Genomic DNA, 56,380 nt, shown 5'->3' on the forward strand with positions numbered 1-56,380 from the left:
ACACCCCCCCCCCCCCGCCCTCACGCTGGTACCCTGGCGGTGGATGACGGAGGGTGGGGTGGGCGGAAGGCAATTCACGCATGCGGGCTTTTCCGGCCGCATGCGTGAGGCTACACCCCTAAAACGAAACCGCCTTGCCCTTCTTGAACGGCTCCATGCCGCGGCGGGCGAGTTCGTCGGCGCGTTCGTTTTCGGGGTGGCCGGCGTGGCCCTTGACCCAGTGCAGCGTCACCTTGTGGCGGCTGCGGGCTTCCTCAAGCGCCTGCCAGAGCTCGGCATTCTTCACCGGCTTCTTGTCCGCGGTCTTCCAGCCGTTTTTCTTCCAGCCGAAAATCCACTTGGAGATGCCGTCCTTGACATAGGCGCTGTCGGTATAGAGATCGACCTCGCAAGGCGTCTTCAAGGCCGATAGCGCCGAGATCGCCGCCAGCAGCTCCATGCGGTTGTTGGTCGTATCCGCCTCGCCGCCGCAAAGCTCCTTTTCGACATCGCCATAACGCAGCACCGCGCCCCAGCCGCCAGGGCCGGGATTGCCGGAGCATGCGCCGTCGGTGAAGATATCGACGTGTTTCATAGGCTCAATCCGTATTCGGCCGGCGAGCTGATCTGGCGGTGGAAGCGCAGCTTGCGGAGATATTCGAGCGGGTCCTTCTTGGTGACCATGGCGCCTTCGGGCGTCGTCAGCCAGTCATAGAGCCTGGTCAGGAAGAAGCGCAGCGCCGAGCCGCGCGACAGCACCGGCAAGGCAGCTATCTCGGCCTCGCTCAGCGGCCGGACGCTCTGGTAGCCCGCAAGCATCGCCGTGCCCTTGGTGATGTTATAGGCGCCATCCTTCTCGAAGCACCAGGCATTCAGGCAGATCGAGACGTCATAGGCGAGCAGGTCGTTGCAGGCGAAATAGAAATCGATCAGGCCGGAGAGCTCATCGCCGAGGAAAAAGACGTTATCGGGAAAGAGGTCGGCATGGATGACGCCGGCAGGCAGGCTCTGCGGCCAGTGTGCGGAGAGAAAGTCGAGTTCGCTGCGGATCTCGGTCTGCAGGCCGGGCTCGACCTCGTCGGCGCGCGCCTCGGATTTCTCCCAGAGCCCCCGCCAGCCGTCGATCGACAGCGCATTCGCCCGCTTCAGCTCGAAACCATCGCCGGCCACATGCATTTCGGCCAGCGCCCGGCCGACCTCGCGGCAGTGCTTGGCCTCCGGTTTTCTCAGCCACATGCCTTCGAGGAAGGAGATCAGCGCAGCCGGACGGCCGGACAGCGAGCCGAGCAGCGCGCCGTCGCGGCGCGGCAGCGGCAGTGGGCAGGACAGACCGCGGGCGGAGAGATGCTGCATCAGGCCGAGGAAGAAAGGCAGGTCGGTCTTTTCCACGCGCTTTTCATAGAGCGTCAGGATCAGCGGGTCCTTGGAAGTGTGAAGCAGGAAGTTGGAGTTTTCGACGCCTTCGGCGATGCCCTTGTAGGATAGCAGCGTGCCTGCGTCATATTCCGTCAGGAACCATTTCAGATCGTCTTCGGCGATATCGGTATAGACTGCCAAGTGAGGTCTCGTCTTTGCATTGTTGATATTGGATTGCCCGACCGACTGGCCGGGCTGCGATAAGGCTCGATCTAGCCGTTGACGAAGGCCATGTCGGCCGTCGTCAGCTCGATGTTGCGCAGTTCGCGGTTGACGAGGAAATGTTCGTTTTCCTGTACCGTCTCGGCAAGTTCGACACGGGCGTCGAAGCGGGCGCGGAAGGCCTCGATGATCTCGTTGACGATGACCTCCGGGGCGGAGGCGCCGGCGGAAAGGCCGAGCGTCGAGATCGCGCCGATCTCATCCCAGTCGAGCTCGGCGGCGCGCTGCACGAGGATCGATTTCTTCGCCCCTGCCCTGAGCGCCACTTCGACGAGGCGTTTGGAATTGGACGAATTCGGGGCGCCGACGATGATGAAGAGATCGCAGCCGGGGGCCGCCTGCTTCACCACTTCCTGGCGGTTGGTCGTCGCATAACAGATCGAATCGGCCGCCGGCGCCGTCAGGTTCGGGAAGCGCTCATGCAGGCGGGTGATGACGCCGGCCGTATCGTCGACCGACAGCGTCGTCTGGGTGACATAGCCGAGATTGTCGGGATCGGCAGGCGTATAGGCGTCGGCATCCTCGATCGTCTCGATCAGCGACACCGAGCCCTCCGGCAGTTGCCCCATCGTGCCGATCACCTCGGGATGGCCGGCATGGCCGATCAGGACGACATGGCGGCCGAGGCGATTGTGGCGCATCGCCTGCTTGTGGACCTTGGAGACCAGCGGGCAGGTGGCGTCGAGATAGAAGAGGTTGCGGCTTGTCGCATCCTCGGGCACGGATTTCGGCACGCCATGGGCGGAGAAGACCACCGGCTGGGCGCGATGTTCGGCCGGGATTTCGTCCAGTTCCTCGACGAAGACGGCGCCCTTGGCCTCCAGCCCTTCGACCACATAACGATTGTGGACGATCTCGTGACGCACATAGACCGGCGCGCCATAGGATTTCAGCGCCAGCACGACGATCTGGATGGCGCGGTCGACGCCGGCGCAGAAGCCGCGCGGGCCGCAGAGCCTGATCGTCAAAGGAGGTTTCGCCGCAATATTCATGTCTGTTCCGTCAAGAATTCCGTCCCGCATGGGAATAAGGGACCTCTAGCCCAATATGGCCAGGAATTGAAGCAATACTATTGCGGGGGTGCCTTGCTCCCCTTGCGGAACCAGGAAATCGCCACCACGATGATGAGCACGGCGGCAAGCCCGTACCAGGTGAAGGCATATTGCAGATGGTCGTTCGGCAGGTCGACCTGGGTGACGCCGCCGATCGGCAGGCCGGCCGGATTCGGGGTGGAATCGGCATCGACGAAAAAGGGAATGACGCGGGCCTTGTCCAGCCCGACGCTCTCCGCCATGACGTCGAGATCCTTCCAATAGAAGATGTTCTTGGCGATGTCGTTGTCGGGCACCACCCAGGACGGTTTGCCGGGAAGCTTTTGGCGCGCCAGGCCGGTGACGGTCTGCTGATCCGTCAACTGTCCCTGCATACGCATCTCCGGCTCCTTGTTCTCGAAGGGAACGAAGCCGCGATTGACGAAGAGCGCGCGCCCGTCGGCAAGCTCCAGCGGGGTATAGATGTAATAGCCGGTCTGGCCGCGCCAGGTGGCGAAGAAGTGCCGCTCCTTGTTGTTGATATAGCGGCCGGTGGCGGTGACCTTGCGGTATTCGATGTCGCCACTTGCAGCCGCCATCGTCTCGATATCGGCCAGCGGCACGGGTGCTGCAACCTGCCGTTCGGCGATATCGGCAAGCAGGCCCTCCTTCCAATGGAGGCGTTCCACCTGCCAGGTGCCGAGCGAAATCAGGATGGCAAGCGCGATCAGCACCAGGATGCCGGTTGCCACAGGCAGCCGGCGGCGCGGGGCGGCATGGTCGATATCAATCACTCAGGCGTCCTTCGCGGGCATTATGACGGTATTGCATGGCGATCAGGATGCCCTTGAACCAGCGCAGTGTCATGAGCGACAGGATGATCGTCAGCGGGCCGAAGAGCATGATATGCACCCAGATCGGCGGCCCGTAATTCACCTGCAGCCACAGCACCATGCCGATGATGATGAAGCCGACGATGAGGATGACGAAGACGGCCGGGCCGTCACCGGAATCGGCGAAGGAATAATCGAGGCCGCAGGCGGCGCAGCGCGGCTTCAGGGCCAACAGGCCATCGAACAGCTTGCCCTCGCCGCAGCGCGGGCAGCAGCCCTTGATGCCGGTTTTCACCGGATCGACGGGGGGAAAATGGGCGCTGTCCTCGTTCATGCCATTCCTTTGCGTAACCTTGCGGCCGCGGCTTTTTCGACGCTGCCTTAACTCTCCCATAAATTATTCGCAGGACGAAGGGAAATGCCTGCGCTTTTTCGCCTCAGCGATTCGCGCCAAACAGAAGAAGACTGATGACTAACGATAGCCACTCCGCACAGATCATCATCCTGAACGGTGCGCCGCGCAGCGGAAAATCCAGCATTGCGCACGCAGTCCAGGAACATTTCGAGGGGCCGTGGATCAACCTCGGCGTCGACGGCTACAATGCCATGACGCCGAAGCGCTATCTGCCGGGCATCGGCCTCAGGCCGGGCGGCGAACGGCCGGATCTTGAGGAACTGGTGCCGTTCCTCTATGCCGCCCTTTACGAGTCGATCGCCATCCATGCCGGGTTCGGCCTCAATGTCATCGCCGATCTCGGCCACCATGACAGCTATACCAAGCCGCTCGGCATTCTTGCCGATTGCGCCCGGCGACTGGAGGATTTTCCCGTGCTGTTCGTCGGCGTGCGCTGTCCGATCGAGACAATCATGCAGCGGCGCGAAACTGCCCAGGAAGGGCGCGAGACGCTTTATCTCAGGGCCACGGAGGAAGTGCCCATTCCAGAACCAGTGCAACGCTGGCAGGACGAGGTGCATCGGCCCGGCATCTACGATATGGAGGTCGATACGTCAGTGCTGACACCGCTCGAATGCGCCGAGGCGATCCGCCATCAGCTGGATCTCGGCATTCCCGAACCTTCGGCCTTCGAACGGATCGCCGGGGCGCGCTGAGGCGATGGAGAGCGGGCACGGAGCCCTTACCTCGGTCGCAGAGATTGCCGGCGGCGGCCTCTCATCCGGCTGCCGCCACCTTCTCCCCGCTCGCGGGGCGAAGGGGATACGCCGCACCCCTCCGTTCCCCACAGGCCCTCTCGCGGGGCACGTCCCCTCTCCCCGTCAGAACGGGGAGAGGGTTAGGGTGAGGGGCCGCCATTGGCGCGAACAGTCGTGACCGAGGTCGAGTAAACCGACACCCACCAACAAAAAAAAAGGCGGGCACCGGGCCCGCCTTTTCTCAAATATCGTTCCGATCAGCCGGCGACCGGAGCGCCCCAGCCGCCCCAGACGTAGATGCAGAAGAACAGGAACAGCCAGACGACGTCGACGAAGTGCCAGTACCAGGCGGCTGCCTCGAAGCCGAAATGCTGCTTCGGGGTGAAGTCGCCGCGCAGCGCGCGGATCAGGCAGACAGCCAAGAAGATCGTGCCGACCAGAACGTGGAAACCGTGGAAGCCGGTCGCCATGAAGAAGGTCGCGCCGTAGATCGAATTCTTGAAGTCGAAGGGCGCGTGGGCATATTCGTAAGCCTGGACGCTGGAGAAGAAGATACCAAGCAGCACCGTCAGCGTCAGGCCCTGGACCAGGCCCTTGCGGTCGTTGTGCAGCAGCGCATGGTGCGCCCAGGTGACCGTCGTGCCCGAGAGCAGCAGAATGACCGTGTTGTAGATCGGCAGGTGCCAGGGATCGAGGACCTCGATGCCCTTCGGCGGCCAGACGCCACCGGTGTAAAGCAGGCGCGAGGCCTGGATCGCTTCGTTCGGATAGAGGCTGGCGTCGAAATAGGCCCAGAACCAGGCAACGAAGAACATCACTTCCGAAGCGATGAACATGATCATGCCGTAGCGCAGGTGCAGCGAGACGACGCGGGTGTGGGCGCCATCATGGGCTTCCTTCACCGTATCGGCCCACCAGCCGTACATGACATAGATGACCAGCGCGAAGCCGATATAGAAAAGCCAGGGATTGGCAAGCTCCGCGCCGGCGACCTTGAACGAACCGCCGTTCAGGTAGCGCATGTAGCAGACGCCGCCGATCGCCATGATGAAGGCGCCGAGCGAGGCGAGAATCGGCCACGGGCTCGGATCGATGATGTGATAGTCGTGATTCTTCTGGTGAGCATCGGCCATGTAGCTATCCCCGGATGTCTTCCTTCACTCCGCTCCCGGCATAGCCGGAAACGAGCCTTGATCAAAGTTTCTTTTCAATCTTCTCCGCTCCACCCTCATTCGAAGCCACCGGCTTCGGACCCTCTTTCGGGTAGAACGTATATGACAGCGTCACCGTATGGATGTTCTTGGATTCCACCGCCTTGACGATGTCAGGATCGATGTAGAACACCACCGGCATGTCGAGCTTCTCGCCCGGCTTCAGGTCCGTTTCCGTAAAGCAGAAACATTGCACCTTGTTGAAATAGACGCCCGCCTCGCCCGGGGTGACGTTGAACACCGCCTGGCCGCGCTGGGTTTCGTTCGAGCGATTCTCGGCGGTGAAATTCACCTGAATGGTCTCGCCGATCTTCGGATTGACCTCACGCTCGACCGGTTTGAAGTCCCACTGCAGGCCGGGCGCGACATTGGCGTCGAAGGTGACGCGCATGGTGCGGTCGAGCACGACGCTCGACGCCTGGTCGACGCGCTGGGTCGTGCCGTTATAACCGGTCACCTGGCAGAAGATGCGGTAGAGCGGTACGGCGGCATAGCTCATCGCCCCCATGCCGAAGACGAAGCTCAGGCACATCATCACGACGGCGCCGTTGTTGCGGCCCTGCTTCTTCGGTGTACCGGCGTTTTCGCTCATCCAGCCATTCCCCCGCCGATCTTCACGATGGTGATCGCGTAGAAGAGAATGACGAGGCCGGCAAGCACCAGCCCGAGGGCGACGTTGCGGTTGCGGCGCGACTTGCGCTGCGCTTCCGTCAGCTTGACCATTTCCATCAGAACCAACCTCCCGCATGCGAGACCAGCACCGAAGCCAGCCGGTCGATCATCAAGGCGGAGAACACGGCGAAGAGATAGAAGATCGAGAAGCCGAAGAGCTTCTTCGCCGGGATCATCTTCAGATCGCCGTCGGGCATGCGCCAGACGGCGATGGAACAGTATATAAAGATCGCGCCGAGCGCCGCAGCGACGAAGCCGTAGCCGAGGCTCGCGAAACCGAGGACGGTCGGCAAGACTGCGCAGATGGCGGTCAGCACCGCATAGGCGACGATCTGATGCTTGGTCACCCGCTCGCCGGCGACATTCGGCAGCATCGGCACGCCGACGGCCTCGTAATCGCGCATCTTGAAGAGGGCAAGCGCCCAGAAATGCGCCGGCGTCCACAGGAAGATGATCATGAACAGAACGGTGCTCTCGATCGTCACGCTGTTGGTCACGCAGGCCCAGCCGATCATCGGCGGAAAGGCGCCGGCGGCGCCGCCGATGACGATGTTCTGCGGCGTCGAGCGCTTCAGCCACATGGTGTAGATGACGGCGTAGAAGAAGATGGTGAAGGCGAGGATGCCGGCCGAGAGCCAGTTGACGGCCAGGCCGAGGATCACCACCGAAAAGCCCGAGAGCACCAGGCCGAAGGCGAGCGCTTCCGACGGCGCGATGCGGCCGGCCGGGATCGGACGGTTGGCGGTGCGGCTCATGACGGCGTCGATATCGGCGTCATACCACATGTTCAGCGCCCCGGAGGCGCCGGCGCCGACGGCGATACAGAGAATGGCGATCAGGCCGAGGACGGGATGGATATGGCCCGGCGCCAGCACAAGACCGGCAAAGGCAGTGAAGACCACGAGCGACATCACCCGTGGCTTCAACAATTCGAAATAATCGCGCGCACTCGCTTCCGACAATTCGCCGTCCTTTGCAAGCGCCCCGTGATTGTCGATGACCGTCATCATTCCGTCCTGCATGTCTCAAGATCAGGACGCCGTATCGAATGCGGCGTCCTGATGTCCGCGCAAATTACTTGATGCGCGGAAGCTGTTCCCACTGGTGATAGGGCGGCGGCGAAGGCAGCTGCCATTCGAGCGTCGTCGCACCCTCACCCCACGGATTGTCGCCGGCGACGCGCTTCTTGGCGAAGGCTTCGAAGACGCCGTAGAGGAAGATCAGCACACCGAAGGCCGAGATGTAGGAGCCGATGGAGGACACATAGTTCCAGCCGGCAAAGGCATCCGGATAATCGATGTAGCGGCGTGGCATGCCGGCGAGGCCGAGGAAGTGCTGCGGGAAGAACACCAGGTTGACGCCGATGAACATGATCCAGAAGTGCAGCTTGCCGACGAACTCGTTGTACATGTAGCCGGTCATCTTCGGGAACCAGTAATACCAGCCGGCGAAGATCGCGAAGACGGCGCCGAGCGACAGAACGTAGTGGAAGTGGGCCACGACGTAATAGGTGTCATGCAGCGAGCGGTCGAGACCGGCATTGGCAAGCTGGACGCCGGTGACGCCGCCGACCGTGAACAGGAAGATGAAGCCGATCGCCCAGAGCATCGGCGTGCGGAACGAGATCGAGCCGCCCCACATCGTCGCGATCCAGGAGAAGATCTTCACGCCCGTCGGAACGGCGATGACCATCGTGGCGAAGACGAAGTAGCGCTGCGCGTCGAGCGACAGGCCGACCGTGTACATGTGGTGGGCCCAGACGACGAAGCCGACGGCGCCGATCGCGACCATGGCGTAGGCCATGCCGAGGTAGCCGAAGATCGGCTTCTTCGAGAAGGTCGAGATGATGTGGCTGATCATGCCGAAGCCCGGCAGGATGAGGATGTAGACCTCGGGGTGACCGAAGAACCAGAACAGGTGCTGGTAAAGGATCGGGTCGCCGCCGCCTTCCGGAGAGAAGAAGGAGGTGCCGAAGTTGCGGTCGGTGAGCAGCATGGTGATGCCGCCTGCCAGAACCGGCAGCGACAGCAGCAGCAGGAAGGCGGTGATCAGCACGGACCAGGCAAACAGCGGCATCTTGTGCAGCGTCATGCCCGGAGCGCGCATGTTGAGGATCGTGGTGATGAAGTTGATCGCACCGAGGATCGACGAGGCACCGGCAATGTGGAGCGCGAAGATCGCAAGGTCGACCGCCGGTCCCGGCGTGCCGCTTGTCGCCAGCGGCGGATACATCGTCCAGCCGCCACCCGTGCCATAGGCGCCTGCCGGGCCTTCGACGAACATCGACAGCAGCAGCAGCGCGAAGGCGGGAACGATCAGCCAGAAGGAGATGTTGTTCAGGCGCGGGAAGGCCATGTCGGGCGCGCCGATCATGATCGGCACCATCCAGTTGGCGAAACCACCGATCATCGCCGGCATGACCATGAAGAAGATCATGATCAGCGCGTGCGCTGTGGTGAACATGTTGAACATCTGCTTGGCGCCGTCGATCGCGGCATCGCCTTCATAGCCGTAGACCATCGAGGCCAGGCCGTGGAAGATCTGGATGCCCGGCTCCTGCAGCTCCATGCGCATGGCAACCGACAGCGCGCCGCCGATGATGCCGGCAATGATCGCGAAGATCAGGTAGAGCGTGCCGATGTCCTTGTGGTTGGTCGAGAACAGCCAGCGATTGGCAAAGCTCGGCTTGTGCCCGTGATCATGGTGATCGTCATGCGCGTGGTCGTGGTGGGCGTGATCATGAGAATGATCGTCGTGAGCGGAAGGTCCAGCCATTGTCCCGATCCCCTTTAATTACTGTGCTTCGGCAACGTCGAGGGTCTTTGCGGGACCATCGGTTGCGGCCATGAGTGTCTTGTAGGCGCCGGGCAGGTCGCTGGCGGCCGTGGTCAGCCACTGCTTATACTTGTCCTCGGAGACGACGCGGATGGCGATCGGCATGAACGCATGGTCCTTGCCGCAGAGCTCGGAACACTGGCCATAGAACAGGCCTTCGCGCTCGGCCCTGAACCAGGTCTCGTTCAGACGGCCCGGCACGGCATCGATCTTGACGCCGAAGGACGGCATGGCGAAAGCGTGGATGACGTCGGTCGGCGCCGAGGTCACGAGAACGCGGACCGTCTTGTTGACCGGCAGGACCAGCTCGTTATCGACGGCGAGAAGCCTGGGATAGATCGACTTGTCTTCCTTGCCGGCGCTCGCGCGGTCCTGATCCTTCAGAAGGTAGGAATCGAAAGCGAGCGGGCTTTCGCCCGAGCCTTCATATTCATAGTTCCACTGCCACTGGGTGGCGGTCGCCTTGATGGTGACGTCGGGATTTTCAGGCAGCGTCAGCTGCGCCGTCAGCAGGTTGAACGAAGGAATGGCGAGAAGAAGCAGCACCAGGACCGGCCCCACGGTCCAGGCAACCTCGATCAGCGTATTGTGGCTCGTCTTCGAGGGAACCGGGTTCGCGCTGGCGCGGAACTTGACGCAGACGACGATGAGCAGGACCAGAACGAAGAGCGTGATCGGAACGATAAACCACAGGGTATATTGTTCGAACCAGTGGATTTCCCGCATGATCGGCGTTGCCGCCGGCTGCAGCGTTGCCTGCCACGGCGTTGGCTGGTCGGCATATGTGCCGGAAGCAAAAAGCAGACAGACCAGCGTGGTCAGGGCTGCATAAGCCTTCTTCATCACCTTATTATCTCCCTCGAGCGCTTGACCTGCAAAATAGAACGCAGAATCCTTGCCATCTTCAGCGCTTCAAACCACAGTTTGGCATTTGCCGCAACAGGTCAGAGCAATTGTCTATGCGGCATTTTTGCTCAAAGTGTAGGCAGCCCTGAACGGCAAAACATCCCAAGTTTTTCATCAGCATATGAAAAATCGGCTTTCCGGCCAATCCGCGCGCCGCACATTATTTCGGAAAGGTCCAATTTCCGCCGCAGTCCCCCGGTTTTCACGGGGTGGGGCTTTTCATTTTTGGTGGGCAGCTTCAACAATAGCCGCAATGATTCGATATCCAGAGGTTTCCATGGGTTTCCGTTCCCTCGCGCAGTCGCTTCTCGTGACTGCCAGCATCGCGGCCGCAGCGACGACGCCCGTTTTCGCACAGCAACCCACGCCGTCACAGGCCAAGCCGCCCGCTGCCGCGCCGGCCCCTGCCCCCGCGCCGCAACAGCCGAATGCCGCCAAGCCGAATATCGAACAGGTGACGCCCGGCCAGACGCAGCCACAGGCGCCGGGCACGGTGAAGTCCAATCACGGCGCATGGTCTGTGGTCTGCGACAAGCCGGCCGGGGCTGCGACCGAACAATGCGCGCTGATGCAGAACGTCATCGCCGAGGATCGTCCAGAAGTCGGGCTTTCCGTCGTCGTCTTGAAGACGGCCGACCGCAAGTCGAAGATTCTCCGCGTGCTCGCGCCGCTCGGCGTGCTGCTGCCGAACGGCCTCGGGCTCAATGTCGACGGCAAGGATATCGGCCGCGCCTATTTCGTCCGCTGCTTCGCCGATGGCTGTTATGCCGAGGTCGTGCTCGAGGACGAACTGCTCAAGACCTTCCGCAGCGGCGCCCAGGCAACCTTCATCGTCTTCCAGACCCCGGAAGAAGGCATCGGCATCCCGGTCGACCTCAAGGGCTTCGCCGAAGGCTTCGACGCCCTGCCCTGAGGCCGGGGCTTGCTCGGACTATCCAACAGACCTACATCGGCTATGAGCACTCCTGCTCTTCAGCGGAGCACAAGACATGACCACCGATCTCCTGACGCTTTTCGATGCCGATGAAGCGACGATGCGCAAGCATGTGGCCGAGGCGCTGTCCGGCGCCGATGACGGCGAACTGTTCATTGAGCATGCGCAGGCGGAAGCGCTGACCTTCGACAATGGCCGGCTGAAGGGCGGCAGCTTCAACACCGAACAGGGTTTCGGCCTGCGCGCCGTTGCCGGCGAAGCTGTGGGTTACGCGCATGCCGGCGATCTGTCGGTGGCAGCGCTGAAGCGGGCGGCCGATGCGGTCGGCGCGGTGACGCGCGGCTATTCCGGCTCCTATGCCGCCGCACCCCAGGGCACCAACAAGAAATTCTACAGCGACGAGAACCCGATCGGCCAGCCGAGCTTCGAGGAAAAGGTCAAGGTCCTGCAGGACATCGACGCCTATCTCAGGGGCAAGGACGATAAGGTGCGGCAGGTGACGGCCTCGGTCGCCGCCAGCTGGCAGGTCGTCGATATCCTGCGCGCTGACGGGCACCGCGTGCGCGACATCAGGCCGATGACGCGCATCAACATTTCGGTGATGGTCGGCGAAGGCGAGCGGCAGGAGAGCGGCTCCTACGGCCATGGCGGGCGCATCGGCTTCGGTGACTTCATCGCCGAGGGCAGCTGGCAATATGGCGCCGACGAGGCGCTGCGCCAGGCGCTCGTCAATCTCGAGGCGATCGATGCGCCGGCGGGCACGATGGACGTTGTGCTCGGCTCCGGCTGGCCGGGCGTCATGCTGCACGAGGCGGTCGGTCACGGGCTGGAAGGCGATTTCAACCGCAAGAAGACGTCGGCCTTTTCAGGCCTTCTCGGCCAGATGGTCGCCGCGCCCGGCGTCACCGTCGTCGACGACGGCACGATCGACAACCGCCGCGGCTCGATCACCATCGACGACGAGGGCACGCCGTCGGCCTACAACGTGCTGATCGAAAACGGCAAGCTCGTCGGCTACATGCAGGATCGGCAGAATGCCCGGCTGATGGGTATGGCGCCCACCGGCAACGGCCGCCGCCAGGGCTATGCGCATGTGCCGATGCCGCGCATGACCAACACCTATATGCTCGGTGGCGACAAGACGCCCGAGGAGATCATCGCCTCGGTGAAGAAGGGCATCTATGCCGTCTCCTTCGGCGGCGGCCAGGTGGATATCACCTCCGGCAAGTTCGTCTTCGGCTGCACCGAGGCCTATCTGATCGAGAACGGCAAGGTCGGCGCGCCGATCAAGGGCGCCATGCTGATCGGCAACGGACCGGATGCAATGAAACGGGTGTCGATGATCGGCAACGACATGAAGCTCGATACCGGTATCGGCAATTGCGGCAAGGCCGGCCAATGGGTTCCCGTCGGCGTCGGCCAGCCGCATCTGCGCATGGATCAGGTGACGGTCGGCGGCACGCAGACCTGAGGCGAAAGGATTCTCAGATGGCGGACATCGAAATCAGAACCTTCACATCAGATGACGCCGATGCCGTGCTTTCGGTGATCCTGCCGATCCAGCGCGAGGAATTCGGCATCGACATCACCGCGGATGCGCAGCCGGATCTCAGGGTCATCCCGGATTTCTACCAGTCCGGCAAAGGGCAGTTCTGGGTCGCCGTCAAGGACGGCGCCATCGTCGGCACGGTCGGGCTGAAGGATATCGGCAACAACCAGGCGGCGCTGCGCAAGATGTTCGTCTCAGCCGAGGTTCGCGGCCGCGAACACGGCGTGGCGGCGCTGCTCCTCGATCGCCTGATCGCTCACGCCAGGGATGCCGGCATCACCGATATCTTCCTCGGCACGACGGACAAGTTCGTCGCCGCGCATCGTTTTTACGAGAAGAACGGCTTTAGCGAGATTGCCAAGAGCGCCCTGCCCCGCTCCTTTCCGCTGATGGCGGTGGACAGCAAATTCTACCGATATAAGGTCGGCTGACTCCAGCTTTGGGACGGTAATGATGCTGCTGATCTCGCGATGGCAGAATTCGGCGGGTGAACGGGTGCGGATCGCCCTCAACCTCAAGGGCATTTCCTATCGTTACGTTCCGGTGAGTTCGCTTGAGCCCGGAGAGTATCACAGACTCAATCCGCAGGGGCTGCTGCCGGCACTCGATATCGGCGACGGCCGTGTCGTGCCGCAGTCGTCAGCGATCCTCTCCTATATCGAGGAGGCCTATCCCGACCCGAGCCTCCTGCCCGAGGATCCCGCACTGCGCGCCGAGGCGAGAGGTTTTGCCGCCCATATCGCTGCGGAAATGCACGCTCTGACAGTTCAGCGCGTCCGGCATTTCCTGCGCGATGAACTCAGCGCTGGCGAAGCCGAGGTGAAACGGTGGCTCGCGCGCTGGCTGGGCCTCGGCTTCACCGCGCTCGAAGAGACGCTCAGACAGCGCAAGGTCTCGTCGCCCTTCTGTTTCGGCGATCGTCCGGGCTGGGCCGACCTGCATCTCATTCCGCAGATGAGCAATGCCCGCCGTCTCGGCCATGATCTTTCGCCCTATCCGCTGCTGCTTGCGGTCGAACAGCGCTGCGTGACGCTTGAAGCCTTCCGGTCGGCAAGGCCGGAGGCGCAGCCGGATTTTCCGAAGATAGACGATCCCTCTTAAAACGTGTTGCCCGGCCGAAACAGCCACTTGCGTTCGATCGCGGCGGCAAGATCGAGATCGTTGTGGCGGGCAAACAGCAGAAGATGGCCGAGAACGTCGGCGGTCTCGTCGGCCAGGTCGCGCTGCATGTCTTCAGGAGAGCGGCCTTTCGCACGGCCGCGGCCAGTCAGCCGGTTCCATGCCTGGGTCAGTTCACCCATTTCCTCCTGCAGTTTCAGCAGGAACCAGTCGGCATCGCGCTCGATGTTGTTGGCAGCGACGTGAACAGAGGATGAGATTTCGAACTGGTCGGCGAGACGACGCAACATGGATGTTCTCCTTTTGTTTACGGAGGAGACGCTGATTCCCGTTGCTTGTCCAGGGTGAATTGTCGCAGTGGTGTCGCGGCGATCAGCTGTGGTCTGGCAGCAGCATGCAGTCATAGGAGCGCTGTCTCAGCGCATCGCAGGCCGAGACGGCGGCATCCTTACTGGCGAAGCCGACGAAGCGGGCGCGATAGATCCTGTTGGCCCCTTGCCCGACAGCCTCGGTATAGGGCGAGGCGGAAACGAGCGGCGCGCCGCCTTCCGACTGCGCCTGGGCGAGAAGCGCACGCGCCGCATCGGCGCTGGGAGCAGCCGAGATCTGGATCTGCCAGTCGCCATCGGCCCTCTCTGCCGATGTCTTCGGCGTCTTGCCGGCGTTCAGGATCTCCTCCATCGCGACCGGACGCTCCAGCGGCACGACGGCGTCATCGGCATAAGCCAGGCTCTTGGCCCCGAGATCATCGGCCGGCCGCGGTGCGTTGAGCGGCACCGGAACGTCGGAATCGTCGGCGGCGGACGCGACTTCGACAGCCTCCTTGGCGCCGACGCTCGCCACCAGCTTGGCGCCGCCGGAAGAGGAGGCACGGCCGAGGTAACGGTCGAGCAAACCAGCCATCTTGGCGTCGCGGCTGCGGGCGGTGCGGCCGCCGAGGACGACGCCGACCACGCGGCGGTTGCCGTCCTTGACGGCGCTGACGAGGTTGAAGCCGGAAGCGTTGGTGTAGCCCGTCTTGATGCCGTCCATGCCCTGGTAGCGGTACATGAGATTGTTGTGGCCGCGCACGGTGCGGCCGCGGAAATTGAAGCTTGCCGCCGAAAACAGGCGGTATTCGTTCGGATAGTTCTTCATCAGCGCGACGGCGAGCGTCGACATGTCGCGCGCCGTTGTCACCTGGCGGCCGTCCGGCAGGCCGGAGGCGTTGACGAAGACGGTGCGGCTCATGCCGAGCTGGCGGGCCTTGGCCGTCATCATCCGGGCAAAAGCGCTTTCAGAGCCGGCGAGCTTCTCGCCCATGGCGGAGGCGGCATCATTGGCGGATTTGACGATCATGCCATAGACCGCCTCGCGCACGGTGATCGTGCCGCCGGCCTTGACGCCAAGCTTGGTCGGCGGCCGGGCGGCGGCGTATTTCGACATTGTGATCGGAGTATCCCAGGCGATCTTGCCGCGTTTCAGCGCCTCGAAGGTGAGATAGAGCGTCATCATCTTCGTCAGCGAGGCCGGATGGTTCAGCGTATCGGCGTTTTCAGCGGCGAGAACCTTGCCTGTACGGGCATCGAGGATCAGCGAAGCGTTGCCGGCAAGGGCTGCAAGCGGCGCCGAAACGGCAAGCGTTACGGTCAAAACAGCCGCCAAAAGCTTTCTCATACACTTCCCCTCATCTGCTTGCCCCTGACGCTGGCCCCTGATGCGCTGGCCCTTCAAACGTTGATCCGCGACAGGACCGGCATTTGTGCCGTAATGTGACAGAAGCCGTAAGTTTGGCGCGACTTTGAGGCAACGCCTATCATTTTTCTAGTCTTTTCATCGCCTTGGTTAACAAGAAATCAAAGACCCGTGCCGAATCGGGATTCAGCAAGGCTTAAGTCGCCGCTGCTAGGTTCCCGCAAAGGCAAGGGACGGACGGCGCATGACGGGACAATTCAAGCGGTTGGCAAAACGCGCGGCGATCGGCGCCGGGCTCGAGCTTTCCTGGCTGCTCGCCGCCGCCGGACTGATGCGCGAAGCGCGCGGGCGTGGCGTCGTCTTCACGCTGCACCATGTCCGCCCGCATGTACCGCAAGCCTTCGCGCCGAATGCGCATCTCGAAATCACCCCGCGTTTTCTCGACGCGGCGCTCAGCCGGTTGCGGCGGAAGGGCTATCGCTTCGTGCCGCTCGATCAGGTGCCGGTGCTCTTGGCGGAACCCGAGGGCGGGCCGCCGTTCGCAGCCTTCACGCTCGACGACGGATACCGCAACAATGTGGAACATGCGCTCCCGGTGTTCGCGCGGCATCAGGCTCCGTTTACGGTATTCGTCGCCAAGGGTTTTGCCGAGGGCTCGCATAGTATCTGGTGGGAGACGCTCGCCATCCTCCTGCGCCGGGCACCGGAAATCCGCTTCGATTTCGGCCGCGGCAGCGAGCGGCTGGGGCTCGACAGCCCGCAGCAGCAATGGCATGCCTTCGATCGCTTCGCCGCCTACATCCACGGCTCCAACGAGGCGCACGCCGTCGCCGCCATCGATATGCTGGCACGGGAAAACGGCATCGAGCCGACGGATATCGTCCGCGATCTGGTGATGGGTCCCGGCGAATTGCAATGGCTGGCGACACATCCGCTCGCATCCCTCGGCGCCCATACGATCAGCCATCGCGCGCTCGCCCGCCTGCCGGAAGCCGAAGCGCGAATCGAAATGCAGGTTTCGGCGGATTATGTCGAGGCGGTGGCCGGCATCCGTCCCGATACGATCGCCTATCCCTACGGCACGCCGGCGGCTGCGACCGCCCGCGAGGCGCGCATTGCGCGCAATCTCGGCTTTACCCTCGCGGTCACCACGCAACCCGGGCTGCCGGCAGCACAGCTGACCGGCTATCTCCCGCGCCTTTCGCTCAACGGCTTCTACCAGAAGCGGCGCTACGTCTCGGCGCTCGCCTCCGGGATCCCGCTGAAGCTGATGGGCAGGTAAGCCTGTCAGGGATACATCCGCACCTTGTCCCATTCGCCTTCCGGTGAAGGCCGGCGGAATTCGACACGGTCATGCAGGCGGAATTTCTGGTCCTTCCAGAATTCGATCGAGGTCGGGCGGATGCGAAAGCCCGACCAGTGGGCCGGGCGCGGAATCTCGCCGATGGCATAACGGGCGGTATATTCGGCCACGGCTTTCTCCAGCGCGAATCGGCTCTCGAGCGGGCGGGACTGCTTGGACGCCCAGGCGCCGATGCGGCTGCCGCGCGCACGCGTCTTGAAATAGGCGTCGGCTTCGGCATCGGTGACGATCTCGACGGGGCCGCGCAGCCTCACCTGGCGGCGCAGGCTTTTCCAGTGAAAGCACATGGCAGCCTTTTTCTGGCCCAGAATTTCACGGCCTTTCTGACTCTCGAAATTGGTGTAGAAGACGAAACCGTCTTCATCGAATCCCTTCAGGAGAACCATGCGGACATTGGGAAGTCCATCCTCATCGACCGTTGCCAGCGCCACCGCGTTCGGGTCATTGGGTTCGGAAGCCTCCGCTTCTTTCAGCCATTCGGCAAAGAGCTTGAAGGGTTCGCCACTTTCGGTAAAGTCACCGCTTGTTAACTCGTTTGCCGACATATTGGTTCAAATGCCCCGGATTATTCAAAACTCGCCCAGCTTTTGGTAACTGGACAGGACGCAGGGTGGAAGTCATAGCAAAGTCATATCGCCATACAAAGAGCCTGCGGCGACGCAGCAGCGCGTTCTTCGTCATCGGCGTCGCCATGCTTTCGCTTTCCGGCTGCGTTGGCAGCGGCATGGATTTCTTGAGCGAGGCCAAGGTCGACCGCTCGGTTGCCACCGGCACCGTGCCGCAGACGCCGCCGAGCACCGACACGCTTTCCGACGAGATGACCGTGCGCAACGCCGTGACCTCGGCCGACGTGCAGCGGCTCGAGGGCCAGCCGCTTCCCTGGGCGAATGCATCGACGGGCAGCGCCGGCGTCATCGAAACCATCGTCGAGAACAACGAGCAAGGCCAGGTCTGCCGCCAGTTCCGCACGACCCGGCATTCCTATGTCGGCATCGCCAAATTCTTCGGCAAGACCTGCCTCGTCGGCGGCGGCAACTGGCAGCTTTTGAGCTTTCAGCCGGAAAGTTGATCCCGCGGGAAAGCTGATCCGGCTCGCCGACAGGTTAACGCCCGACGCCTTTCCGCCGAATGCTTAGCAAAGAGCTAACCATTCGGGGCGAAACACCCCACATCTCTCCATAGAAATAAGAAGTGATTAGCAACTCCAACGCACGATCGGCGTTGAGAGTGGCTCTCCCTGCCTTTGCGGCGGGTGGCGCCGCGCAAGTGATATTGGAGTTTCGGGGTGCCGGGCAAGGACGTGGCTTCCCGCATCGCAACACCGGCGGTTTTGACATGCGCGATCCTTACAAAATTCTGGGCGTCAAGCGCGACGCGGCAGCAGACGAGATCAAGGCGGCTTGGCGCAACATGGCCAAATCAGCCCATCCCGACCACAATCAGGGCGACCCGACGGCGACGGCCCGGTTCGCCGAGATCGGCCGCGCTTATGAAACGCTGAAGGACCCGCGTAAACGCAGCCTGTTCGACAATGCCGTGCGGATGGCGGAAGCCAAGAAACAAGAACAGACGATCATGCAGCAGCGCCAGGCCGCGCGCGAGGCTGCGATCCGCGCCAAGGCGGCACAGGCCAATGCCGAGCGGGTGATGGAAGAGCTTGCACGCGCCGCCCAGAAGTCGGCCGCCGAAGGCGCCAGGCAACAGGCGGGAGCGGCTGAGCCTGCCGACGAGATGGTGGAGCGCATTTTCGGCGCACAGGCGCGCGCTGCGGCAGGCGGCCAGGCGCAGGGCCGCGCCCAGCAGGCACAATACCAGCAGACACAGAATCAGCAGACGGGCGAGACCGGCAGGCGCGCAGACGGCGACGCCGCCGAGGCCGAGCCCAAGGGCGACGAGGAGACCGGCGAGGCTGCGGCCAATGCCGGCGCCAACCTGCCGCTGCCGCTCAGCATCCTGACAAACCTGGTGCGCCGTTTCACCGGCGCCAAGGATACCGGCCTGGAAAAGGCACCGGATGAGGTGACGACGGCGACTGTGACGATCGACGACGTCTTGAAGAGCGGCTGGATCACCGCGTCGCTACCGGAGGGCCGCGAAATCGGCTTCGCATTGCCGGCAGGCACGACGGACGGTCATGAGATCAGGCTCAAAGGTCAGGGCTTCAAGCTACCGGGCATGCAGCGGGGCGACGCCGTCATCAACATCCGCATCGCAGCCGATCCGCGCTTCACCGTCGACGGTTTCGATCTGCACGCGGTGCTGCCGCTCAGCATCGAAAATGCCGTGCTCGGCACCGAGGCGCGCATCGAGGGGCCGAGCGGGCCGCTCAACATTACCATTCCCGCATGGTCGGGCTCGGACAAGACGATCAGAATCCCCGACCAGGGATTGCCCCGCGAAGAGGGTGGGAGAGGCGATCTCGTCGTCGAATTGCGCATTATCCTGTGGGAAAAGCCCGACGACAAAGTCACCGATCTCATGCGGAGCATGCGCGAAGGCCTGTTCCTGTGAAATTTTTATGACAATCGCACCCTTTGTTACGATACCTAACAGTTGATGATCCAGGCCAAGCTTGAACCGATTAACGGCCTATGCCATAGGCAGGATCGATCAGAATTCCTAGGGAGCGAAATATGGCTCAAGCATCCGGCCTCATGGCAGGCAAACGCGGCGTCATCATGGGTGTCGCCAACAATCGTTCGATTGCGTGGGGTATTGCCAAAGCCATTCATGCGCAGGGCGGAGAAGTCGCGCTCACCTATCAGGGCGATGCTCTGAAGAAGCGCGTCGAGCCGCTGGCCGCCGAAATCGGCGCGACGCTCGTCGGCCACTGCGACGTCGCCGACGAAGCCACCATCGATGAGGTTTTCGGCAACGTCGAAAAGCTCTGGGGCAAGATAGATTTCCTCGTGCATGCGATCGGCTTTTCCGACAAGGACGAGCTGACCGGCCGCTACGTCGACACCTCGGCCGACAATTTCGCCAAGACGATGCAGATCTCCGTCTATTCCTTCACCTCGGTCGCACGCCGCGCCGAGAAGCTGATGACGGATGGCGGCGCCATGCTGACGCTGACCTATTACGGCGCCGAAAAGGTGATGCCGAACTATAACGTCATGGGCGTCGCCAAGGCTGCGCTCGAAGCGAGCGTCAAGTACCTCGCTGTCGACCTCGGACCGCAGAACATCCGCGTCAACGCCGTCTCGGCCGGACCGATCAAGACACTTGCCGCCTCGGGCATCGGCGATTTCCGCTACATTCTAAAGTGGAACGAATATAACGCGCCGCTGCGCCGCACCGTCACCATCGAGGAAGTCGGCGATGTCGGCCTCTATCTCCTGTCGGATCTGTCGCGCTCCGTCACCGGCGAAGTGCACCATGCCGATAGCGGCTATCATGTCATCGGCATGAAGGCGGTCGACGCGCCCGACATTTCCGTCGTCAAGGACTAGAGCATTTCGAGTGGGGCTGAGACCGTGCTTATCTACGTGATCAGACACGGCCAGACCGCCTGGAATGCCGAGCGCCGCCTGCAAGGTCAAAAAGATATCCCGATGAATGCCACGGGCCTGGAACAGGCCCGGCAGAACGGCGTGGCACTTGCCGAGATTCTCGGCAACAGAGTCGACGAATTCGATTTTGTCGCAAGCCCGCTCGGACGCACGCGCGCGACGATGGAAATCATGCGCGCCGCCATGGGCCTGCTGCCGCTCGCCTATCGCACCGATCCGCGGCTGGTGGAGATTTCCTTCGGCGACTGGGAGGGCTCGACGCTCAAGGAGCTGAAGGCGACGCAGCGCGAGCGGGTGGCGGAACGCAACGCTTCCAAATGGGATTTCATCCCGCCCGGCGATGACGCGGAAAGCTATGAAATCCTCTCCTGGCGCACCGGCTCATGGCTGCAATCCGTCGATCGCCCGACGGTCTGCGTGACGCATGGCGGCGTCATCCGCACGCTTTTCCAGACGATTTCAGACCTGCCGAAGAGCAGTGCTGCGGAAGGCGCAATCCCGCAGGACCGGATCGCCAGGATCGACACCGCCGAGCGGACGATCGTCTGGCTGTAGGGCGCCGCAGGGCGCTCAGTTAGGTCGGAGGGGGATAGGAGCGACTTGTTTGGCCCGGGAGATTGCCGATATGAGCCCCCTCATCCGGCTGCCGCCACCAGCCGGGGTCGAGCCCCTCGTTTCGACCCGTCCTTCGGACCCCCGTAAACCGGGCGAAGAGACATGCCGCGCCCTCTCCGTCCCCATCTACATCTCGTAGGGCACGTCCCTCGCCGCGCGAGCGGGGAGAGGATTAGGGTGAGGGGCAACCATGAGCGCGACCTCACCCGGTCATACTGCAGAGAATTGCCTATTTGACGATATCGAGATCGTTGATGACGCGTTTGCCGTCGACCTCGGTATAGAAGACGATCACCTTCACGCCGGCCTCGAGGCCGTCGAAATTGAATTCCTCGGGCGCCTGATAGGTCTTGCCGTCATCGAGCGTCAGCACGAGGTTTGTTGTGTCGACCTTCTTGATCGTCGCCTCGACATCGGCGCTCTCGGCAAAACCGCTCATCGGCGACAGGAAACTTGCTGTTGCCAAAAGCGTGGCGACGACGAAACGCATGGCGACAATCCTTTTGAAACGCTGCACGAGAGGCTGCACGAAAAAATGACTGGCCACAGATAAGCTCCTGAATATGGCGAAAATTGCCCGTAAGAATGGCTTTTCCCGCCCAATTGATGAATAGGATTTTAAATATAATCAAGATGCCGCATTCACTGCGGTTTTTCCCTTCCCAGGATTTTTCGGCACTGCCTGCGGGCAATCGTAAATTAACCCGCGCGTCCTACAGTTGCTCGCCAACAGGGGAGTTTCATTTTGTTATCCAGGCTGAGCGACAGCAAGCAGTTGCGGCGCGTGTTGAAGAATACCCGCGTCTCGTTTCTGGTTTCGTCGCTCGTCGCCTTTGTCGTCATCATGGTCGGCTTCGGCCTCGACCGGGCCAATACTGCAGCTTATGAACGCGAACTTCATATCCGCACCGAAAGCGAGGCGAATCTCATCCGTGCCCGGGTCATGGCCGAGATCAGCATGGACCTCAGCATCGTCCGCGACCTTGCGAACCTGATCTCCGTCAGCGCGGCGAACCGGGACGAGATGGAGCGCCAGATCAACTGGCTGCTGATCCAGAATCCGCCTTTCATTCATATCGCGGTCGCACCTGATTTCATCGTCAGCAACGTCTACCCGCCGCAATCGGGTAGTGAGCGGATCGGTCGCGACGTGCGCGAATCCCTCTTCTTCCGCCAGGCGATGACGCCCGCCACCGGCGACCAGTCGGCGCGCTTCTACGGTCCGGTCAGCACCGATGGCCGGGGCGCCTTTGCCATATTCTTCCCTGTCTTCGTCAAGGAGAACGGCCAGCGGCGGATCTGGGGAGCGGTCGAACTCGTCATCGACCAGAAGATGTTCTACGAGGCGACCGGGCTGATGCCGGCGCGCGACCGCGAGAATCAGGAACGCTATCCGCATCTCGACCATCTCTCCATCGCCATCCGCGATATCGGCTTGCCGGCGGCGAGCGCAACGGCAGCCCCCTTCTTCGGGTCGTCCGATATCGACGCCAAGGATCCGATGCGCCAGAAGATCGGCTTTGCCGGCGGCAAGTGGGAGCTTTCCGTCGTGCCGAACAGCGGCTGGGACGCGATCCCGGAAAACCAGACCGAGCTGCGGCTGATCGTCGTTGCCGCCGGCTGCATCATCATCATCCCGATCTTCTTCGCGACCCTCCTGCTCGGCGAGCGCAATCGCAACATTACCGAGCTGGAGACGCGCGAAGCGAAATTGCTGGAACTGTCGCAGCGGCTCAATCTGGCGCTGGAATCTTCGAATATCGGCATCTGGGAGCTGCAGGATGATTCGAGCAGCCTGCTCTGGGACGCGCGCGCCGCCGCCCTGCACGGCAAGCCGGCGCAGGAAGGCAGCCGGGCGCTCGACGAATGGCTGGCGGCGGTCCTGCCCGAGGACCGTGAAACCGCCGAGGTGCATTTCTTCAGCTGCAGCGTCGCCGGCGTTGCCTGCACGGCGCAATACCGCATCCTGCTTGGCGACGGCGGCATCCGGCATCTGCGCTCGGTCGGCGCCTTCTATACGGATGCCGGCGGCGTCGGCAAGACGATCGGCATCGTCTGGGACGTGACCGCCGATGCGGTGACCACCGACACGCTGCGCAAGGCCAAGGATATGAGCGAGGTCAAGAATGCCGAGCTGGAGCTGGCGCTTGAAGAGCTGTCGAGCCGCGAGGGGCAGCTCGCCGAGCTTTCGAGCCGGCTCGACCTGGCGCTCAATTCCTATCAGTGCGGCATATGGGAGGCGCGGCCCGGCCGGGGCGGCTCGATCTGGAACGAGCGCATGCACGAGCTCTATGGGCTTGCGCCGCGCAACGGCTTCATGACCGAGGAGACCTGGCTTGGCTGCATCCACCCCGAGGACCGGTCTCTCGCACTCGAAAGCGCCCGCCACCTCAGGCAGAACGGAGATACGCACACACTCGTCTGCCGGGTGATCGTCGACGACGGCTCGGTGCGTTATGTGCGCTCGGTCGGCAAGGTCCACCAGACGGGGACCGGCGAGATGAAGATCATGGGCATCGCCTTCGACGCCACCGAAGACGTGCTGATGACGATCCGGCTGAAGGCCGCCAAGGACGAGGCGGTCGCCAAGAATATCGAGCTCGAGGCTGCCAAGAACAGGATCGAGCACAATTCGCTGCACGACCCGCTGACCGCACTCGCCAACCGCCGAAAGCTCGACATCGCCCTGGAAAGCCTGACGAATGACGGCCGCCAACAGCGGCAGAAATTCTCGATCCTGCACATTGATCTCGACCGCTTCAAGGACATCAACGACACGCTCGGCCATGCCGCCGGCGATGCGATGCTGGTGCATGCCTCGAAGGTGCTCGCCAAGAATGTCCGCGGCAGCGACGTCGTCGCGCGCATCGGCGGCGACGAATTCGTCATCCTCGCGCTCGACGTCGGGGATAAGGAGATGGCGCAGCTATCGGCGCGGATCATCGAGGAGATGCGCCAGCCGATCGATTTCCAGGGTTTCTCCTGCCGCTGCGGCGTGTCGATCGGGGTGGCGCTTGCCAACGGCATCCATGTCGATGCACGCAAGGTGCTGATCAATGCCGATATCGCGCTCTACCGCGCCAAGAGCATGGGCCGCAACCGCTTCGAATTCTTCAATCACAATCTCCAGGCCGATATCATCAACACCAAGCGCACGGCCGACGAGATCCTTGCCGGCATCGACAATTGCGAATTCACCGCCTGGTACCAGCCGCAATTCTCGGCCCGGACGATGGAACTGACCGGCGTCGAGGCGCTGGTGCGCTGGAAGCATCCTTCCAAGGGGTTGCTGACGCCGGACAAGTTCCTGCGCATCGCCGACGAGATCAATGTCGTGCAGATGCTCGACCGGATCGTGTTGGAAACGGCGCTGCGCGACAAGATGCGCTGGGCGGCGCACGGCATCACGGTGCCCAAGGTCTCGGTCAATGTCTCGGCCCGGCGGCTGCATGACGGCAGCCTTCTGGAATCGCTCGCCGATCTGCATATCCGCCCCGGCGAACTCTCCTTCGAACTGGTGGAATCGATCTTTCTCGACGAGAGCGAAGATGTTGCCTCGCAGAATCTCGAACGCATCAAGGCGCTCGGCATCGATATCGAGATCGACGATTTCGGCACTGGCCATACCTCGATCGTCAGCCTGTTGAAGCTGAAGCCCAAGCGGCTGAAGATCGACCGCCAACTGGTGAAGCCGATCGTCAACGCCTCGCAGGAGCGGGCGCTGGTCAGCTCGATCATCGAGATCGCCCGCTCGCTCGGCGTCGAGACGGTGGCCGAAGGGGTGGAGACGGCAGCGCATGCCGAACTGCTGCGCGATCTCGGCTGCGATATCCTGCAGGGCTTTGCCTTCTCGCGGCCCCTCTCCTTCGAGGATTTCTCTGCGGAAGCCACAGGAACGGGGTGGCGGCTGGCCTCATGACCGCCGCCCTGCCGATCGACCTCAGCCTGGCCCCTTCCCTGCCCGCGGAAAGAGGGTCGCGCCAGAAGACCGAAACAGCATTTCCGCACCTGCCGGTTTGACGCAAAGAAAGGCTTTTGCCTGGACGGTTTTTTGGCCTATGAGTGTCGCGCCTTTTCAAGCAATGGCGCAACCGGCTTTGGCGCGCCACCGTGGGAACACATGTCGCACAATACATTCGGTCACCTCTTCCGCGTAACCACCTGGGGCGAAAGCCATGGTCCGGCGCTCGGCTGCGTCGTCGACGGCTGCCCTCCGGGGCTGCGCTTCAAGCTCGAGGAGCTGCAGGTCTGGCTCGACAAGCGCAAGCCAGGGCAATCCCGTTTCGTGACGCAGCGGCGCGAGGACGATCTGGTGAAGGTGCTGTCCGGCGTCATGCTCGACGCCGATGGCGAGACGATGACGACCACCGGCACGCCGATCTCCATGCTGATCGAAAATACCGACCAGCGCTCCAAGGATTACGGCGAGATCGCCCGGCAGTACCGCCCCGGCCATGCCGACTATACCTACGACCTCAAATACGGCATTCGCGACTATCGCGGCGGCGGCCGCTCCTCAGCGCGCGAAACCGCCGCGCGGGTTGCCGCCGGCGGCATCGCCCGCCTGGTCGTGCCGGGTGTCACCGTACGCGGCGCGCTGGTGCAGATCGGCAAGCACAAGATCGACCGCCGCAACTGGGATTGGGACCAGGTCGGGCAGAACCCGTTCTTCTCGCCGGATGCGGCGATCGTACCGGTCTGGGAGGAATATCTCGACGGCATCCGCAAGACCGGCTCGTCGATCGGCGCGGTCATCGAAGTGATCGCCGAAGGCGTGCCTGCCGGTCTCGGTGCGCCGATCTATGCTAAGCTCGACCAGGACATCGCCTCGCTGCTGATGTCGATCAACGCCGTCAAGGGGGTGGAAATCGGCAATGGTTTTGCCGCTGCCGAAACCTCGGGCGAAGACAATGCCGACGAGATGCGCATGGGCAATGACGGCACGCCGATCTTCCTTTCCAACAATGCCGGCGGTATTCTCGGCGGCATCTCCACCGGGCAGCCGGTGGTGGCGCGTTTCGCCGTCAAGCCGACCTCGTCGATCCTGACCGAACGCCAGTCGATCGATGCCGATGGCAAGAATGTCGACATCCGAACGAAGGGCCGGCACGACCCCTGCGTCGGCATCCGCGCCGTGCCGATCGGCGAGGCGATGGTCGCCTGCGCGATCGCCGACCATTATCTTCGCGACCGCGGCCAGACCGGCCGTCTGAAATAGGAGCGCTCGCCCATGTCTTATGACCAAAAGCGCGTCGTCGACGCCATAAGGGCCTTCGAAGCCGGCGAGATCGTCGTCGTCATGGACGACAATGACCGCGAAAACGAAGGCGACCTGATCGTCGCCGCCGTCCATACCACGCCGGAGAAGATGGCCTTCATCGTGCGCCACACCTCCGGCATCGTCTGCGCCCCGATGCCGAAGGAAGAGGCCAAGCGCCTCAACCTCAACGCCATGGTGGCGGAAAACGATTCGGCCCATACGACGGCCTTCACCGTGTCGGTCGATTTCAAGCATGGCACGACGACGGGCATCTCCGCCGACGACCGGACGCTGACGGTGCGCAACCTCGCCAATCCGAATGTCGGCGCCGCCGATTTCGTCCGCCCCGGCCACATCTTCCCGCTGGTGTCGCGTGAAGGCGGCGTGCTGATGCGCTCCGGCCATACCGAAGCCGCTGTCGACCTCTGCAAGCTTGCCGGTCTGCCGCCGATCGGCGTCATCTCCGAACTCGTCAACGATGACGGCACCGTGACGCGCGGTCCGCAGGTGGTCGACTTCGCCGAACAGCACGGGCTGAAGCTCGTCTCCGTCGCCGATCTCATCGCCTATCGCCAGCGCAAGGAAACGCTGATCGAACTCGGCACCAGCTTCGACGTCGACACGCCGTTCGGCAAGGCCAAGGCTCATACCTATTCCCTGCCCTGGGATCCGATGCAGCATCTCGCCGTCGTCTTCGGTGACATCCGCGACGGCGTCGACATCCCGGTGCGCCTGCATCCGGAAAATGTCGCCGAGGATCTCTTCGGCAAGAACAGCCCGGTCGATTTCTACATGCGGAAGATTTCCGAGGAAGGCCGCGGCGTCATCGTCTATCTGCGCGAAGGCTCGGTCGGCGTCGGCCACCACGACAACGGCCGCAAGGCCCGCAACCAGGGCCGCGAAGCCCATGCCGAAGCCCAGACGCGCGACAGCGAATGGCTGGAAATCGGCCTCGGTGCCCAGATCCTCAAGGATCTCGGCGTCAGCTCGATCAAGCTGCTCACCAGCCGCGAGCGCCACTATGTCGGCCTGGAAGGTTTCGGGATCAAGATCAGCAAGACAGAGATCTGCTGAGGAGGCTTGGGCTTCGACCCTCGCCATCCCTCATTCCTGTGCCTGTCACAGGAATCCAGCCACGGCGCGTCCGCGCCGTGAATGACTCATTTGCTTCTACGAAGAGAGTTTCCCGCACCCAAGGACTTGGGTGCGCTGGATCCCTGTGACAAGCACAGGGATGAGGGAGTGCGTGATGAGGCACAGAGGGTAATTCGACTACCCTCTCCACCCATCCAAAAGCACCACCTTCTCCACACCCGCAAACCGCGCAACCCGATCCAACTCCGCCTCCAGCCGCTCCAATCGCCCGGCCGAAGGTTTCACGCCCGGTTCCAGCCAGAGCCGTTTGACGTCGAGCGTCGATTTTTTCCGATCCGCCTTCATGTCGATGCGTCCGATCAGCCTGTCGCCTTCGAGCAGCGGGAAGACGTAGTAGCCATATTCGCGCTTCGGCTCGGGCACGAAAATCTCGATGCGGTAGAAGAAGCCGAACAGGCGTTCGGTGCGGTTGCGGTCGCGGATCATCGGGTCGAAGGGGCTGAGCACGCGGATGCGCGGCGGCGCGCCGGGGTAATCGTCGAGGGTCGAGAGGAAATCGGCGAAGGCCCAGGACGGGCGCGCCTTGCCGCCGAGCGCCGGCTCGATCAGCACTTCGATCAGTTCGTCGCGATGGGCTGAGACCCAGGCCTTGGCCTCATCGGGCGAGACCAGGTTCCAGAAGGCCGATATCTCGCCATGGGTGGCAAAGCCGAGCCGGGCAAGCGCGCTGCGGCAGGCCCAGTCGACGAATTCCTCGCGGCTCACCTCCGGTTCGCGGACCTCGGCCGGGACGACGCGCTCGGTGAGATCGTAGATCTTCTGGAAGTTCGAGCGGCCGGCGATGGCGAACTTGCCGGTGTGCCAGAAATATTCGAGCGCCGTCTTGTTCGGATGCCAGTTCCACCAGCCGCCGGAAACGTGACCGTCGGCCTTGATCTCGCGGGCGAGGATCGCGCCATCGCGCTCAACGCGCTCATAGGTCTCGGCGAAAGCCGCCTCGAAACCCTCGCCGCGCCATTTGCGCCAGCGCTCGATGATGACCTGCTCCTGATGGCGGAACTTGTGTTTCCAATAGACGAAGAAGGCGCTCGGCAGGATGGAAGCGTCATGCGTCCAGTGCTCGAACAGCGCGCCATCCTTTTCGAGCAGTGCCGTGAGATGCTCGCGCCTGTAGGTCTGGTTGCGGGAAAACAGGATCTGGTGATGCGCCCGCTCCACCGTCTGGATGCTGTCCACCTGGACGAAACCCAGCTCATGGATGAGCTGCAGCAGGCCGTCCTTGGTCAAGGCGCGGTTCGGCGGAGCGCTGAGGCCCTGCTTGGCAAGAAAGACACGGCGGGCGTCGGAATTGGAAAGCAGATTCGTCATGACCGCATCATAATCCGGAAAATCTTCCTAGCGCATTCCGTTTTTCTTCGAGTCACGGAAATGCGCTAGCTTTGTTTTTCCGCAATCCCGGACGCAAAACCGCTGCGCACTTTTGCTGGAGTTGCTCCGGCCACCCGATATCGAGCCAATATCAACATCGCGATTTGCGCTTTCATCATCCTCGATTCCCCGTGTAGAAGCACTGCTGTCAGGTTGGCGCATTGGCTGCAGCTGCCCCTCACCCTAACCCTCTCCCCGCAAACGGGGCGAGGCGACGTGCCAAACGCAACGTCGAGGGTAAAGGAAGCCGGCGCGGCATATCCCTTCTCCCCGCGAGCGGGGGTCGGAAGGACGGGTCGAGACACGTGGCCCGACCCAGGCAGAGGTGCCGGCAGGCAGATGAGGGGCCGGCATCGGCAATCTCAGCCGATGAAAAATGCGAGGGATGGGTTTGGATATTCGTTTCGAAGGTGCGGGGGTCAGTTTCGGGGCGCGGGTGGCGCTGCAGCCGCTGACGCTTGGCATCAGTGGGAAACGCATCGGCGTCATCGGGCTGAACGGTTCGGGCAAGACCACGTTCGCGCGGCTGATCAACGGATTGACCAAGCCGTCGATCGGCCGCGTCACCGTCAATGGCCGCGACACCGGCGATGAGAAATCTGCGGTGGCCGATGTCGGCTTCATCTTCCAATCGCCGCAGAACCAGATCATCCTGCCGATCGTCAAAGACGACATCGCCTTCGGGCTGAAGCGGCGCGGCTTCACCAAGGCGGAGATCGAGGCGAAGGTCCAGGCGGTGCTGGCCCGCTTCGGCGCTGAGGCCCTGGCCGATCGCCGCGCGCACGAGCTTTCCGGCGGCGAGCTGCAGGTGGCCGCTCTCTGCTCGGTGCTGGCGACGGGGCCGGGCATTCTGATCCTCGATGAACCCACCAACCAGCTCGATCTCAAGAACCGGGCGCTGGTCGAAAGGATCATCGCCGGGCTCTCGGAAAGCGCCATCGTCATCACCCATGATCTCGACCTGATCGCCGATTTCGAGCGGGTGCTGCTGTTTCATGAGGGCCGGCTTGCCGCCGATGCGCCGGCTGCCGAGGCGATCGCCCGCTACAGGGAGATCGCCGCCTGATGCAATCGCTCTATGTCGAGGGCAACAGCGTGATGCACCGGCTTTCGCCGCGGCTGAAGCTGTTGTCGCTGACGGCCTTCGGCGTCCTGCTGTTTATCAGCGGGAATCTCGTCCTGCTTTCGATCGCCGTGCTGCTGACGGCGGTTCTCTATGGCATGGTCGGCCTGCCGTTTGCCGATGCCCTCAGGCGGCTGCGGCCGATCTTCCTGACGATTGCGGTCGTGGCGCTCTTCAACCTGATCTTCAATCCCTGGCAGCAGGCGCTGGTACCCCTGCTGCGGCTGACCGCACTGATGCTGCTCGCCGCCACGGTGACGGCGACGACGTCGATCAGCGCCTTCATCGACGAGGTGACCGCCCTTGCCCGCCCGCTCGAACGCACCGGCTGGGTGCAGGCCGACGATATCGGCCTGGCGCTTGGGCTGGTGCTGCGTTTCGTGCCTGAGATCGTCGGCCGTTATCAGGCGATTCGCGAGGCGCACAGGGCGCGCGGGCTGAAAATCCGGCCGATAACGCTGCTTGCGCCGCTGATCATCCTGACGCTCAGGGATGCGGATAATATCGCCGCGGCGATTGACGCGCGCGGTATTCGGCGGTATGTGAGTTAAAGATTAATAAACACGGAATTCATGATGAGCACTCGCGACCTCGTTCTTACCGCCCTCTTTGCCGCGATCATCGTGGCGCTCGGCCTGCTGCCGCCGATCTCGCTCGGCTTCATTCCGGTGCCGATCACCGCCCAATCCCTCGGCGTCATGATGGCCGGCGTCGTGCTCGGAGCCCGGCGCGGGGCGATTGCCGTGCTGATCGTGCTGGTGCTGGTCGCCATCGGCCTGCCGGTGCTTTCCGGCGGCCGCGGCGGGCTTGCGATCTTCGCGTCACCAACGGCCGGCTTCCTGATCGGCTGGATCTTTGCCGCCTTCGTCACCGGCTATCTCAGCGAACGGCTGGTCAACCATCAGCAATCCGCTCTGGTGCAGACGGTGAGCTTCTTCCTCACCGCCATGGCCGGCGGCATCGTCGTGCTCTACGCCTTCGGCATCACCTATCTCGCCACCGTCGCCGGCCTCGGCTTCACGAAAGCCTTCGTCGGCTCGATGGCCTTCATTCCCGGCGATGTAATCAAGGCTTTCGTCGCAGCCCTGCTTGGCCGTGCCGTCATGGTCGGTTATCCCCTGCTGCCGTCGCGCGCCTGACGCACAAGCCGTTATTGTCTACGAATACCCGACGGCCCCTTCGGGGGCCGTTGGGCTTAAAGACGCAGATGGCCAAAAGCGAAAGCCTTCACCGGGCGCTCCGCCCGGTCCGCAGGAACGGGAACTTCCAAACCTTCCTTTCATTTTTCCGCAATGAACGTTCCTGAAGGAGAACCCATGCGAGGCGACCAGCAGGAGGAGATGGCTGCCTGGTTCCGCTCGCTGGATCCTGTCCAGCCGAAGGAGATGGTCGGCCTTTGGAGCGGCCTCGGTATTCCGTCGGATCATCCACTGGACGGCGTGCTCGAGAATCTCAACTGGTTTGGCAAGCGCTTCCATTCCCACATGCGGGCGGACGCCCTGCTCTTCACGTGGAGACCGGGCCGACTCGTGCCGCTCGAGCCAAGTTTCTTACCGGTTAGGCTGGCAATCAAGTTGGCGCCCTTTGGCCGGACATTCGTCGCCCGCAGCTGGTTCTCATACCTGCAGAAGATGCTTCGAGCGAGAGGCACGACCGCTTCGTTGCGGCTTCAGGCCCTGGACGGCATCGAAACGGCTGCGATGATCTACGACAAACAGCCGATCGTGGACTACTTCCGGAGGATTGACGATGACGAGATTGCCGGAATGATGTGCGTGCGCGACGACTCCCGGCGGTTCTTCTTCAAGCTCCGGAAAGTGATGGACTGAGCTGTGCAGCAAACGGCTGGCGGCTGGATAATCTTTCCTCAATCCAAAACAGCCCGAACATGCTACGAAAGCAGGGAAGAGGACGAAATGACCGTCATCGATCGAAATCATGTTCAAATCCGCGGCGATGGTCAGCGTGCGATGATCTTTTCGCATGGATTCGGATGCGACCAGAACATGTGGCGCTTCGTGGCGCCGGCTTTCGAAGGTGACTTCAAGACGGTGCTGTTCGATCACGTCGGCGCGGGACGATCCGATCTTGCGGCTTATGATGCCGGAAAATATTCTTCCCTGTCCGGTTATGCCGATGACCTCGTGGAAATTTGCCGTGCGCTCGGCCTGACGCAAACCGTCTTCGTCGGGCACTCCGTCAGCGCGATGATCGGCGTCATCGCGTCGCTTGAGGCGCCGGACCTGTTTGAAAGCCTGGTCCTTGTCGGGCCGTCGCCGCGCTATATCAACGACGGTGACTATATCGGCGGTTTCAGCGCGGCTGATATAGACGACCTCCTGCAGTCGTTGGACGACAATCACATGGGCTGGTCTGCCGCCATGGCGCCTGTCATCATGGGCAATCCGGATCGACCGGAACTCGCCGAAGAGCTGACAAACAGTTTCTGCCGCACCGATCCCGAGATCGCCAAGGCCTTCGCACGGGTGACCTTCACGTCGGACAATCGCAGCGACCTCCAGCGCGTCACCGCCAGAACGCTGATCCTTCAATGCCGCGACGATATCATCGCCTCCGAAGAGATCGGCGAATTCGTCCATCAACAGATCCCCGATAGTCAATTGGTCGCGCTGAACGCCAGTGGCCACTGCCCCAACCTCAGCGCTCCCGGCGAGGTCATATCGGCAATCCGGCGGTTCGTCTGATGACCGGCGCCGGCACGCAAGGCTCCCCGCCGACCGAGGACCTCGAGGACCTCTACGAAAACGCACCCTGCGGCTATCTTTCGCTGCAGCCGGACGGGCGCATCGTCAAGGTGAACCGGACGCTTTCGGCCTGGATCGGCATCCCTGTCGATCAGCTTCTCGGCAAACGGCTCCATGATCTGCTCAACATGCCGGGCCGGATATTCTACGAAACCCATTTTGCGCCCTTGCTGCGCATGCAGGGGTTTTTCAACGAGGTTGCCCTCGATCTTGTGACATCAGATGGCAGAAAGCTGCCCGTGCTCGCCAATGCAATGGAACGGCGTGCCGAAGACGGCGCCTTGCTTTTCACCCGTGTGACGATGTTTCAGGCCGCCGAGCGTCGCCGGTATGAACGGGAACTGGTCGACGCGCGCGCCGCCGCGGACGCGGCCAGTGCCATGGTCAAATCCCAGCTCGAGCTCGAACAGGAAACCGCCGAGCTGCGGGAACAGTTCATCGCCATCCTCGGCCATGACCTGCGCAACCCGCTTGCCTCGATCGCGGCCGCGGCGCGCATGCTGCGAAAGGAAGAGCAGACCGATCGCGCCACGAAAATTCTCGATTTGATGCAGGGCAGCGTCATCCGCATGTCCGGCCTGATCGACAACGTGCTCGACTTCGCGCGCGGACAATTGGGCGGCGGCATCACGCTCAAGAGGCAAGTGGAGGATCTCGAGCCGATCTTGCGGCAGGTCATCGATGAACTCCGCTCCAGCCATCCCGACCGCGCAATCGAGGTAAGCATCGAATTCGACGGACCGATAAATTGCGACAGCGGCCGGATCGGTCAGCTGGTCTCCAATCTTCTGGGCAATGCCCTGACCCATGGAACGCCGGATGAACCGGTGCGGTTTTCTGCGGCAACCGACGAGCAAAGGCTGGAGCTTTGGATCGCCAATGGCGGCGCCCCGATTTCCAGCGATGCGATGACAGGGCTCTTTCAACCTTTCTTCAAAGGCGAAGCCGGGACAAGTCAAAGAGGATTGGGGCTCGGCCTACACATCGCCTCGGAAATCGCCCGCGCCCATGGCGGGACGATCATGGTAAGTTCCGATGACGAGGAGACACGCTTCACCTTTGTGATGCCGTTGGATTGACCAAGCTGGCGTGCGGCTCCTAGGCTCAGCTACACCCGAGACTCTTTCGCCTGCAAACCAGCACCGCGCTGCCCAAGCCTGTCGAAGACCGATCGTAAAATGCTGCGGATGGGAGGCTCTCCCCATTTGCACACAGCCAGCGACATTGCACAGATGATTGCAACGGCCAAAGCCAGCGCCAGCAGCGGTGTCATCCCCAGACCGGTCAGCCAGTCGAGAAGTTGAACGCCGATCGCGAAATGCAGAAGATAAAGCGGGTAGGTCATCGCGCCGAGGGTTTTGACCGATTGCAGGAAGCCGGTCGGCAGACGACTGATCTGCCTGGCATAAGTCACGCCGGCGACGATCGATATCAGCCCCGCCACCCAGATTGCGATTGCGGGAAGCGGCGAGAAGGAATGACCGGCTGCGGCGAGAGTGCGGTCGCTGGTATTTTCGCCCGCCATATATATCTGGGCAGCCCCAGTCACCAAGGCGCAGGCAAAACCCACCCAGGAAATTCGGCTCATCCGAGTTTGAGACAAAAGCCATATGTAGATGTAGATGCCGATGGCAAATTGGCAGCCATAATAAAACGGGATGGCCCGCCAGGCCGTCTCCGTGAATATGGCCAGACTGTCTGAATCGGGAAAGGCGTTTAACAGGGCAACGAAAACGGTGCTGGCCAGCGACAGGCCGAGCGCCAGGGCAGGTATCCTCACCTTTTGACCGGTCGCGCAGAGGATGAAGACCAGAGCGTAGAAGCAGATCTCACATGCCAGGGTCCAATATTGACCATCGATCCATGGGCCGCCGGGATAGAGAGTGATCGATCTGAGGTAGTTCTTGATGACACGTCTGTTCACATCTTGCGTGGCGATGACAATCAGCGTCAGTGATGCGCAAATCCATACCGCCGGATAAAGCCGCAGAATTCGTCCCTTGAGAAATGACATCGGAGTGGCTGCAGCGGCAGAGTTGACGATGACGAGCCCCGATATGACGAAGAACAATTCGACGCCGACCCATCCGGGTTGGGCGACATTCTCAATCAGAGGCATTTTGTAGGGTCTCAGATATAAGGGCGAAGCCCAGGAAGCAAATCCAAGATGAAATACCGTCACCATCAATGCGCACACAAATCGTAGTGCGTCGACACCGTAAATATACGGGCTGCCGGCTTGAAATTTTACCATAGCGATTCCCCCCAAACCCTAGCCATCTACTACCTGGACTTGGGCATTGGTGCAATATACTCGCATTTGGCGTGGGAATTATAATCGTGGCTCAGTATGGCCACTTGCCGGGCAGATAGCGTCAGCAGCCCTGTCTCCGTTCCGGTCTATTGCCGTCACGGCCGGAATCCGGGCAACAAAAAACCGCCTTGAGGCGGTCGGGCATTCTATCGATTTCAGTTTGATTTAGTCTCCTCCTCCACCATCTCCCCCGCCATCACAGCCGCCGTCGCCTGAGGCGTCGAACCAGCCTCCCCCTCCATCGCCGGAGCCTTCCGAATTGCCCCACCTGCGCTTGGTGTTTGCGGTGGTCTGGGTGGCTCTTTCTGCCCTTGCGATCAGCGCAAAGATCAGTGCGAAGCCTCCAACGATCCCGGTAGCCACAAGAAATGTCTCCAATCAGTATCCTCTCGTTGTTTCAGGAAATCTCGTTTCCTGACTAAAATAGTAGATTACTTTCCCACTCCTGGAAATAGCCTGAATATGAAACTTTCATGACATTCAGGATCACGTCAAAACTCTGCGTGGCATCGAATTCGAGTGTCAGGCAAGCTCGGCATAATGGGCAAGCTTGTCTTGAAGCATGGTCAGAATGCGGTCTCGTCCGGGATCGCGGACGCCCTTCAACCACGCGACCGAGAGTGGCAGCTTGTTCATGGCGGCCCTCCCCTCCATGTCCAGAGCGATGTAACGGACGCCGCTGACGGCGAGCCGGGATGTCCATTGGGGTACGATCGCCAGCCCGATCTGCGCGGCCACGAGGTTGACGATCGTCTGCTTTTCTTCCGCAAGCTGGGCCACCCGTGCCTGCAGTCCCGCCTCGATGAACAGCTTCATCGTCAGGTCATGGCTATGCGGGCGCGACCGACGCTCCGGGACGATCAACGGTTCGTCGGCGAGGTCTTCGATTCTCACGCTGGCTCTCGACGCCAGCCGATGGCTCTCGGACATGGCGACGACCGCGGTCTCATGGAAAAGAAACATCGTCTTCAGCTTGGGGTCGACGATATCGGGGGCGCGGATGAATGCCAAATCCAATGAGCCCGACAGGAGCTTGGGGATCAGCCTGATCGTCTTGTCTTCCAACAACTGCGTCGAGACCTCGGGGCACTGCTGCCGGAAATCGTGCAGCAACATCGGTACGAGCCCTGCTGCCGCGCTGTCGATCGCCCCGATCCGCAGCACATCCGCTCTTGCCTGGCGGGACGTGTGGAACCGTTGCTGAAGAGCTTCGGTCTTGGCCAGGATCTCCCGCGCGCCTTCCAGGAGGACGAGGCCGTCTTCCGTCAGCGACACGCTGCGTGTCGTTCGCGCCATCAGCCGCGTCCCAAGGGATTCCTCAAGCAGGCGTATGTGCCGCGACAGCGACGCCGGCAGGAGGCCGAGCTTTTGGGCGGCCCGCCCGAAATGAAGCTCATCGGCCACCGACACGAAACATCGAAGCTGGTTCAGGTCCACGAACGTCTGCTCCGGAATTCGATTATATCAAATTTTTATATATTCTTGTGTCGCTTGAGGATCAAGCCGCCGGTGGTCATAGATGTTCACAAGCGCAGGAGGTGCGCTCTGTTATCATCCATTCCGGGAGGAGACCGTCGTGACTCACGACTTGGAAACGCGTGTCTTGCGCAAAATCACATTCCGCATCGTACCGTTCATCATGCTGCTGTATTTCATCGCGTTCCTCGACCGCGTGAATATCGGCTTTGCCGCCCTGACGATGAATCAGGACCTCGGCTTCTCGTCCACCGTCTTCGGCATCGGTGCGGGCATCTTCTTCGTCGGTTATTTCCTCTTCGAGGTTCCCTCGAACCTCATTCTCAACAAGGTCGGCGCCCGCATCTGGATCGCCCGGGTGATGATCAGCTGGGGGATCGTCTCCGGCCTCATGGCGTTCGTGCAGGGGACCACCAGCTTCTACATCCTGCGCTTTCTTCTCGGCGTCGCCGAAGCGGGCTTTTTCCCCGGCATCATCCTCTATCTCAGCTTCTGGTTCCCGGCCCGCCGCCGCGCCGCGGTGACCGCGATCTTCATGGCCGCAGCACCGCTCTCAACGGTCCTGGGGTCGCCGGTCTCCGGTGCGCTGATGGAAATGCACGGTCTTCTCGGCCTTGCCGGCTGGCAGTGGATGTTCCTGATCGAAGCAGCCCCAGCCATCATCCTGGGTGTCATCGTCCTCTTCTATCTCACCGATCGCCCGGAAAAGGCGAAATGGCTGACCGACGAAGAGCGCAGCTGGCTCGTCAAAACAATGAATGCCGAACAGGCGGGTAAAAGCCAGGCCAGCCACAGCATTCTGGCAGGACTGGCCGACATCCGCGTCATTGCCCTCGCCCTGGTTTATTTCGGCACCTCTGCCGGGCTTTACACCTTGGGCATCTGGGCTCCGCAGATCATCAAACAGTTCGGCCTGTCAGCGTTCCAGGTCGGCTTCATCAATGCCGTTCCCGGCATTTTCGCCGTGGTTGCCATGGTTCTTTGGGCGCGTCATTCCGACAGGACGGGCGAACGGACATGGCACGTCGTCGGCGCCTGCCTGCTGGCGGCCGCAGGACTGGCCTTCGCAACCGGTGCGACCAGCGTATACACGGTCCTGATCGCTCTCACCCTCGTCAACATCGGCATCAGCTGCTCGAAGCCGCCGCTCTGGAGCATGCCGACCCTGTTCCTGTCCGGCCCGGCTGCGGCGGCCGGCATCGCCACCATCAACTCCATCGGCAATCTCGGCGGCTTCGTCGGTCCGTCGATGATCGGATGGATCAAGGACACGACCGGGAGTTTCGCCGGTGGCCTCTATTTCGTCGCCGGGCTCCTGGTGATCTCGGCAATCCTCACACTCGTCCTGGCGCGGTCCGGCCCCAAGGCGGCTGATACCCGCGCCGCCAGTCAACACTGATCACCCCTGACACGATCGGAGAATACCCATGCGTGAATATGCAATCGCCACCATCCCCGCCGACGGTATCGGTCCTGAAGTCATCGCGGCCGGCACACGTGTCCTGGCTGCCATCGAGAAGCGCGAAGGCGGGATCAAGTTCAACGTCGAAAATTTCGACTGGGGATCCGACTATTACAAAAAACACGGCGTCATGATGCCGTCCGATGGCTTGAAGCAGCTAAAGAAGTTCGACGCCATCTATTTCGGCGCCGTCGGCGCGCCGGATGTTCCCGACCACATCACGCTCTGGGGTTTGCGGCTGCCGATCTGCCAGGGCTTCGACCAGTATGCGAATGTTCGCCCGACGAAGATTTTGCCCGGGATCACGCCGCCGCTGCGCAATTGCGGCCCGGGCGATCTGGACTGGGTTATCGTCCGCGAAAACTCCGAAGGCGAATATTCCGGCCATGGCGGCCGTGCCCATAGGGGGCTGCCGGAAGAGGTCGGCACGGAGGTCGCCATCTTCACCCGTGTCGGCGTCACCCGCATCATGCGCTATGCTTTCAAGCTCGCCCAGTCCCGGCCGCGCAAGTTCCTGACCGTGGTCACCAAATCCAATGCCCAGCGGCACGGCATGGTGATGTGGGATGAAATCGCGGCCGAAGTGGCCACGGAATTCCCTGACGTCACCTGGGACAAGATGCTCGTCGACGCCATGACCGTGCGGATGACCCTCAATCCTAGGAGCCTCGACACCATCGTCGCCACCAATCTCCATGCCGATATCCTCTCGGACCTTGCCGGCGCGCTCGCGGGCAGCCTCGGCGTCGCGCCGACCGCCAACATCGATCCGGAACGCCGCTTCCCGTCGATGTTCGAGCCGATCCATGGTTCTGCTTTCAACATCACCGGCAAGGGCATCGCAAACCCGGTGGCGACCTTCTGGACAGCGGCGCAGATGCTCGACCATCTGGGTGAAACAGATGCATCCGCACGCCTGATGCGGGCCGTCGAACGGGTGACGGGGGCAGGCATATTGACGCCTGATGTCGGGGGGACGGCCAACACCAAGGAAGTCACCGACGCGGTCGTCGATGCGATCCACGCATCGAACGTCTGAACGATCCACCGATGGTCTGGACCGATCGGAAAGCACGGGCAGTGCTGCATCAGATCTTTGGCGCGGCAGTCGAAAGCGCCAATCCGCAGCGGGCGATTCTTAAGAACCTCCCGGACAAGCCAAAGGGCCGATGCATCGTCGTCGGCGCCGGAAAAGCGTCGGCGGCCATGGCCGCCGCTCTCGACAGCGCCTGGCCGGATGTCGATGTCTCCGGCGTCGTCGTCACACGCTATGGTCACGCGGTGCCTGCCGGTCGTATCCGCATCATCGAGGCATCGCACCCCGTTCCGGATGCGATGAGCCAAACGGCGGCTGCCGATCTATTGCAGGCCGTTCGCGGATTGACGCCGGACGATCTGGTGATTGCTCTCATCTCGGGCGGCGGGTCGGCGCTTCTGGTCGCTCCGGCGGGCGGCATGACTTTGGCGGACAAGCAGAGCGTCAATCGTGCGCTTCTTGCGAGCGGCGCGACGATCTCCGAGATGAACGCCGTTCGCAAACACCTCTCGCGGATCAAGGGAGGCCGTCTCGGCCTGGCCGCCCGGCCCGCGAAAGTCGTTACCCTTGTTATCTCCGATGTGCCGGGCGATGATCCCGCATCGATCGCATCCGGCCCGACGATCGCCGATCAAAGCACGATCGACGAGGTTCGCGGCATCCTATCCCGCTACAGGATCGTCCTGCCCGATACGGCACGCGCCGTCCTCGACAGCGGTGACGAGACACCGAAGCCCGCCGATCTCGAGAGCGATGTCCGCATCATCGCGGCCCCCTCGCTCGCCCTGGAGAGCGCGGCAAAAGCGGCCGCCAGCGCAGGCCTGCAACCACTTGTCCTCGGCGATGCCATTGAGGGAGAGGCGCGCGAGCTCGGCACTGTCATGGCGGGCATCGCCCTATCGGCAAAGATCAAGGGGCTTCCCGTTCGCGGACCTGCCGTTCTTTTGTCGGGCGGCGAAGGGACGGTGTCGATCGGCCGCGAAGCCGCGGGCCGCGGTGGCCGCAACACCGAATTCCTCCTCGGACTTGCGGTGGCCCTCAAGGGACATGCCGGAATATGGGCGGTTGCCGGCGATACCGACGGCATCGACGGCACCGAACATGCGGCGGGTGCAGTCGTCACTCCCGACACGTTGGAGCGCGGCCTCAAGAAGGGACTCGATGCCCGGGCCCATCTCGCTTCGCACGACAGCTATTCCTTCTTCGACGAGATCGGCGATCTCGTCAAAACCGGGCCGACCCTGACCAATGTCAACGATATCCGCGCCATACTCATCGTCTGACACGGTGATCAAGCCTGAGGAGTGGGCGACCGTCAGGCCGGCAAGCGCGTCTGCCGACATGCGCCGTCACACCAGCCCGGGCACGACGAACACCAGCCAGGCGACGATCGGGCCGATGATGGCGATCAGCGCGCTGTAGATCAGCAGCTGCCGCAGCACCTGCTCGCGCCTGTCATCCGGCGCATTGGCCACGACTAGGGCGCCGTTGGTGGAGAATGGGCTGGTATCGACGATCGTCGTCGAGATGGCGATCGCCGCGACCACGCCGATGGCGCTGACATGCCCTTGCAGGAGGAAGGGAACGGCGAGCGGGATGATCGCGCCGAGCAGCGCGGTCGAGGAGGCGAAGGCCGAGACGATGGCGCCGGTAAAGCACAGCAGCAGCGCCACCAGCAGCGGCATGCCGAGACTGGATATGCCGTTCGCCACGTAATCGACCGTTCCGGCCTTCTCCATGACGCCGACATAGGTGATGATGCCGGCAATCAGCAGCACGGTCGACCAACTGACCTTGTCGATTGCCGCCTTCTGGGTCTTCGGCGACAACAGCGCCAGGGCGACCGCCACGGTCATGGCGACGAGGCCGACGTTGAACTTGAAGACCAGGGCGCCGATGCCGAGCGCCGTCAGGCCGATCAAGGTGGTAATTCTCTCATTGTTCAGGCGCAGCGTCGTCGCGGTATCGGCCGCCGTCCCATAGGCATGTTCCCTGATCGGTTTTGCCGGCGTGCCGCCGTGACCTCTGATCGACGCCGACACGCCCTCGGGATGGAGTTCGGGCAAGGGGCCAAGCGATGCGGCGTCCTGCTTCATCACCTTTGCGCCGCCGAAAATGAAGAAGACCAGCACCGCGATCGCCAGGTTGAAGAAGAAGCTGGAGAGAAACAACGAGGTCGGCGCGAAAGGCAGGCCGGCCTTGGCGACAATCTGATTGGTGATGCCGCCATAGATGCTGATCGGCGAAAAGCCGCCCGCCTGCGCGCCATGGATCACCATCAGGCCCATCATGACCGGGTGAATGCGGTACTGCACGGCAAAGCTCAAGGCGACGGGTGCGAGAATGGCGACCGCAGCCGGCCCAAGAGCCCCGAAACCGGTAATGACGGCGGCAACCAGGAACATCACCCAGGGAATCAAGCCGATCCGCCCGCGCACCAGGCGCACGGCGCATTCGACGAGCCAGTCGATCGTGCCGTTGATCTGCGCTATGGCGAAGAGGTAGGTGACGGCGACGAGCGTCAGGAACAGATCGCTCGGAAAACCGGCAAATATATCGTTGGTTTTCATGCCGAGGATCATCGAGCCGAGCACGAAGGCGCCGGCAAAGGCGAGCGCACCCATGTTGATCGGCTGGATCGTCGCAATGATGAACATGGCGACCAGCAGGCCTATGGCCAGTAATTCAATACCCATGATTCCCCTCCCTCCGACGCCTCCAGCGCCGTAGCTGTTGTGTTCAAGATCGATGCGGGATGCCGGCGCACCCTCCTCCCAGAGGGCGCGACCGCCTTAGAGCGGTTCAGCTTTTCATGGAAACGCAGAACCGCTCTAAGTCTTTGTTTTTACGCAATTCCCGGCGGAAAACCGCTTCACACTTTTCCTGGAATTGCTCTAGGTCCTTGTATAAAGATCGGCGTATTGCTGCCGCAGGATGTTCTTCTGAACCTTGCCCATCGTGTTGCGCGGCAGGTCGTCGGCGAAGATGATGCGCTTGGGTTGTTTGTAGCGGGCGAGACGGTCCTGAAGGGCGCTGACGATGGTCTTTTCGTCGAGCACGGCGCCGGGTTTGCGCACGACGACGGCAGTGACACCTTCTCCGAAATCGGGATGCGGCACGCCGATGACAGCGCTCTCGACCACACCCTCGATCTGGTCGATCTCGCCCTCGACCTCCTTCGGGTAGATGTTGTATCCGCCCGAAATCACCAGGTCCTTGCCGCGGCCGACGATGCTGATATAGCCGTCCCGGTCGATCTTGCCGAGATCGCCGCTGATGAAGAAACCGTCGGCGGTGAATTCGGCCGCGGTCTTTTCCGGCATACGCCAATAGCCCTTGAAGACGTTCGGCCCTTTGATCTCGATCATGCCGGTTTCATCAGGCGGCAGCTCGAGCCCGGTGGCGGGATCGGTGACGCGCACCGTCACGCCAGGCAGCGGGAAGCCGACCGTTCCGGCAATGCGTTTCCCGTCATAGGGGTTGGACGTGTTCATATTGGTTTCGGTCATGCCGTAGCGCTCGAGAATGGCGTGACCGGTGCGGGCCTGGAACTCGGTATGGGTTTCGGCAAGCAGCGGCGCCGAACCGGAGATGAACAGGCGGATGTTGGCGACCGCTTGCTTGTCGAGGCGCGGGCTCTGCAGCAGGCGCACGTAAAAGGTCGGCACGCCCATCAGCATCGTTGCCTCAGGCATCAGCGAAACGACCTCGTCGGCGTCGAATTTCGACAGCAGGAACATCGAGGCGCCGGCGAGCAGCGTGACATTCGTGGCGACGAACAGCCCGTGGGTGTGGAAGATCGGCAAGGCGTGGATCAGCCGGTCGTCTGATGTGACGCGCCAATAATCCCGCAAGGTCAGCGCGTTCGAGAGCAGGTTCCCATGGGTGAGCATCGCCCCCTTGGAACGGCCCGTCGTTCCCGAAGTGTAGAGGATCGCCGCCAGATCGTCAGCAGTGCGCGAGGCGTCGACAAAGTCGGCCGGCTCATCGCGGGCGAGATCCAGCAACGAGCCGCTGCCGTCGGCATCGAGCGTTTCGACGATCGCCCCGTGGGACTTGGCGATCGTCTCCACGCCTTCCCGGGCAGCCGGCGCCACGACCACCAGACGCGGCTCCGCATCGCCAATGAAGTAATCGAGCTCGGCCAGCGTATAGGCGGTGTTGAGCGGCAGGTAGACCGCGCCGGTTCGAAGGCAGGCGAGATAGAGGATCAATGCCTCGGCGCTTTTTTCGACTTGCACCGCCACCCGGTCGCCCGGGCGAATGCCGAGCGTGTCCATCGCGCCGGCAAGCCGGCCGGAAAGAGCGAAGGCGTCATCATAGGTCCATGTGCGGGTGTCATCGATCCGGATGAACGGTGCGTGACCGGGCGCAGCCGCCCGCATGGCGTCGAAAAGATGGTTGCTCACTTTCGCCCTCCTCCAAGCGTGGTGTTCATTATCTGTGCGAATGGCCGGGAGCCTTGCTGGCCATTGCCGCTGCGGCGGCTTTCGTCGGTCTGGCTGAGCAGGCTTTTGACGGCAGGCGAGGCAATCACCTCGCCGCGCTGCGCTAAGGCCTCGTGGTTGGCCACGATGTCGTCGAGCTTGTAGAGATAGTTGACCATCAGGCCGTGGGCCTGCTGCATCGCCTTGGCCGAGCGGTCTCCGAGAAAATTCAGTCTTTCCAGTCGAGCGCCGTTGCCGAGATGGAAGCGGGCGACGGGATCGACGGGGCGGCCCTCCGGCGTCCGTTCGGTGAGGAAATAACGCGCCGCAAGCGGCAGCAGCACGCGCTCCACGTCGGCCGCCGTCTTCTCGTCGCCGGGCCAGTTCGGATCGTCTAGCGCCACCAGCGTTTCCGGGCGCGCCTTGGCAAGCCAGCGGGCAAAGCCCGGCACCGGCGACAGCGTGACGAAATTCTTCAGGCTGGGCAGGTCTCTGCGCAGGTCTTCCACGACCTGCTTGATCAGGAAGTTGCCGAACGAGATTCCGCGCAGGCCGTCCTGGCAGTTGGAGATCGAATAGAAGACGGCCGTCGTCGCCTCGTCGGCATTGATCTGCTCCCTGCCCTCGACGAGCACATCGCCGATCGCGCTCGGCACCGATCGGGTCAGCGCCACCTCGACAAACACCAGCGGCTCGTCGGCCAGCCGGGGGTGGAAGAAGGCAAAACATCGGCGGTCAGCCGGCGCCAGACGGCGGCGCAACTCCTCCCAGCCGGCGATCTCGTGCACGGCTTCGTATTTGATGATCTTTTCGAGGATGTAAGCCGGCGTCGTCCAGTCGATCGGACGCAGCGTCAGGAAGCCGCGATTGAACCAGGAGCCGAACAGATGGGTGAAGTCAGCGTCAAGCGCGTGATAACCTTCGGATTGGTCTTTGGAAGCAAGCAGCTGCTGGCGCATCCGGACGAGCTTGGCGGTGCCGTTCGGCGCGTGGTTCAATCGCCGCAGGAGCTCCTGTCGCCGCGGCTCGGCTGCCTGGTGGAGAGCAATGACCGCGGCCGAGCTTTTGTCGGTGCGGTAGTTTTCGATCGCCTGGTCGAGCCTCACCGTGTCAGGCCCGAACTTTTCATGCAGCATATCGAGGAATGCCTGCGCGCCCTCGCTGTCGAGCGCCTCCCAGCGATCGAGGATCTCGGCGGCAAGCGCCATGCCCGAGGCTTCGCCCCGGCTCGACAGCAGCATTTCACAGAGCGTCTGGAGATCGGCCTTGGCTGCGACCTGCGTGGCGCGCGCGCCGGAAAACAGAAGCTGGCGTCCGCGATCGGTGATGCTCTGCAGCATGTCGGTGAAGAAGGAAGCCTCAGACATGCCATTCTCCTCTGTTCCGCTGGTTTCTTCTGTTGGGCCGTATGGGTTCGCGGACTGCCTTGACGGGCCGCTTCCCATCATCGGGTTTCACCGGTAGTATGTAGAATGCCACTCTTCGTACACGAGGTCAACAATCGTGTATACAAGAATTGCGCTTATGTATGAAGGAAGTGAGACGAATGTCCGAAAATGCAGGCCGATGGCTTCGGGATGAAATTGAAAATTCAATTCTTTCCAACGAGTTCTCCCCCGGTGAGCGGCTCGACGAAATGGTGCTTGCGACGCGTTTCGGGGTCTCCCGCACACCGGTGCGCGAGGCGCTGATGCAGCTCGATGCGATCGGCCTCATCGAAATCCGGCCGCGCAGAGGCGCCATCGTCATCGATCCCGGGCCGCACCGCGTCTATGAAATGTTCGAGGTGATGGCCGAGCTGGAGGGCCTGGCCGGGTCGCTCGCCGCCCGACGGCTGGACAAGGCCTCCCGGGAAGCGATCGCCGCCACCCACAGCCGCTGCGAACAATCGGCCGCCGCCGGTGACAGCGACGCCTATTATTACGACAATGAGGAATTCCATAAGGCCATCTACGCGGCCGGGCGCAGCGAATTCCTCGAGGAGCAATGCCTGCAATTGCACCGCCGCCTGCGGCCCTATCGCCGCCTCCAGCTGCGCGTGCGCAACCGCCTGTCGACCTCCTTCTCCGAACATTGCGCCATCGTCGATGCGATCTTTGCCGGAGACGGCGACGAAGCCCGCCGCCTGCTGCGGACGCATGTCGGCATTCAGGGAGAAAGGTTCAGCGATCTGGTCGCAAGCATGGCGGCCAGGTGATTGGACGGTGGGGGCGACGCAAGCTATTTCGCCATCGGATCTGGAATACGTCGATGCGCTAAGACCTCGGCGACGGCCACGCGTTGGTCGGCCGCAGCGTCCTGGACTTCGAATAGATGAACCGTACCAGGCTCGCTGCTTCGTTGGGCTATGACAGGGCCTGCTGATCGATTTCGGTGGCCGCGCACCGCTCCGGGCAACTGCGCGCAGTTGGGGTGACCAAGTCAAATATGTCGAAGCTGACGTGAAGGAACATTTGAGGCTGACAGCCCGGCAGGTGTGCCCGGACGGAATTGTCGCCTGGACCTGTGAGAGCGAGGCGAACCCAGAAGAAGTTCTCGAAGCCGGATCTCGTTGAGTATCGACCAAATAGCGACCAGAGATCTGCATGATTTCGATGAAGACAGGAGGTTTGACAGATTGCGAAGCTCATGAGTTCGTAACTGCAGTCATCCAGAAGGGGAGCACATGAAGCTGCCAGTGAAATCGCCAACCGATCTCAGCCTTGAGTTTGCAGAGCTTGTCCAGGGACGAGCGGCTCATGCAATGGCGAAGGTGAACGGGGCGATTTGGGGAGTATCTGCTCGTGAACGTGCGCTCGGCGAGCTTCCAGAAACGTCCCTCACCTGGATATTGGCCGCGCATAAAGGGACTCTCGAGAAGCTGCCGCTGCTCCTGCCGCTTGATAGACCTCCGTCGTCATTGGAGTTGTTGTCCGCAGCTCGCAATCTTTTTGAGAATTTGGTTTGGCTTCGTCTTTTCGAATTGGGATCGGAGTGGGGACTAAGGTTCTACGGCCGACTGCTGCAGGACGAAATCGAAGACCTGAATGGCTTGCTCTCGAAAATTGAGACCGAAGCCGAGCTGTTTCGTGAGCTCGACAAAGAAGACGACGCTATCACCGACGCGTGGGCAGACGCGTTGCGAGCGCTGCCATTAGAAGATGAAGATCAGGTCGCTGCAGCTCAGGCGGAGCATCAGCGGCAGTGCGCCGAACTCGATGCGAGGGCTCGTCGCACCTTCTCGATTTATGCTGCTGCAGCTGCATATAATGGCTACGGATACCAAGCGCATCTATTGGAGAACAAAGAGCAAAATCGGGTGCGCCGGCAATTGGCTGCGATTGAAGCTCGACTGGAAGAGTTCAGTAAGGAGATTGCGGACGAGGTACTGCTAAAGAAGTACCTTAGCAAATTCAACTGGAGAGAGGAGGCCAAACGCGTTGGAATGGTCGCGCAGTATGACTACCTGTATCGACTGACGAGTCGGCTTCTTCACTCAGGACCGATGAACATCGTGACTGAAAAGCAGCTAAGTGATTCCGAGCAAACTATCCTGCTCGAGTATATGGTCATAGGGAGCACTGACGTGCTGGATTTAATTGAGCGTTATGATTTCCCAGGTCGAGTAAACTTGGCACTGTTCGAACTGGAAGACGTTTCCGAAACAACAAGCAAAATTCTTTAGCTCGGTGTCGACACGGAAGGGCTAACGGCGTTGTAGACCGAAGGGATAGAACTTCCGCAGGGGCAGACCAATATAATGATCCCTTTAAAAACATATGCTGATTTGAAGGCATTCGTCGCTGACAATCCTCCAGAGAGTGTCATGCTCGAATACAAAAGCTCTAAACTACTAGGCAAGGGCGAAATACAGGCCGTCTGCAAGGCAGTTAGTGCCTTCGCCAATTCAGCAGGCGGCACCTTCATTCTCGGTATCGATGCATCCGATGAAAAACTCGCGCTAGACGGCGGATGGCGGGAATCTTCAAAGCTGGATTGGCTTCATAGGGCGATCAATAGCGGCACTTTTCCTGCGGTAGAGACTGTGGACATTGCAGAGATAAGCGCCGAAACCGGCAGATACTACGTCATCGCGGTTGGCGTCAGCCCAAAGGCACCACATCAAAGCCAAGACCATCGCTATTACAAACGTCGTGGTTCGCATAGTGACCCGATGGAGCATTACGAGATAGAAGACATCCGTAACAGGCCAAAGAATAAAGCTTTACCGCTTGAAATTAGTCTATTTCCGCAAGGTCAGCTTGTTTCGTTCAAGCTGCGAAATGTGTCCAATTCAGAGGTAATCGACAATTTAAAGGTTGGCGTTGAAGCGAATTTCCCCTTCGAGCGTAAAGCGCTCGCGCGCCTGAAAGAGCGTGGCTTACGACAATTAAGGCCGTCAGTCGAACACGTCTTTCTTATTGATTCATTTTTCACAATTCTTAACGCGAACCCGGAACCCGAACTTCAGGTCTCCGTCACATACGAACGACACGGACATTTTGAAAGAGATTCAATCACCTTTTATCTCGCAGACTATATGAACGCGTCTATTGTCAAAACTCCGGTCGTCAGCGCCTTGGGCGATCTAGGCGGCAAGCTCGATACGATGGCAAAAACCTTGGAGAAGTTATGCCGCCACGCTGAGACATTTGAACGAGCAACGGATGGTAGCGGCTTACGCCTCTCGCAGAGAACCATTAAGTCATTGCTAAAGCAGGACCAACGTTTCGATCCCACTGAATTCGATTGGGAGGGGTATCGCATCATCCTCGACATAACGACTGACGAGGCTTTCCAGTTTTACCATATATTCGGCGTGATGGGCGGGAAACACGAACGAATGGCTCGGTACAAGGAGATTCCCGCCGCGCTACGTGAGAGATTCGAAGCGGTGTTCAAAGTAGACGTCGAGAGTGACGAAGATTGATACAGTGACCACGCTCGCGCGCTTACATGCGCGCTACGGGTTCGTCCGACAACACGAAAATCATGTCGTCACAGATGCTTGAGCCGAAAGTCTGCTGACGGGCGTTACGGCGACTATACATCTTGGCAACAAAACGAACGGCATTGTCGATAGTTCGCGGCTCCATTCGCCTTCTTTCTTTCGAGGAGGTGGTCCCATAGTTACCCGACACCCTAATCCAAAAACCGATAAAGCCAGTCGCGCGTTTCCTCCGGCAGCGAGGCCGGCGACTGGTCCTCGCCGGTGCGGGCCTGCCAGATAATCTCGACCTCGGCGGCACGCTGCTCCCCGGTGTCGATCGAAACGAGGAAGCCGATGGAATGCATGCCGATCTTGTCGACGGTGGTGGTGAAGGTGACCGGCTCGTCGTAGTGCAGTGGGCGGTGGAGCATGCAGGAAACTTTGCTGGGGCTATAGACCGGTTCGTCATCGACATCGGGCCGCGACGACCAGAAGCTTGCAAGTACGGATTCGGCATAGGAAATATAGGAGGCCAGAAACATTCGGCCGTTCATATCGACATCGCGAAACGGCACGCGTATGTCCGTCACATCAGGACGTTTCGACTGACTCATCAACGCAACTGCCTTACAAAGTTCCCCATTGATGACAGTACTGCATAATTCCTTAAACTGAAACCGGTTTAGGGATGAAATTATACAACAGTTCAAAGTGTTACAGCGCCTCCGAGGTAACCGGCGCAATGCCGCAATGATAGAGCGGGCGGTCGGACGGCGCGGCAACGGCGCTTGTTGAAATCGTCGGGCGATGCCCCATCTGCTGTGGCACATGACATAAGCGACCGATAGAGTGTCTCCATGAGCACCCGTCTTTATGAACACCCGATCTTCCTGGAACACGTGACCCCCGCCGGCCATCCAGAGCGATCCGACAGGATCCGCGCCATCAATGTTGCGCTGGAACATCCGAATTTCGAGCGGCTGGAGCGCCGGCAGGCGCCGCAGGCGAGCGAGGATGCGGTGCTGCTGGCCCATCCCGAAGAACATCTCATCGCCGTGATGCGGGAGATCCCCGAGGAAGAGGATGAGATCAACCAGATCGAAGCCGATACCTATGCCAGCCCAAAGAGCCTGCAGGCGGCGCTGACCGGCATCGGCGGGGCGATGGCCGCAGTCGACGACGTCTTTACCGGCCGGGCCGACAATGTCTTCGTCGCCGCCCGCCCGCCGGGGCACCATGCCGAAAAGATGACGGCGATGGGCTTCTGTTTCTTCAACAATGCGGCGATCGCCGCCCGGCATGCGCAGAAGATGCATGGCGCCGAGCGCGTCGCGATCGTCGACTGGGACGTGCACCACGGCAACGGCACGCAGGATATCTTCTGGGACGATGCCTCGGTGCTGTTCTGCTCGACGCATCAGATGCCGCTCTATCCCGGCACCGGCGCCAAGGACGAGAAGGGCAAGCACAACACCATCGTCAATGCGCCGCTTTCGCCGAATGTCGGCAGCGATCATTTCCGCGAGGCGTTCAAATCGCGCGTGCTGCCGGCGCTTGACGATTTCCGGCCGGATCTGATCATCATCTCGGCCGGCTTCGACGCGCATCACCGCGATCCCCTGGCGCAGATCAACCTGACCGGCGAGGATTTCGACTGGGCGACCGGGCGCGTGCTCGAACTGGCCGACCGGCACGCCAAGAACCGGGTCGTCAGCCTGCTCGAAGGCGGTTATGATCTCGAGGGACTCGCCGAATCGGCGGGCATGCATATTCTGAGAATGATGAAGGGTTGAGAATGACTGACAGCGCCAAGCCCGAGGTATCAGGCCTTTCCTTCGAAAAGGCGGTTGCCGAACTCGAAAGCATCGTCGCCCGGCTGGAACGCGGCGATGTGGCGCTGGACGAATCCATCGAGATCTATGAGCGCGGCGAAGCGCTGAAGAAACATTGCGAGACCCTGCTTTCGGCGGCGGAAAACCGCATCGAGAAGATCCGGCTCGACCGGGCCGGCAAGCCGCAGGCCGTCGAGCCGCTCGACGGCGCCTGAGGCGTACCGGAACTCTCTTTAAGACGCTTGGCGATCGGCTTCAGACCGATCTATGATCCCTTGCAAACAATGAGGGGACGGAAAAATGTCGGACAGATTGAAGGGCAAGGTCGCCATTATCTCGGGCGGCGCGACCGGCATGGGCGGTGCCGCCTCGAAGCTTTTTGCAGCGGAAGGCGCGCGTGTCGCGATCATCGACCGCAATGGCGATGCATCCGCCGAGACCGTCAAGGCGATCCGTGATGCCGGCGGCGAGGCCGAATGCTGGACGGCTGACGTTTCCGACGAAGCCGCCGTCAATGCCGCCGTCGCCGCTGTCGAGGCGCGTTATGGCGCCGTCACCGTGCTCTTCAACCATGCCGGCACGATCGTCATCAAACCTTTCCTGGAAACGACCGTCGAGGAATGGGACTGGCTGCACGCCGTCAATGTGCGCTCGATGTTCCTGATGACCAAGGCGGTGCTGCCGAAGATGATTGAAAGCGGCGGCGGATCGATCGTCTGCACCTCGTCGATCTCGGCGGTCGCCGCCACGCCGATGGAAGTGCTCTACGACACGACCAAAGGGGCGGTGCATATGTTTGCCCGCGCCATCGCCGTCGAATTCCGCGATCGCAACATCCGCTGCAACGCCGTCTGCCCCGGCTTCATCCGCACGCCCCACGGCCTGCGCGAGGTGGCCGACCTGCAGGCGCTCGGCGTCGATGTTTCCGACGCCGCCATTGCCGCCCAGCAGGGACGGATCGGCGAGCCGGAGGATGTGGCGCGCGCCGCCCTTTATCTTGCCAGCGACGAGTCGAGCTTCGTCAACGGCGCGCATCTCTTCGTCGATAACGGCTTCACGGCGATCTGAGTCACGCAGCGTCCGATTGGACGCGCGGCGCTCTTTCACGTCTGGAGCGTCCTTAGCGCGTCGGATTGGACGCGCGGCGCGCTTTCAGGTGCTGGAGCGTCCTTAGCGCGTCCGATTGGACGTGCGGCGCTCCAGGCACTATCTGTGCCTGAAGCCTTTGCGATCGGAGATCACTGATGTCCTTCTTTCCCGGTAAAGATCCCCTGCCCGGCGATGCCTTCGCCTGCGACGCGATCGAGAACCTGATCATCCCGCGCACCAGCGATATCGGCGGGTTTCAGGTGCGCCGCGCGCTGCCAACGAGACAGCGGCGGCTCGTCGGGCCGTTCATCTTCTTCGACCGCATGGGTCCGGCAATCCTGAAGCCGGACGAGGCGCTCGACGTCAAGCCGCACCCGCATATCGGCCTGTCGACGGTCACCTATCTCTTCGATGGCGAGATCCGCCATCGCGACAGCCTCGGCACCGAAAAGGTCATCCGCCCCGGCGATATCAACCTGATGACGGCGGGCCGCGGCATCGTGCATTCCGAGCGCACGCCCGACAATCTGCGCGGCCATCCGCTGCTGATGTCGGGGTTGCAGACCTGGCTGGCGCTGCCCGACGACAAGGAGGAGATCGATCCTTCCTTCGCCCATACGGAAAAGACCGAGATGCCGCTGATCGAGACAACAGGCGTGCGCGGGCGTGTCGTCATCGGCTCGTTCGAAGGCATGACATCGCCGGTCGGCGTTTTCTCCGACACGCTCTATGTTGATCTCGACCTGCAGCCCGGCGCCAAATTTCCCTTCGGCGCGGCCCATGAAGAGCGCGCCGTCTACGTGCTCTCGGGCGAGGTCGTCATATCGGGCGACCGTTTTGCCGCCGACCAGCTGCTGGTCTTCCGGCCGGGCGATGCAATCACGCTGGAAGCCGGCCGCGATGGCTGTCATCTGATGCTCTTCGGCGGTGCCAGCCTGAATTCGAAACGGTATATCTGGTGGAATTTCGTGTCGTCCTCGAAGGAGCGGATCGAAAAGGCCAAGGAGGAATGGCGCTCCGGCCGCTTCGACATCGTGCCCGGCGACGAAGAGGAATTCGTGCCTTTGCCGGAGGGCTGACGGCAGCAGCGGAGCGCGGCTGTCGACCTCTCCGGACCTTCAACCCTTGGCGAAATATCGCGTCAGCGCGCCCTTCGTGCGGTTGACGTAGCCGTCCTGCCAACTGTCGTCGACATTGAGAAAGCCCGACCAGCCCTTCTTGCCCTGGCGCTTCAACTCGGCCTCGACGGCGCGGAACCGATAGTGGTCATAGACATCGAGAATATGCACCGCATAGGCCTCGGCAAGCGCGCGGTCGCCTTTGACGATCAGCATGTTTTCGTCATTGCCGTAAGAGGCCTTGAAGCCGAGATTGTGGCTGCCGAGCACGACGACGCAATCCTCCGACAGGGGATCGATCACCAGCACCTTGTCGTGGATGATGGCGCCCACCTTCTTGGCCGTCAGTTCCTCCGCGCCGAAATCCGCCAACAGCTGGCGGTCGTCGATGCGCGAGGCCCGGACGATCGAGACATTGGCCTCCTCGAATGTGTGGGGCGAGACGGCGTCGACATCGTCGTCCTCATCGTCGGGATCGTTCTTCTTGCCGGCGACGTAGTTGGGCATGGCCTGGGCGCTGGAAACCGCGCCGGTGACGATCAGCTTCTGGTCCTTGAGGCCGATATCGATCGCCTCGCCGACAATGCAATCCCTGCCCGACTGACCGGGATAGAAGGCCAGAAACAGCACCGCATGTTCGGCACGGCGCATCAGCCGGTAGACTTCGCGAAGATCGGGCGGCGTTGCCTTGCCCTTTCTGCGGCTCTGCATGTTCGGTGAGAACCACGCCTCGACCGAATGCCCCGAGGCCTCATCGCCGATCGGGACAAGAGAAGGCGTCTCATTGAAGCGTCGGAACTTCTTGCTCTGCTGGTTGTCGGGCATGCCGTCATCAAATTCGATGGGCGCTTCCAGCGTCGCATTGTCTTCCAGCATCCGCTCCCAATAGGTGACATAGGCGGCGGCAACCGCATCGTTGCGAACGATCAACGCGTTGTTGGACTGGCCGGCAAGCCCGGTCGCCGTCCAGTTGGTGCTGCCGGTGAAGACGCAGCGCGCAGCGCCATCGGACGGAATATGCACGACGAATTTGTTGTGGCCGATCTGGCTCGAATTGTTGAACATCCGGTGGTGAATCTCGACGCCGGCATCGACCAGCGCCTGGCGTGCATGCGCATTGCGCACATCCCAGGCGTCGCCGACCTTTCCGGTGTTGGCGAGGATGATGCGCAACTTGTCCTTGTTGGCAAGCAGCAGCTCCAGCAGTTCCTCGTCCTCCAGTTCGTAGAGGGCGACAAGGAAGCGGCCGGGCGCATTGATGAAGCCCTTGAGCATCGGAATGACATCGCCGGCAAGATATTTACGGATGCCGTTCGACGGGTTGGAAATCATCTCGATCAGCTCGTTCGGCTGCTTCACGCCGTCCTCCAGCAGGACGTTTCTCAGCCACTGCGCGGCGAGAATGCCGTTGGTAAAGGTGGACTCGAAGGCGCCACGCTTGCGCGTCACATGGACGGGATTGCTGGCGACAGCCGGCCCGAGATAACCGAGCGGCCGCGGCGGGCCCTCATAGGCCTTGACCGCGATCTTCTCATAGCTGCCGTCAGCCTTCTTGATCGGCCTGCCGTTTCCGTCCCGCTTGTTGATTTCGACGAGCTGCGGCGTCGGATCCGATGCCGCCTGCATGCCCGGCTTCAAGTCGCCGAGCGGACGGATTTCGTAGCGCAGGTGGACCTCGTCCGGCCGCCGTCTCATTTCGTTGCGCCGCTTGCGCAGCGTGAGATCGCGCCAGGACAGCTTCTGCACCGGCCAAAGCGACGTCGTTTGCGGCAGCCAGTGAGGATTGCGCTGACCCTTGAAGGCGACCCACGCGGCACAGGTTACGCGGTCATCCGCACCGTCGGGTCTTTTCGCGACGTTACCCTGCTCGTCGAGATAGACGCGGACGACTTCAAACCCGAGACATCCATCGATCCTGGCGTCTATGTCCCAGGCCACATAGGCGACCTCGTTATTCACATAGGCGTGCGCTGCAACAATCGTTCCCATGCCCCGTCCCCCCAGCCAGTGCGGCGACTTTGCTACCATTCCGTGTCATATTCAAGCGCCTCTCCTTCGGTTGCCACCGCGACAGCAGGGAGAAGCGGCACACGCCCCGGCGAAGATCGGGCTTCCCCACCTCATGGCGATTTCGCCGACCCGGCTTCGATTAACCACAGAAATAGAGCGTGATATCGTGCAAAACTGCTCACACTTTTCAGCGTCATGCTCTAGGGTGAAAACCTTCGGTTCCTGAAATGCACTTGTTTTGCCGCAATCTAATCGAATAAAGCGGAACAAGGAAAAGCAAGAAAGAGCGCCCGCCCGTGACACAACTGCCGAAGACCCCCCTGCTCGACCAGGTCATCTATCCCGCCGACCTGCGCAAGCTCGAGGATCGCGACCTGCCGCAGCTCGCCCGCGAAGTCCGGGACGAGATGATCGATGCGGTGTCGCGTACCGGCGGTCATCTCGGGGCCGGTCTTGGCGTCGTCGAACTGACGATCGCCATCCACAGCGTCTTCGACACGCCTGACGACCGGCTGATCTTCGATGTCGGCCATCAATGTTATCCGCACAAGATCCTCACCGGCCGGCGCGACCGCATCCGCACGCTGCGTCAGGAAGACGGCCTGTCCGGCTTCACCCGCCGGGCCGAGAGCGAATATGATCCCTTCGGGGCGGCGCATTCCTCGACCTCGATCTCGGCCGGCCTCGGCATGGCGATTGCCGCCGATCTCGACAAGACCGATCGCCGGGTCATCGCCGTCATCGGCGACGGGGCGATGTCGGCCGGCATGGCCTATGAGGCGCTGAACAATGCCGGCGCGCTCGATGCCCGGCTGATCGTCATCCTCAACGACAACGACATGTCGATCGCGCCGCCGACCGGCGCGATGAGCGCCTATCTCGCCCGCCTCGCCTCGGGCCGCACCTATATGGGCTTCCGCGATCTCGGCAAGAAGCTGACGGCCTATCTCGGCAAGAACATCGACCGGGCGATCACCCGCGCCGTCGAGCATGCGCGCGGCTATGTCACCGGCGGCACGATGTTCGAAGAGATGGGCTTCTACCATATCGGCCCGATCGACGGGCATTCCTTCGACCACCTGCTGCCCGTGTTGCGCAATGTGCGCGACAATGGCCGCGGACCGGTGCTGATCCACGTCGTCACCCAGAAGGGCAAGGGCTATCCGCCGGCGGAAGCAGCTGCCGACAAATATCACGGCGTCAACAAGTTCGACGTCATCACCGGCGCCCAGGCCAGGGTCAAGCCGAATGCGCCGAGCTATACCAGCGTCTTTGCCGAAGCGCTGGTGCAGGAGGCTGCGCTCGACGACAAGATCGTCGGCATCACCGCCGCCATGCCGAATGGTACCGGCCTCGACAAGCTCGCCGAGCTCTTTCCGTCGCGCTGCTTCGATGTCGGTATCGCCGAACAGCATGCCGTGACCTTCGCCGCCGGCCTTGCGGCGGAAGGCTACAAGCCCTTCGCCGCCCTCTATTCCACCTTCCTGCAGCGCGCCTACGACCAGGTCGTGCACGACGTGGCGATCCAGGGACTGCCGGTGCGTTTCCCGATCGACCGCGCCGGCTTCGTCGGCGCCGACGGGCCGACGCATGCCGGCTCCTTCGACACCGCCTTCCTCACCACCCTGCCCGGCTTCGTGGTGATGGCGGCCGCCGATGAGGCCGAACTCAAGCACATGGTGCGCACGGCTGTCGCCTATGATGCCGGGCCGATCTCGTTCCGCTATCCGCGCGGCGAAGGCGTCGGCGTCGACATGCCGGCGCGCGGCGAAATCCTGCAGATCGGCAAGGGCCGCATCGTCAAGGAAGGCACCAAGGTAGCGCTGCTCTCCTTCGGCACAAGGCTGGCCGATTGTCTGCTCGCCGCCGAGGATCTCGATGCCGCGGGGCTGTCGACGACGGTCGCCGATGCGCGCTTCGCCAAGCCGCTCGATCACGAGCTGATCCGCCAGCTTGCCCGCCACCACGAGATCGTCATCACCGTCGAAGAAGGCTCGATCGGCGGCTTCGGCA

At 61.8% G+C, this 56,380-nt stretch carries 55 protein-coding genes (1 of these 55 only partly in view); 31 read left to right on the forward strand and 24 right to left on the reverse strand.

Annotation, left to right across the window (positions count from 1 at the left end; all coding sequences use genetic code 11):
- Positions 1-118: 118 nt before the first annotated feature.
- The 5 genes from rnhA to EEQ99_RS12235 form a co-directional block, all read right to left on the reverse strand.
- Positions 119-574 carry a ribonuclease HI gene (gene rnhA / locus EEQ99_RS12215; RefSeq protein WP_028755757.1) on the reverse strand — a complete coding sequence of 152 codons (456 nt, stop codon included), beginning with the start codon at positions 572-574 and terminating at the stop codon, positions 119-121.
- Complete coding sequence (locus tag EEQ99_RS12220; protein ID WP_127430502.1) at positions 571-1,536, reverse strand: homoserine kinase; 966 nt, start codon at positions 1,534-1,536, stop codon at positions 571-573. Before EEQ99_RS12220 ends, rnhA begins: the two co-directional genes overlap by 4 nt.
- A 71-nt stretch (positions 1,537-1,607) precedes the next feature.
- Positions 1,608-2,609, reverse strand: coding sequence for a 4-hydroxy-3-methylbut-2-enyl diphosphate reductase (gene ispH / locus EEQ99_RS12225; protein ID WP_028757361.1), 1,002 nt, complete (start codon positions 2,607-2,609; stop codon positions 1,608-1,610).
- 77 nt (positions 2,610-2,686) lie between these two features.
- Positions 2,687-3,442 (reverse strand): SURF1 family protein, encoded by a 756-nt coding sequence (locus EEQ99_RS12230; RefSeq protein ID WP_127430503.1) that lies wholly within the window; start codon positions 3,440-3,442, stop codon positions 2,687-2,689.
- Positions 3,435-3,815 carry a DUF983 domain-containing protein gene (locus EEQ99_RS12235; RefSeq protein WP_028757359.1) on the reverse strand — a complete coding sequence of 127 codons (381 nt, stop codon included), beginning with the start codon at positions 3,813-3,815 and terminating at the stop codon, positions 3,435-3,437. The genes EEQ99_RS12230 and EEQ99_RS12235 overlap by 8 nt, the downstream gene beginning before the upstream one ends.
- Before the next feature lie 134 nt (positions 3,816-3,949).
- Between EEQ99_RS12235 and EEQ99_RS12240 the strand changes: the two genes are divergently transcribed.
- Positions 3,950-4,591 carry a chloramphenicol phosphotransferase CPT family protein gene (locus EEQ99_RS12240; protein WP_127430504.1) on the forward strand — a complete coding sequence of 214 codons (642 nt, stop codon included), beginning with the start codon at positions 3,950-3,952 and terminating at the stop codon, positions 4,589-4,591.
- 299 nt (positions 4,592-4,890) lie between these two features.
- Here the strand turns inward: EEQ99_RS12240 and EEQ99_RS12250 are convergent, their stop codons facing one another.
- From EEQ99_RS12250 to coxB, 6 genes are all read right to left on the reverse strand, one after another.
- A complete protein-coding gene (locus tag EEQ99_RS12250; RefSeq protein WP_063476466.1) occupies positions 4,891-5,766 on the reverse strand; it encodes a cytochrome c oxidase subunit 3 in 876 nt (291 codons plus the stop codon).
- A 61-nt stretch (positions 5,767-5,827) separates the two neighbouring features.
- The gene (locus EEQ99_RS12255) at positions 5,828-6,436 is read right to left on the reverse strand and encodes a cytochrome c oxidase assembly protein (protein ID WP_127430506.1); all 609 of its coding nucleotides are present in this window, start codon (positions 6,434-6,436) and stop codon (positions 5,828-5,830) included.
- Positions 6,433-6,573, reverse strand: a complete 141-nt coding sequence (locus EEQ99_RS34590) for a hypothetical protein (RefSeq protein ID WP_028755765.1) — start codon at positions 6,571-6,573, stop codon at positions 6,433-6,435. Before EEQ99_RS34590 ends, EEQ99_RS12255 begins: the two co-directional genes overlap by 4 nt.
- Positions 6,573-7,523, reverse strand: a complete 951-nt coding sequence (locus tag EEQ99_RS12260; RefSeq protein ID WP_028757357.1) for a heme o synthase — start codon at positions 7,521-7,523, stop codon at positions 6,573-6,575. The genes EEQ99_RS34590 and EEQ99_RS12260 overlap by 1 nt, the downstream gene beginning before the upstream one ends.
- Positions 7,524-7,590: 67 nt before the next feature.
- Positions 7,591-9,291 carry a cytochrome c oxidase subunit I gene (gene ctaD / locus EEQ99_RS12265; RefSeq protein WP_028757356.1) on the reverse strand — a complete coding sequence of 567 codons (1,701 nt, stop codon included), beginning with the start codon at positions 9,289-9,291 and terminating at the stop codon, positions 7,591-7,593.
- Between the two features lie 18 nt (positions 9,292-9,309).
- Entirely contained in the window at positions 9,310-10,194 is an 885-nt protein-coding gene (coxB, locus tag EEQ99_RS12270) for a cytochrome c oxidase subunit II (RefSeq protein WP_029867860.1), read from the reverse strand.
- A 316-nt stretch (positions 10,195-10,510) separates the two neighbouring features.
- Between coxB and EEQ99_RS12275 the strand changes: the two genes are divergently transcribed.
- From EEQ99_RS12275 to maiA, 4 genes are all read left to right on the forward strand, one after another.
- Positions 10,511-11,170, forward strand: coding sequence for an invasion associated locus B family protein (locus tag EEQ99_RS12275; protein ID WP_029867861.1), 660 nt, complete (start codon positions 10,511-10,513; stop codon positions 11,168-11,170).
- Between the two features lie 76 nt (positions 11,171-11,246).
- Positions 11,247-12,662 carry a metalloprotease TldD gene (gene tldD / locus EEQ99_RS12280; RefSeq protein ID WP_029867862.1) on the forward strand — a complete coding sequence of 472 codons (1,416 nt, stop codon included), beginning with the start codon at positions 11,247-11,249 and terminating at the stop codon, positions 12,660-12,662.
- Positions 12,663-12,679: 17 nt separating this feature from the next.
- A complete protein-coding gene (locus tag EEQ99_RS12285) occupies positions 12,680-13,171 on the forward strand; it encodes a GNAT family N-acetyltransferase (protein WP_028756247.1) in 492 nt (163 codons plus the stop codon).
- A 22-nt stretch (positions 13,172-13,193) separates the two neighbouring features.
- Positions 13,194-13,841 (forward strand): maleylacetoacetate isomerase, encoded by a 648-nt coding sequence (maiA, locus tag EEQ99_RS12290; RefSeq protein ID WP_028756246.1) that lies wholly within the window; start codon positions 13,194-13,196, stop codon positions 13,839-13,841.
- On the opposite strand, the gene EEQ99_RS12295 is transcribed toward maiA, so the two are convergent.
- Together EEQ99_RS12295 and EEQ99_RS12300 are read right to left on the reverse strand one after the other, a co-directional pair.
- A complete protein-coding gene (locus EEQ99_RS12295; protein ID WP_097595250.1) occupies positions 13,838-14,149 on the reverse strand; it encodes a nucleoside triphosphate pyrophosphohydrolase family protein in 312 nt (103 codons plus the stop codon). The two genes, maiA and EEQ99_RS12295, sit on opposite strands and share 4 nt — an antisense overlap.
- Before the next feature lie 82 nt (positions 14,150-14,231).
- Entirely contained in the window at positions 14,232-15,515 is a 1,284-nt protein-coding gene (locus EEQ99_RS12300) for a D-alanyl-D-alanine carboxypeptidase family protein (protein ID WP_028756244.1), read from the reverse strand.
- 262 nt (positions 15,516-15,777) lie between these two features.
- On the opposite strand from EEQ99_RS12300, the gene EEQ99_RS12305 reads away from it, so the two are divergent.
- Positions 15,778-16,815 carry a polysaccharide deacetylase family protein gene (locus tag EEQ99_RS12305; RefSeq protein WP_127430507.1) on the forward strand — a complete coding sequence of 346 codons (1,038 nt, stop codon included), beginning with the start codon at positions 15,778-15,780 and terminating at the stop codon, positions 16,813-16,815.
- A 5-nt stretch (positions 16,816-16,820) separates the two neighbouring features.
- On the opposite strand, the gene pdxH is transcribed toward EEQ99_RS12305, so the two are convergent.
- Positions 16,821-17,441 (reverse strand): pyridoxamine 5'-phosphate oxidase, encoded by a 621-nt coding sequence (gene pdxH / locus EEQ99_RS12310; RefSeq protein WP_017963103.1) that lies wholly within the window; start codon positions 17,439-17,441, stop codon positions 16,821-16,823.
- A gap of 65 nt (positions 17,442-17,506) precedes the next feature.
- Here pdxH and EEQ99_RS12315 point away from each other — a divergent pair, with 65 nt between their 5' ends.
- The 4 genes from EEQ99_RS12315 (at position 17,507) to EEQ99_RS12330 (ending at position 20,963) form a co-directional block, all read left to right on the forward strand.
- Positions 17,507-17,965, forward strand: a complete 459-nt coding sequence (locus EEQ99_RS12315; RefSeq protein ID WP_127430508.1) for an RT0821/Lpp0805 family surface protein — start codon at positions 17,507-17,509, stop codon at positions 17,963-17,965.
- A gap of 266 nt (positions 17,966-18,231) precedes the next feature.
- Entirely contained in the window at positions 18,232-19,407 is a 1,176-nt protein-coding gene (locus EEQ99_RS12320; RefSeq protein ID WP_047613933.1) for a J domain-containing protein, read from the forward strand.
- A 122-nt stretch (positions 19,408-19,529) separates the two neighbouring features.
- Positions 19,530-20,348 (forward strand): enoyl-ACP reductase FabI, encoded by an 819-nt coding sequence (gene fabI, locus EEQ99_RS12325; RefSeq protein ID WP_003588115.1) that lies wholly within the window; start codon positions 19,530-19,532, stop codon positions 20,346-20,348.
- Between the two features lie 24 nt (positions 20,349-20,372).
- Positions 20,373-20,963, forward strand: coding sequence for a histidine phosphatase family protein (locus EEQ99_RS12330; RefSeq protein ID WP_127430509.1), 591 nt, complete (start codon positions 20,373-20,375; stop codon positions 20,961-20,963).
- Between the two features lie 289 nt (positions 20,964-21,252).
- Here the strand turns inward: EEQ99_RS12330 and EEQ99_RS12335 are convergent, their stop codons facing one another.
- On the reverse strand, positions 21,253-21,513 hold the full coding sequence (locus EEQ99_RS12335) for a DUF1344 domain-containing protein (RefSeq protein ID WP_018449305.1): 261 nt from the start codon (positions 21,511-21,513) through the stop codon (positions 21,253-21,255).
- Positions 21,514-21,768: 255 nt separating this feature from the next.
- Between EEQ99_RS12335 and EEQ99_RS12340 the strand changes: the two genes are divergently transcribed.
- The 3 genes from EEQ99_RS12340 (at position 21,769) to ribB (ending at position 27,357) form a co-directional block, all read left to right on the forward strand.
- A complete protein-coding gene (locus tag EEQ99_RS12340) occupies positions 21,769-24,942 on the forward strand; it encodes a bifunctional diguanylate cyclase/phosphodiesterase (RefSeq protein WP_127430510.1) in 3,174 nt (1,057 codons plus the stop codon).
- Between the two features lie 201 nt (positions 24,943-25,143).
- On the forward strand, positions 25,144-26,241 hold the full coding sequence (gene aroC / locus EEQ99_RS12345) for a chorismate synthase (RefSeq protein WP_029867869.1): 1,098 nt from the start codon (positions 25,144-25,146) through the stop codon (positions 26,239-26,241).
- A 12-nt stretch (positions 26,242-26,253) separates the two neighbouring features.
- The gene (ribB, locus tag EEQ99_RS12350; RefSeq protein ID WP_029867871.1) at positions 26,254-27,357 is read left to right on the forward strand and encodes a 3,4-dihydroxy-2-butanone-4-phosphate synthase; all 1,104 of its coding nucleotides are present in this window, start codon (positions 26,254-26,256) and stop codon (positions 27,355-27,357) included.
- Between the two features lie 198 nt (positions 27,358-27,555).
- On the opposite strand, the gene EEQ99_RS12355 is transcribed toward ribB, so the two are convergent.
- Positions 27,556-28,746, reverse strand: coding sequence for a winged helix-turn-helix domain-containing protein (locus EEQ99_RS12355; protein ID WP_127430511.1), 1,191 nt, complete (start codon positions 28,744-28,746; stop codon positions 27,556-27,558).
- 451 nt (positions 28,747-29,197) lie between these two features.
- Here EEQ99_RS12355 and EEQ99_RS12360 point away from each other — a divergent pair, with 451 nt between their 5' ends.
- The 6 genes from EEQ99_RS12360 to EEQ99_RS12385 all read left to right on the forward strand — a co-directional run bounded on the left by EEQ99_RS12360 (position 29,198) and on the right by EEQ99_RS12385 (position 33,773).
- Entirely contained in the window at positions 29,198-29,872 is a 675-nt protein-coding gene (locus tag EEQ99_RS12360) for an energy-coupling factor ABC transporter ATP-binding protein (RefSeq protein ID WP_127430512.1), read from the forward strand.
- Positions 29,872-30,480, forward strand: coding sequence for an energy-coupling factor transporter transmembrane component T family protein (locus EEQ99_RS12365; RefSeq protein ID WP_127430513.1), 609 nt, complete (start codon positions 29,872-29,874; stop codon positions 30,478-30,480). The genes EEQ99_RS12360 and EEQ99_RS12365 overlap by 1 nt, the downstream gene beginning before the upstream one ends.
- Before the next feature lie 24 nt (positions 30,481-30,504).
- The gene (locus EEQ99_RS12370) at positions 30,505-31,068 is read left to right on the forward strand and encodes a biotin transporter BioY (protein WP_047614436.1); all 564 of its coding nucleotides are present in this window, start codon (positions 30,505-30,507) and stop codon (positions 31,066-31,068) included.
- Between the two features lie 153 nt (positions 31,069-31,221).
- Positions 31,222-31,758 carry a GXWXG domain-containing protein gene (locus tag EEQ99_RS12375; RefSeq protein WP_127430514.1) on the forward strand — a complete coding sequence of 179 codons (537 nt, stop codon included), beginning with the start codon at positions 31,222-31,224 and terminating at the stop codon, positions 31,756-31,758.
- A gap of 87 nt (positions 31,759-31,845) precedes the next feature.
- A complete protein-coding gene (locus EEQ99_RS12380; RefSeq protein ID WP_127430515.1) occupies positions 31,846-32,634 on the forward strand; it encodes an alpha/beta fold hydrolase in 789 nt (262 codons plus the stop codon).
- On the forward strand, positions 32,634-33,773 hold the full coding sequence (locus EEQ99_RS12385; RefSeq protein WP_047615404.1) for a PAS domain-containing sensor histidine kinase: 1,140 nt from the start codon (positions 32,634-32,636) through the stop codon (positions 33,771-33,773). Before EEQ99_RS12380 ends, EEQ99_RS12385 begins: the two co-directional genes overlap by 1 nt.
- A 29-nt stretch (positions 33,774-33,802) precedes the next feature.
- Here the strand turns inward: EEQ99_RS12385 and EEQ99_RS12390 are convergent, their stop codons facing one another.
- The 3 genes from EEQ99_RS12390 to EEQ99_RS12400 form a co-directional block, all read right to left on the reverse strand.
- The gene (locus tag EEQ99_RS12390; RefSeq protein ID WP_047613918.1) at positions 33,803-34,948 is read right to left on the reverse strand and encodes an acyltransferase family protein; all 1,146 of its coding nucleotides are present in this window, start codon (positions 34,946-34,948) and stop codon (positions 33,803-33,805) included.
- Positions 34,949-35,173: 225 nt separating this feature from the next.
- Entirely contained in the window at positions 35,174-35,386 is a 213-nt protein-coding gene (locus tag EEQ99_RS12395; protein WP_082008800.1) for a hypothetical protein, read from the reverse strand.
- Positions 35,387-35,530: 144 nt separating this feature from the next.
- Positions 35,531-36,445 carry a LysR family transcriptional regulator gene (locus EEQ99_RS12400; RefSeq protein ID WP_127430516.1) on the reverse strand — a complete coding sequence of 305 codons (915 nt, stop codon included), beginning with the start codon at positions 36,443-36,445 and terminating at the stop codon, positions 35,531-35,533.
- A gap of 139 nt (positions 36,446-36,584) precedes the next feature.
- Here EEQ99_RS12400 and EEQ99_RS12405 point away from each other — a divergent pair, with 139 nt between their 5' ends.
- The 3 genes from EEQ99_RS12405 to EEQ99_RS12415 are packed head-to-tail and all read left to right on the forward strand — an operon-like array spanning position 36,585 to position 40,265.
- A complete protein-coding gene (locus EEQ99_RS12405; RefSeq protein WP_174824451.1) occupies positions 36,585-37,883 on the forward strand; it encodes an MFS transporter in 1,299 nt (432 codons plus the stop codon).
- A 28-nt stretch (positions 37,884-37,911) separates the two neighbouring features.
- On the forward strand, positions 37,912-38,985 hold the full coding sequence (locus tag EEQ99_RS12410; RefSeq protein ID WP_127430518.1) for a tartrate dehydrogenase: 1,074 nt from the start codon (positions 37,912-37,914) through the stop codon (positions 38,983-38,985).
- 11 nt (positions 38,986-38,996) lie between these two features.
- The gene (locus EEQ99_RS12415) at positions 38,997-40,265 is read left to right on the forward strand and encodes a glycerate kinase type-2 family protein (RefSeq protein ID WP_127430519.1); all 1,269 of its coding nucleotides are present in this window, start codon (positions 38,997-38,999) and stop codon (positions 40,263-40,265) included.
- Positions 40,266-40,331: 66 nt separating this feature from the next.
- Here the strand turns inward: EEQ99_RS12415 and EEQ99_RS12420 are convergent, their stop codons facing one another.
- The 3 genes from EEQ99_RS12420 to EEQ99_RS12430 form a co-directional block, all read right to left on the reverse strand.
- Positions 40,332-41,678 carry an SLC13 family permease gene (locus EEQ99_RS12420; RefSeq protein ID WP_097630547.1) on the reverse strand — a complete coding sequence of 449 codons (1,347 nt, stop codon included), beginning with the start codon at positions 41,676-41,678 and terminating at the stop codon, positions 40,332-40,334.
- Between the two features lie 198 nt (positions 41,679-41,876).
- Complete coding sequence (locus EEQ99_RS12425; RefSeq protein WP_127430520.1) at positions 41,877-43,391, reverse strand: malonate--CoA ligase; 1,515 nt, start codon at positions 43,389-43,391, stop codon at positions 41,877-41,879.
- Positions 43,388-44,776, reverse strand: coding sequence for a malonyl-CoA decarboxylase (locus tag EEQ99_RS12430; RefSeq protein ID WP_127430521.1), 1,389 nt, complete (start codon positions 44,774-44,776; stop codon positions 43,388-43,390). Before EEQ99_RS12430 ends, EEQ99_RS12425 begins: the two co-directional genes overlap by 4 nt.
- 179 nt (positions 44,777-44,955) lie before the next feature.
- Here EEQ99_RS12430 and EEQ99_RS12435 point away from each other — a divergent pair, with 179 nt between their 5' ends.
- From EEQ99_RS12435 to EEQ99_RS12445, 4 genes are all read left to right on the forward strand, one after another.
- Positions 44,956-45,606, forward strand: a complete 651-nt coding sequence (locus EEQ99_RS12435) for a GntR family transcriptional regulator (RefSeq protein ID WP_127430522.1) — start codon at positions 44,956-44,958, stop codon at positions 45,604-45,606.
- Between the two features lie 166 nt (positions 45,607-45,772).
- Entirely contained in the window at positions 45,773-45,964 is a 192-nt protein-coding gene (locus tag EEQ99_RS35480; protein WP_342212743.1) for an aromatic-ring hydroxylase C-terminal domain-containing protein, read from the forward strand.
- 110 nt (positions 45,965-46,074) lie between these two features.
- Positions 46,075-47,073, forward strand: a complete 999-nt coding sequence (locus EEQ99_RS12440) for a hypothetical protein (protein WP_127430523.1) — start codon at positions 46,075-46,077, stop codon at positions 47,071-47,073.
- A 141-nt stretch (positions 47,074-47,214) separates the two neighbouring features.
- Entirely contained in the window at positions 47,215-48,318 is a 1,104-nt protein-coding gene (locus tag EEQ99_RS12445; protein WP_164735929.1) for an ATP-binding protein, read from the forward strand.
- A gap of 212 nt (positions 48,319-48,530) precedes the next feature.
- On the opposite strand, the gene EEQ99_RS12450 is transcribed toward EEQ99_RS12445, so the two are convergent.
- Positions 48,531-48,932: an acyl-CoA thioesterase gene (locus tag EEQ99_RS12450; RefSeq protein ID WP_127430525.1), complete on the reverse strand. Its 402-nt coding sequence runs from the start codon at positions 48,930-48,932 to the stop codon at positions 48,531-48,533.
- 243 nt (positions 48,933-49,175) lie between these two features.
- Here EEQ99_RS12450 and EEQ99_RS12455 point away from each other — a divergent pair, with 243 nt between their 5' ends.
- The 4 genes from EEQ99_RS12455 (at position 49,176) to EEQ99_RS12470 (ending at position 52,318) form a co-directional block, all read left to right on the forward strand.
- Positions 49,176-50,111, forward strand: coding sequence for a histone deacetylase family protein (locus EEQ99_RS12455; RefSeq protein WP_047613902.1), 936 nt, complete (start codon positions 49,176-49,178; stop codon positions 50,109-50,111).
- A 2-nt stretch (positions 50,112-50,113) separates the two neighbouring features.
- Positions 50,114-50,365, forward strand: a complete 252-nt coding sequence (locus tag EEQ99_RS12460) for an exodeoxyribonuclease VII small subunit (RefSeq protein WP_047613900.1) — start codon at positions 50,114-50,116, stop codon at positions 50,363-50,365.
- An 85-nt stretch (positions 50,366-50,450) separates the two neighbouring features.
- Positions 50,451-51,218: an SDR family NAD(P)-dependent oxidoreductase gene (locus EEQ99_RS12465; RefSeq protein WP_127430526.1), complete on the forward strand. Its 768-nt coding sequence runs from the start codon at positions 50,451-50,453 to the stop codon at positions 51,216-51,218.
- 176 nt (positions 51,219-51,394) lie between these two features.
- Positions 51,395-52,318 carry a pirin family protein gene (locus tag EEQ99_RS12470; RefSeq protein WP_047613896.1) on the forward strand — a complete coding sequence of 308 codons (924 nt, stop codon included), beginning with the start codon at positions 51,395-51,397 and terminating at the stop codon, positions 52,316-52,318.
- A 39-nt stretch (positions 52,319-52,357) separates the two neighbouring features.
- Here EEQ99_RS12470 and EEQ99_RS12475 read toward each other — a convergent pair whose 3' ends face one another.
- A complete protein-coding gene (locus EEQ99_RS12475; protein ID WP_127430527.1) occupies positions 52,358-54,346 on the reverse strand; it encodes a phospholipase D-like domain-containing protein in 1,989 nt (662 codons plus the stop codon).
- A gap of 317 nt (positions 54,347-54,663) precedes the next feature.
- Between EEQ99_RS12475 and dxs the strand changes: the two genes are divergently transcribed.
- Positions 54,664-56,380 carry the 5' portion of a 1-deoxy-D-xylulose-5-phosphate synthase gene (dxs, locus tag EEQ99_RS12480; RefSeq protein WP_097542842.1) on the forward strand. The gene runs 200 nt beyond the window's last position, so the window shows 1,717 of its 1,917 coding nt (coding positions 1-1,717); it begins with the start codon at positions 54,664-54,666; the stop codon falls past the right edge of the window.

The organism is Rhizobium anhuiense (assembly GCF_003985145.1).
Lineage (GTDB): Bacteria > Pseudomonadota > Alphaproteobacteria > Rhizobiales > Rhizobiaceae > Rhizobium > Rhizobium anhuiense.

Bases quoted from the DNA above. Each gene is read 5' to 3' on its own strand.
- EEQ99_RS12295 (WP_097595250.1), bottom strand. From the start codon at position 14,149: ATGTTGCGTCGTCTCGCCGACCAGTTCGAAATCTCATCCTCTGTTCAC.
- EEQ99_RS12285 (WP_028756247.1), top strand. From the start codon at position 12,680: ATGGCGGACATCGAAATCAGAACCTTCACATCAGATGACGCCGATGCC.
- EEQ99_RS12240 (WP_127430504.1), top strand. From the start codon at position 3,950: ATGACTAACGATAGCCACTCCGCACAGATCATCATCCTGAACGGTGCG.
- EEQ99_RS12255 (WP_127430506.1), bottom strand. From the start codon at position 6,436: ATGAGCGAAAACGCCGGTACACCGAAGAAGCAGGGCCGCAACAACGGC.
- EEQ99_RS34590 (WP_028755765.1), bottom strand. From the start codon at position 6,573: ATGGAAATGGTCAAGCTGACGGAAGCGCAGCGCAAGTCGCGCCGCAAC.
- EEQ99_RS12385 (WP_047615404.1), top strand. From the start codon at position 32,634: ATGACCGGCGCCGGCACGCAAGGCTCCCCGCCGACCGAGGACCTCGAG.
- EEQ99_RS12375 (WP_127430514.1), top strand. From the start codon at position 31,222: ATGAACGTTCCTGAAGGAGAACCCATGCGAGGCGACCAGCAGGAGGAG.
- EEQ99_RS12250 (WP_063476466.1), bottom strand. From the start codon at position 5,766: ATGGCCGATGCTCACCAGAAGAATCACGACTATCACATCATCGATCCG.
- EEQ99_RS12320 (WP_047613933.1), top strand. From the start codon at position 18,232: ATGCGCGATCCTTACAAAATTCTGGGCGTCAAGCGCGACGCGGCAGCA.
- EEQ99_RS12450 (WP_127430525.1), bottom strand. From the start codon at position 48,932: ATGAGTCAGTCGAAACGTCCTGATGTGACGGACATACGCGTGCCGTTT.
- EEQ99_RS12390 (WP_047613918.1), bottom strand. From the start codon at position 34,948: ATGGTAAAATTTCAAGCCGGCAGCCCGTATATTTACGGTGTCGACGCA.
- EEQ99_RS12470 (WP_047613896.1), top strand. From the start codon at position 51,395: ATGTCCTTCTTTCCCGGTAAAGATCCCCTGCCCGGCGATGCCTTCGCC.
- maiA (WP_028756246.1), top strand. From the start codon at position 13,194: ATGCTGCTGATCTCGCGATGGCAGAATTCGGCGGGTGAACGGGTGCGG.
- EEQ99_RS12455 (WP_047613902.1), top strand. From the start codon at position 49,176: ATGAGCACCCGTCTTTATGAACACCCGATCTTCCTGGAACACGTGACC.
- EEQ99_RS12410 (WP_127430518.1), top strand. From the start codon at position 37,912: ATGCGTGAATATGCAATCGCCACCATCCCCGCCGACGGTATCGGTCCT.
- EEQ99_RS12300 (WP_028756244.1), bottom strand. From the start codon at position 15,515: ATGAGAAAGCTTTTGGCGGCTGTTTTGACCGTAACGCTTGCCGTTTCG.
- EEQ99_RS12475 (WP_127430527.1), bottom strand. From the start codon at position 54,346: ATGGGAACGATTGTTGCAGCGCACGCCTATGTGAATAACGAGGTCGCC.
- rnhA (WP_028755757.1), bottom strand. From the start codon at position 574: ATGAAACACGTCGATATCTTCACCGACGGCGCATGCTCCGGCAATCCC.
- EEQ99_RS12420 (WP_097630547.1), bottom strand. From the start codon at position 41,678: ATGGGTATTGAATTACTGGCCATAGGCCTGCTGGTCGCCATGTTCATC.
- EEQ99_RS12435 (WP_127430522.1), top strand. From the start codon at position 44,956: ATGTCCGAAAATGCAGGCCGATGGCTTCGGGATGAAATTGAAAATTCA.
- pdxH (WP_017963103.1), bottom strand. From the start codon at position 17,441: ATGTCGGCAAACGAGTTAACAAGCGGTGACTTTACCGAAAGTGGCGAA.
- EEQ99_RS12465 (WP_127430526.1), top strand. From the start codon at position 50,451: ATGTCGGACAGATTGAAGGGCAAGGTCGCCATTATCTCGGGCGGCGCG.
- EEQ99_RS12305 (WP_127430507.1), top strand. From the start codon at position 15,778: ATGACGGGACAATTCAAGCGGTTGGCAAAACGCGCGGCGATCGGCGCC.
- EEQ99_RS12260 (WP_028757357.1), bottom strand. From the start codon at position 7,523: ATGACGGTCATCGACAATCACGGGGCGCTTGCAAAGGACGGCGAATTG.
- EEQ99_RS12355 (WP_127430511.1), bottom strand. From the start codon at position 28,746: ATGACGAATCTGCTTTCCAATTCCGACGCCCGCCGTGTCTTTCTTGCC.
- EEQ99_RS12380 (WP_127430515.1), top strand. From the start codon at position 31,846: ATGACCGTCATCGATCGAAATCATGTTCAAATCCGCGGCGATGGTCAG.
- EEQ99_RS12370 (WP_047614436.1), top strand. From the start codon at position 30,505: ATGAGCACTCGCGACCTCGTTCTTACCGCCCTCTTTGCCGCGATCATC.
- aroC (WP_029867869.1), top strand. From the start codon at position 25,144: ATGTCGCACAATACATTCGGTCACCTCTTCCGCGTAACCACCTGGGGC.
- tldD (WP_029867862.1), top strand. From the start codon at position 11,247: ATGACCACCGATCTCCTGACGCTTTTCGATGCCGATGAAGCGACGATG.
- EEQ99_RS12275 (WP_029867861.1), top strand. From the start codon at position 10,511: ATGATTCGATATCCAGAGGTTTCCATGGGTTTCCGTTCCCTCGCGCAG.
- EEQ99_RS12335 (WP_018449305.1), bottom strand. From the start codon at position 21,513: ATGCGTTTCGTCGTCGCCACGCTTTTGGCAACAGCAAGTTTCCTGTCG.
- ispH (WP_028757361.1), bottom strand. From the start codon at position 2,609: ATGAATATTGCGGCGAAACCTCCTTTGACGATCAGGCTCTGCGGCCCG.
- EEQ99_RS12415 (WP_127430519.1), top strand. From the start codon at position 38,997: ATGGTCTGGACCGATCGGAAAGCACGGGCAGTGCTGCATCAGATCTTT.
- EEQ99_RS12440 (WP_127430523.1), top strand. From the start codon at position 46,075: ATGAAGCTGCCAGTGAAATCGCCAACCGATCTCAGCCTTGAGTTTGCA.
- EEQ99_RS12445 (WP_164735929.1), top strand. From the start codon at position 47,215: ATGCTCGAATACAAAAGCTCTAAACTACTAGGCAAGGGCGAAATACAG.
- coxB (WP_029867860.1), bottom strand. From the start codon at position 10,194: ATGAAGAAGGCTTATGCAGCCCTGACCACGCTGGTCTGTCTGCTTTTT.
- fabI (WP_003588115.1), top strand. From the start codon at position 19,530: ATGGCTCAAGCATCCGGCCTCATGGCAGGCAAACGCGGCGTCATCATG.
- ctaD (WP_028757356.1), bottom strand. From the start codon at position 9,291: ATGGCTGGACCTTCCGCTCACGACGATCATTCTCATGATCACGCCCAC.
- ribB (WP_029867871.1), top strand. From the start codon at position 26,254: ATGTCTTATGACCAAAAGCGCGTCGTCGACGCCATAAGGGCCTTCGAA.
- EEQ99_RS12365 (WP_127430513.1), top strand. From the start codon at position 29,872: ATGCAATCGCTCTATGTCGAGGGCAACAGCGTGATGCACCGGCTTTCG.
- EEQ99_RS12235 (WP_028757359.1), bottom strand. From the start codon at position 3,815: ATGAACGAGGACAGCGCCCATTTTCCCCCCGTCGATCCGGTGAAAACC.
- EEQ99_RS12460 (WP_047613900.1), top strand. From the start codon at position 50,114: ATGACTGACAGCGCCAAGCCCGAGGTATCAGGCCTTTCCTTCGAAAAG.
- EEQ99_RS12430 (WP_127430521.1), bottom strand. From the start codon at position 44,776: ATGTCTGAGGCTTCCTTCTTCACCGACATGCTGCAGAGCATCACCGAT.